Annotated in this window: 45 protein-coding genes and 2 pseudogenes; 33 read left to right on the plus strand and 14 right to left on the minus strand. The window is 37.2% G+C overall.

What is annotated here, in order from left to right; all coding sequences use genetic code 11:
- Positions 1-111 precede the first annotated feature (111 nt).
- The 13 genes and pseudogenes from QOL71_RS17060 (at position 112) to QOL71_RS17115 (ending at position 13,318) form a co-directional block, all read left to right on the plus strand.
- Positions 112-3,033, plus strand: a complete 2,922-nt coding sequence (locus QOL71_RS17060) for a hypothetical protein (RefSeq protein WP_283418104.1) — start codon at positions 112-114, stop codon at positions 3,031-3,033.
- 45 nt (positions 3,034-3,078) lie between these two features.
- Positions 3,079-3,531, plus strand: a pseudogene (locus QOL71_RS17750) (DUF6443 domain-containing protein); the annotation flags it as partial.
- Positions 3,532-3,930: 399 nt separating this feature from the next.
- Positions 3,931-6,816 carry an RHS repeat-associated core domain-containing protein gene (locus QOL71_RS17065; protein ID WP_283418105.1) on the plus strand — a complete coding sequence of 962 codons (2,886 nt, stop codon included), beginning with the start codon at positions 3,931-3,933 and terminating at the stop codon, positions 6,814-6,816.
- Positions 6,817-6,826: 10 nt separating this feature from the next.
- On the plus strand, positions 6,827-7,360 hold the full coding sequence (locus QOL71_RS17070; RefSeq protein WP_283418106.1) for a hypothetical protein: 534 nt from the start codon (positions 6,827-6,829) through the stop codon (positions 7,358-7,360).
- A gap of 21 nt (positions 7,361-7,381) precedes the next feature.
- A pseudogene (locus QOL71_RS17075) lies at positions 7,382-8,356 on the plus strand (RHS repeat-associated core domain-containing protein); the annotation flags it as partial.
- Positions 8,357-8,366: 10 nt separating this feature from the next.
- Complete coding sequence (locus QOL71_RS17080; RefSeq protein ID WP_283418107.1) at positions 8,367-8,579, plus strand: DUF2283 domain-containing protein; 213 nt, start codon at positions 8,367-8,369, stop codon at positions 8,577-8,579.
- A gap of 252 nt (positions 8,580-8,831) precedes the next feature.
- Positions 8,832-9,059, plus strand: a complete 228-nt coding sequence (locus QOL71_RS17085; protein WP_283418108.1) for a hypothetical protein — start codon at positions 8,832-8,834, stop codon at positions 9,057-9,059.
- A 10-nt stretch (positions 9,060-9,069) separates the two neighbouring features.
- Entirely contained in the window at positions 9,070-9,456 is a 387-nt protein-coding gene (locus tag QOL71_RS17090) for a hypothetical protein (RefSeq protein ID WP_283418109.1), read from the plus strand.
- Complete coding sequence (locus QOL71_RS17095; protein ID WP_283418110.1) at positions 9,449-9,793, plus strand: hypothetical protein; 345 nt, start codon at positions 9,449-9,451, stop codon at positions 9,791-9,793. The genes QOL71_RS17090 and QOL71_RS17095 overlap by 8 nt, the downstream gene beginning before the upstream one ends.
- Before the next feature lie 170 nt (positions 9,794-9,963).
- Positions 9,964-10,308: a hypothetical protein gene (locus tag QOL71_RS17100; protein WP_283418111.1), complete on the plus strand. Its 345-nt coding sequence runs from the start codon at positions 9,964-9,966 to the stop codon at positions 10,306-10,308.
- Positions 10,309-10,560: 252 nt separating this feature from the next.
- Positions 10,561-11,670 carry an RHS repeat-associated core domain-containing protein gene (locus tag QOL71_RS17105; RefSeq protein ID WP_283418112.1) on the plus strand — a complete coding sequence of 370 codons (1,110 nt, stop codon included), beginning with the start codon at positions 10,561-10,563 and terminating at the stop codon, positions 11,668-11,670.
- Between the two features lie 8 nt (positions 11,671-11,678).
- A complete protein-coding gene (locus QOL71_RS17110; RefSeq protein ID WP_283418113.1) occupies positions 11,679-12,212 on the plus strand; it encodes an STM3941 family protein in 534 nt (177 codons plus the stop codon).
- Between the two features lie 557 nt (positions 12,213-12,769).
- Positions 12,770-13,318, plus strand: a complete 549-nt coding sequence (locus QOL71_RS17115) for a type 1 glutamine amidotransferase domain-containing protein (protein WP_283418114.1) — start codon at positions 12,770-12,772, stop codon at positions 13,316-13,318.
- A gap of 80 nt (positions 13,319-13,398) precedes the next feature.
- Here the strand turns inward: QOL71_RS17115 and QOL71_RS17120 are convergent, their stop codons facing one another.
- Positions 13,399-13,743, minus strand: a complete 345-nt coding sequence (locus tag QOL71_RS17120) for a hypothetical protein (RefSeq protein ID WP_283418115.1) — start codon at positions 13,741-13,743, stop codon at positions 13,399-13,401.
- 513 nt (positions 13,744-14,256) lie between these two features.
- On the opposite strand from QOL71_RS17120, the gene QOL71_RS17125 reads away from it, so the two are divergent.
- Complete coding sequence (locus QOL71_RS17125; protein WP_283418116.1) at positions 14,257-14,889, plus strand: DUF4142 domain-containing protein; 633 nt, start codon at positions 14,257-14,259, stop codon at positions 14,887-14,889.
- Positions 14,890-14,989: 100 nt separating this feature from the next.
- Here the strand turns inward: QOL71_RS17125 and QOL71_RS17130 are convergent, their stop codons facing one another.
- Positions 14,990-15,454: an Lrp/AsnC family transcriptional regulator gene (locus tag QOL71_RS17130; protein ID WP_283418117.1), complete on the minus strand. Its 465-nt coding sequence runs from the start codon at positions 15,452-15,454 to the stop codon at positions 14,990-14,992.
- A gap of 140 nt (positions 15,455-15,594) precedes the next feature.
- Here QOL71_RS17130 and QOL71_RS17135 point away from each other — a divergent pair, with 140 nt between their 5' ends.
- The 14 genes from QOL71_RS17135 to QOL71_RS17200 all read left to right on the plus strand — a co-directional run bounded on the left by QOL71_RS17135 (position 15,595) and on the right by QOL71_RS17200 (position 32,432).
- Positions 15,595-17,058: a CoA-acylating methylmalonate-semialdehyde dehydrogenase gene (locus QOL71_RS17135; protein ID WP_283418118.1), complete on the plus strand. Its 1,464-nt coding sequence runs from the start codon at positions 15,595-15,597 to the stop codon at positions 17,056-17,058.
- Positions 17,059-17,093: 35 nt separating this feature from the next.
- Positions 17,094-18,446: an aminotransferase class III-fold pyridoxal phosphate-dependent enzyme gene (locus tag QOL71_RS17140; protein ID WP_283418119.1), complete on the plus strand. Its 1,353-nt coding sequence runs from the start codon at positions 17,094-17,096 to the stop codon at positions 18,444-18,446.
- A 17-nt stretch (positions 18,447-18,463) separates the two neighbouring features.
- Positions 18,464-19,936, plus strand: a complete 1,473-nt coding sequence (locus tag QOL71_RS17145; protein ID WP_283418120.1) for an NCS1 family nucleobase:cation symporter-1 — start codon at positions 18,464-18,466, stop codon at positions 19,934-19,936.
- A gap of 30 nt (positions 19,937-19,966) precedes the next feature.
- Positions 19,967-21,349: a dihydropyrimidinase gene (gene hydA, locus QOL71_RS17150; RefSeq protein ID WP_283418121.1), complete on the plus strand. Its 1,383-nt coding sequence runs from the start codon at positions 19,967-19,969 to the stop codon at positions 21,347-21,349.
- A 33-nt stretch (positions 21,350-21,382) separates the two neighbouring features.
- Complete coding sequence (locus QOL71_RS17155; RefSeq protein ID WP_283418122.1) at positions 21,383-22,249, plus strand: nitrilase-related carbon-nitrogen hydrolase; 867 nt, start codon at positions 21,383-21,385, stop codon at positions 22,247-22,249.
- Positions 22,250-22,409: 160 nt separating this feature from the next.
- Positions 22,410-23,747, plus strand: a complete 1,338-nt coding sequence (locus QOL71_RS17160) for an NAD(P)-dependent oxidoreductase (protein ID WP_283418123.1) — start codon at positions 22,410-22,412, stop codon at positions 23,745-23,747.
- A gap of 32 nt (positions 23,748-23,779) precedes the next feature.
- Entirely contained in the window at positions 23,780-25,048 is a 1,269-nt protein-coding gene (gene preA / locus QOL71_RS17165; protein ID WP_283418124.1) for an NAD-dependent dihydropyrimidine dehydrogenase subunit PreA, read from the plus strand.
- 15 nt (positions 25,049-25,063) lie between these two features.
- On the plus strand, positions 25,064-25,462 hold the full coding sequence (locus tag QOL71_RS17170; protein ID WP_283418125.1) for a hypothetical protein: 399 nt from the start codon (positions 25,064-25,066) through the stop codon (positions 25,460-25,462).
- Between the two features lie 9 nt (positions 25,463-25,471).
- Positions 25,472-26,716 (plus strand): M20 family metallo-hydrolase, encoded by a 1,245-nt coding sequence (locus QOL71_RS17175; protein WP_283418126.1) that lies wholly within the window; start codon positions 25,472-25,474, stop codon positions 26,714-26,716.
- A gap of 63 nt (positions 26,717-26,779) precedes the next feature.
- Positions 26,780-27,316, plus strand: a complete 537-nt coding sequence (locus QOL71_RS17180) for an NADPH-dependent FMN reductase (RefSeq protein ID WP_283418127.1) — start codon at positions 26,780-26,782, stop codon at positions 27,314-27,316.
- A gap of 283 nt (positions 27,317-27,599) precedes the next feature.
- Entirely contained in the window at positions 27,600-28,589 is a 990-nt protein-coding gene (purM, locus tag QOL71_RS17185; RefSeq protein WP_283418148.1) for a phosphoribosylformylglycinamidine cyclo-ligase, read from the plus strand.
- Positions 28,590-28,669: 80 nt separating this feature from the next.
- The gene (purN, locus tag QOL71_RS17190; protein ID WP_283418128.1) at positions 28,670-29,233 is read left to right on the plus strand and encodes a phosphoribosylglycinamide formyltransferase; all 564 of its coding nucleotides are present in this window, start codon (positions 28,670-28,672) and stop codon (positions 29,231-29,233) included.
- A 207-nt stretch (positions 29,234-29,440) separates the two neighbouring features.
- Complete coding sequence (gene purH / locus QOL71_RS17195; RefSeq protein ID WP_283418129.1) at positions 29,441-30,958, plus strand: bifunctional phosphoribosylaminoimidazolecarboxamide formyltransferase/IMP cyclohydrolase; 1,518 nt, start codon at positions 29,441-29,443, stop codon at positions 30,956-30,958.
- A gap of 310 nt (positions 30,959-31,268) precedes the next feature.
- Positions 31,269-32,432 carry a proline dehydrogenase family protein gene (locus QOL71_RS17200; protein WP_283418130.1) on the plus strand — a complete coding sequence of 388 codons (1,164 nt, stop codon included), beginning with the start codon at positions 31,269-31,271 and terminating at the stop codon, positions 32,430-32,432.
- A gap of 60 nt (positions 32,433-32,492) precedes the next feature.
- On the opposite strand, the gene QOL71_RS17205 is transcribed toward QOL71_RS17200, so the two are convergent.
- From QOL71_RS17205 to QOL71_RS17220, 4 genes are read right to left on the minus strand one after another with little or no spacing between them, the layout of a single operon-like run.
- Positions 32,493-33,038 (minus strand): YcxB family protein, encoded by a 546-nt coding sequence (locus tag QOL71_RS17205; RefSeq protein ID WP_283418131.1) that lies wholly within the window; start codon positions 33,036-33,038, stop codon positions 32,493-32,495.
- Between the two features lie 24 nt (positions 33,039-33,062).
- On the minus strand, positions 33,063-33,506 hold the full coding sequence (locus tag QOL71_RS17210) for a nuclear transport factor 2 family protein (RefSeq protein ID WP_283418132.1): 444 nt from the start codon (positions 33,504-33,506) through the stop codon (positions 33,063-33,065).
- A gap of 52 nt (positions 33,507-33,558) precedes the next feature.
- A complete protein-coding gene (locus QOL71_RS17215; RefSeq protein WP_283418133.1) occupies positions 33,559-34,308 on the minus strand; it encodes a hypothetical protein in 750 nt (249 codons plus the stop codon).
- 19 nt (positions 34,309-34,327) lie between these two features.
- Positions 34,328-35,314: a hypothetical protein gene (locus tag QOL71_RS17220; protein ID WP_283418134.1), complete on the minus strand. Its 987-nt coding sequence runs from the start codon at positions 35,312-35,314 to the stop codon at positions 34,328-34,330.
- 134 nt (positions 35,315-35,448) lie between these two features.
- On the opposite strand from QOL71_RS17220, the gene QOL71_RS17225 reads away from it, so the two are divergent.
- On the plus strand, positions 35,449-35,967 hold the full coding sequence (locus QOL71_RS17225; protein ID WP_283418135.1) for a DUF421 domain-containing protein: 519 nt from the start codon (positions 35,449-35,451) through the stop codon (positions 35,965-35,967).
- Positions 35,968-36,082: 115 nt separating this feature from the next.
- Here the strand turns inward: QOL71_RS17225 and pncA are convergent, their stop codons facing one another.
- Together pncA and pruA are read right to left on the minus strand one after the other, a co-directional pair.
- Positions 36,083-36,688, minus strand: coding sequence for a bifunctional nicotinamidase/pyrazinamidase (gene pncA, locus QOL71_RS17230; protein ID WP_283418136.1), 606 nt, complete (start codon positions 36,686-36,688; stop codon positions 36,083-36,085).
- A 103-nt stretch (positions 36,689-36,791) separates the two neighbouring features.
- The gene (gene pruA, locus QOL71_RS17235) at positions 36,792-38,417 is read right to left on the minus strand and encodes an L-glutamate gamma-semialdehyde dehydrogenase (protein ID WP_283418137.1); all 1,626 of its coding nucleotides are present in this window, start codon (positions 38,415-38,417) and stop codon (positions 36,792-36,794) included.
- 113 nt (positions 38,418-38,530) lie between these two features.
- Here pruA and QOL71_RS17240 point away from each other — a divergent pair, with 113 nt between their 5' ends.
- Positions 38,531-39,409 (plus strand): T9SS-dependent choice-of-anchor J family protein, encoded by an 879-nt coding sequence (locus QOL71_RS17240; protein ID WP_283418138.1) that lies wholly within the window; start codon positions 38,531-38,533, stop codon positions 39,407-39,409.
- A gap of 54 nt (positions 39,410-39,463) precedes the next feature.
- On the opposite strand, the gene trhA is transcribed toward QOL71_RS17240, so the two are convergent.
- On the minus strand, positions 39,464-40,099 hold the full coding sequence (gene trhA / locus QOL71_RS17245) for a PAQR family membrane homeostasis protein TrhA (RefSeq protein WP_283418139.1): 636 nt from the start codon (positions 40,097-40,099) through the stop codon (positions 39,464-39,466).
- A gap of 135 nt (positions 40,100-40,234) precedes the next feature.
- Between trhA and dacB the strand changes: the two genes are divergently transcribed.
- Complete coding sequence (dacB, locus tag QOL71_RS17250; protein WP_283418140.1) at positions 40,235-41,608, plus strand: D-alanyl-D-alanine carboxypeptidase/D-alanyl-D-alanine endopeptidase; 1,374 nt, start codon at positions 40,235-40,237, stop codon at positions 41,606-41,608.
- A gap of 138 nt (positions 41,609-41,746) precedes the next feature.
- Positions 41,747-42,232: a DNA-deoxyinosine glycosylase gene (locus QOL71_RS17255; protein ID WP_283418141.1), complete on the plus strand. Its 486-nt coding sequence runs from the start codon at positions 41,747-41,749 to the stop codon at positions 42,230-42,232.
- Between the two features lies 1 nt (position 42,233).
- Here QOL71_RS17255 and QOL71_RS17260 read toward each other — a convergent pair whose 3' ends face one another.
- Positions 42,234-42,959 (minus strand): shikimate dehydrogenase family protein, encoded by a 726-nt coding sequence (locus QOL71_RS17260; protein WP_283418142.1) that lies wholly within the window; start codon positions 42,957-42,959, stop codon positions 42,234-42,236.
- Between the two features lie 127 nt (positions 42,960-43,086).
- Between QOL71_RS17260 and QOL71_RS17265 the strand changes: the two genes are divergently transcribed.
- Positions 43,087-43,920, plus strand: coding sequence for an aldo/keto reductase (locus QOL71_RS17265; RefSeq protein ID WP_283418143.1), 834 nt, complete (start codon positions 43,087-43,089; stop codon positions 43,918-43,920).
- A 146-nt stretch (positions 43,921-44,066) separates the two neighbouring features.
- On the opposite strand, the gene QOL71_RS17270 is transcribed toward QOL71_RS17265, so the two are convergent.
- From QOL71_RS17270 to QOL71_RS17285, 4 genes are read right to left on the minus strand one after another with little or no spacing between them, the layout of a single operon-like run.
- Positions 44,067-44,447, minus strand: a complete 381-nt coding sequence (locus QOL71_RS17270; RefSeq protein WP_283418144.1) for a response regulator — start codon at positions 44,445-44,447, stop codon at positions 44,067-44,069.
- 23 nt (positions 44,448-44,470) lie between these two features.
- Positions 44,471-46,336 carry a PAS domain-containing sensor histidine kinase gene (locus QOL71_RS17275; protein ID WP_283418145.1) on the minus strand — a complete coding sequence of 622 codons (1,866 nt, stop codon included), beginning with the start codon at positions 46,334-46,336 and terminating at the stop codon, positions 44,471-44,473.
- A gap of 35 nt (positions 46,337-46,371) precedes the next feature.
- Positions 46,372-46,689 (minus strand): Mpo1-like protein, encoded by a 318-nt coding sequence (locus QOL71_RS17280; protein ID WP_283418146.1) that lies wholly within the window; start codon positions 46,687-46,689, stop codon positions 46,372-46,374.
- Positions 46,676-48,361 carry an APC family permease gene (locus QOL71_RS17285; RefSeq protein ID WP_283418147.1) on the minus strand — a complete coding sequence of 562 codons (1,686 nt, stop codon included), beginning with the start codon at positions 48,359-48,361 and terminating at the stop codon, positions 46,676-46,678. The genes QOL71_RS17280 and QOL71_RS17285 overlap by 14 nt, the downstream gene beginning before the upstream one ends.
- Positions 48,362-48,809: the final 448 nt, after the last annotated feature.

The raw sequence follows: 48,809 nt of genomic DNA on the forward strand, positions 1-48,809 counted from the left end.
ATCAATACCTCAAAGCTTCCACAGGGTGTTTACATCATCAAAGCGAGTATCCCGACTCAACAAAATAAAAAACTAACTGCTAAAATCGTGAAAGAGTAAAACACATAGATTATGAGAAAAAAAATACAATTACTATTTATTTTATTGGTCAGCCTATTTTACAAAGGTCAGGATAATTCTATAGCAGCATCAGTTCTGACACCTGTTGCTTATCAAACGGGTGTTCCTGATATATCATTTCCGCTAGTAAGTCTACCAGCAACTAAAGACCTGACATTGAACTTTGGATTGAGCTATAACCCTAATTCGTATAAGCTTGGTGAATATTGTGGACAGGTAGCAAGAAATTGGTCTTTGTCTGGTAGTAATTTTATGATAACTAGGAAGATATTAAATTATTCTATAGATGAAGTTGAAGAAGCTGAAAGTGCAATATGGAATGATATATATTATTATAATATTAATGGTGAGAAGGGTAGTTTTAAATTTGAAAAAATTGGAAATTTGAATTCTCCTAATGTAATAATTAAAATTATAAAATTAACACCTAGTAATGTTAATATCGAATTTGAAAGAGAGACAATTTATTCCAATGCAAAGCCTGTCAAATCATTCACAATTACTGATAGTAAAGGGTATAAATATCTTTTTCAAAATTATGATTTAACAGTAAGCTTAGGTTTTGTATATGCTGGATATAATATAAGGAATAATTTTTATGTTACTAGCATAGCAGATCAATCTGGTAATATTGTAGCGACTTTTAAAAATAAAAAATATATTAGAGATGCAATAGAAGGCGGGGGAGATTGGACATATCTACCTGAATCAATCACCACTAAATATGGGACAATTGAAATTGAACATGGAAATAGCGGTTTAACGTTTGATTTTCACGATCGTTATTATTTCAAAAGTTTTATTTTAAAAGATCAAAAAAATAATTTTATTTTAAAAAATGAACTGGAAATTTCAAATTCGAGTTACAACTTTTTTGATAATCAAATATTTGGTTTAGAAACTGTTAAAGTGAATACTAGAATATTAAATTATATTAAAAAAGTAGATAGCCATTCATTACCTATCGACAAAATAATTTTTAGATATAATACTAATGACTATATAAAATACGGTCAAAACCATTGGTGGGGCGAAGATTTGTCACATTTAGGAATTTTTAAGTCAGATAATCCCAATTTCCTACTTTATGGGCAGTTAAAATATATTGACTTTCCAACGGGAAGTAGGGTAGAGTATGATTTTGGAGCTAATGTAATTCCTGCAAAATACAATGGATTGCCTTTAGATAAAAATACAATATCATATATTCAGGATATAAAAAACCCATTCAAATTTACCGATCCGGAAATTGAATATTTAAAAAGAACAGATTCAATAGCTTTTGATTCAAAAATTAGTAAAAAATACTACCTGTCGAATTTACAACACACTCCCAACTCAAGGGTATATATCAAGTTCAATAAAATTGAAATATATTCTGCAGAAGGAGGATCTACAGATCCAACCTTAGGACCATTGCCAAATCCAAGATTGGCTTATAAAGTTAAAAATATTATTGGTACGGATATATCTGGACCTACTATTCATAACGATGAAATTGAAACTCAGTTTTCAACTTATTCTTATATTGTTCCATCTAATGGGACGGCATTTATAGAATTATTAGGAACAGGTGGTAATGGATATTTTGAAATATATGAAAAGTTCTGGTCTGATCCTCCTTATATTAATGAGACAACTTTGCCTAATTCGGGGGTTAGAATTGAGAGTGTAAAATATTATGATAAAGCTGAAAATTTTAATCCTACTGATCCATTATTTAATCTGAAAAAAATTACAAATTTTAATTATAATCTTTTCAATAATGTATTTATTTCTAGTGGTGTGGAAGTCCCAGATGATCAGAAAGAAGCAGTTATTTATAATAATATTAAGATAACAGAAAGTGATAAACCAGGGTATTTTAAATACTATTATAAAACAGCTCTTGATTATCCATCATATGAAATCAATGATCCCAACTATAGTTATATGACTGTTTGGCCAAATTATAATTTAACAAAAAAAGGCATTTTGGATAAAAAAGAAGAGTATACTATTTATAATAATATAAATGAAAGAATAAACTATAGTTATATTTTTCCTCCATATAATGGGGCAAAGCAATATATTTATGAAACGGCTAATATAGGATTAATGTACACCCAGGAATCTTATTTTGACAAGATCACGACCACCAGCACTTCTTACGATTCATCGGGTAACTCAATGACCGAGACTATGGAGAAGACCTTCAATCAGGATAACAACAACCTGATGAGTGAGAAGCGTACATCGGCAGATGGGACGGTATCTGAGACGGTCTATCAATATGCTGCAGAGAAGAACAATACGAAGCTATTGGGCGCCAATATGTTTTCGGTACCGCTGGAAGTGACCCAAAAACAGGATGGAGTACAGACGGGCAAGCTGGAGACCAGATATGATCAGTCAGGCAATTATTTTCCGTCATCGGTACAGTCTTTCGGGATCAATAATGTGATCACCGGTGAGCAGACCAATGATATCTATGACACTATGGGGAATGTACTGCAGACCACTAATAAGGCGGGCGTGCCGACCGCTATCATCTGGGGTTATGACAGAACCCAGCCTATTGCAAAGATAGAGGGTTTGGGCTATAACACGATGCTTGCACTCATGGGACAGAGCGATGCTTCCGGTCTTGAGATTGTACAGAAGTCCAACCAGGATATCAGCAGTACGGACAATACGAATGAGCAGCTGCTGAGAGATGCACTGGAGACCTTCCGCAAGAAGCCGGAGTTCAAAAATTACCTGATCACCACTTACACCTATGACCCATTGATCGGGGTGAAGAGTGTGACATCACCGAACGGTTTTACAGAATACTATTTCTATGACAACCAGAACCGTCTGATAAGGGTAGAAGATACCAACCACAATGTGATCAGGGAGAACAAATATCAGCAGAATGTTTATACCAATTAAAAACAATAACCACAAATGAAACGATACTTTATCTATATATTACTGATGCTTGCCGCTATTGGAGAGCTCAGTGCCCAAAGCTTCACGCCTAACCAGACCTACACCTACAGTCGTACTTACCTGGAGCCTGTTACCTATAATGCGTCAAACCCTGACTCCAATAACAGCAAAAAACAGATACAATCCGTACAGTATACCGACGGGTTAGGCCGGCCAGTACAGGACATTGCCATAGGTTCAACATATAGCGGGCAGGATTTGGTGAGCTCCTATTTCTATGATCCTGTAACAGGCAGGCAGACAAAGCAATATCTTCCGGTTACCAAAGCCGGCACTTCGGGAGCTATGCAAAGCGTATCCGAAGCGGATATCAATACCTATTACGGCGTATCCAACGCGTTTGCGGAAGTGAAGACCGAAGACTCGCCGCTCAGCCGTCCTGTGGAAACAGCCGCCCCGGGCGATGCGTGGAAAATGTCCGGCGGTAAGACCAAAAAAATGGAGTACCTCTTTATCGGGCAGAATGAGATCAAGCAATACACCGCCGTTTCAGATGATGACGAGAGCGTCTTTCAGCCGGCTGTTGCCCAGACGCAGAACTATGCCAAAGGCTCGCTTCACAAGATCGTATCTACGGATGAGGACGGCAATGTATCCGTGTTGTATAAAAACTCCATGGGTCAGACGTTGGTTACCCGCCAGGAAAACGGAACGGAGAAGCTGGATACGCACTACCTCTACAACCAGTATGGGCAGCTGGTGATGATCATCCCGCCAAAAGCCTCTGCATTGGGAACGCTGGATCAGGGAGCTAAAGATGAGCTGTGCTACATCTACCGCTACGACAGCAAAGGCAGGCTGATAGAAAAGAAGCTGCCGGGCAAGGGCAAAGAAGAGATGGTGTATGACAAGGCTGACCGGCTGATCCTCTACCGGGATGCTGTAATGAGGGCACAGGACAGATGGCTCATCACCAAATATGACCAGTTCGGCAGGGTGTTGTACACCGGTTTTATGAATGGAGGAACCCGGTCGCAGCAACAGAATATCATTGCCAATATGGTGATTACGGAATCTCCACATAGTACGGGATTCTCCAGAAACGGCTTGCAGATCTATTACAGCAATGGGTACTTCAGTTACCTGGATACCGTTCTTTCCGTCAATTATTATGATGAGTATCCTGTTGGGACACCCACCAAGCCGGCACTGATTACAGAAACTAGCTTATCATCCGACAACCTGGCAAGCCAAAGCACCAAGACACTCCCAACAGCGTCCTATGTGAAGAATATCTCCGATGACAAGTGGACCAGGACCTACTATTGGTATGACCAGCGGGGAAGAAGTGTAGGCGCACAGGAGATCAACCACCATGGCGGTATTACGGTCACTCACACCGTGCAGAACTGGGCAGGTATCACCGAAAAGGTGGAAACCGAGCACCAGCGGCTTCCAACCAGTGCTAAAGTAACCGTGAAGGAACGCTTTGTGTACAATGACCGCAATTATCTGAAAGAGCACTACCACCAGGTGAACAGCAACCCGGAAGAGCTGTTGGCGAAATATACTTACAACGAGCTGGGACAGGTTATTAATAAGCAAGTGGGCAACAACCTGCAGAGTATAGATTATAATTATAATGTACGCGGCTGGCTGACGGATATCAACAATGTCAATACCCTTGGCAGCAAGCTGTTTGCTTACCACATCAACTATACCCAGAGAGACGGCCTGGAAACCCCGAATCTGGATTTTCCCACTTATAAAGTACAGCCCCGCTACAATGGGAACATTACCGAGACGGTGTGGAAAGCCATGGATGTCAGCGGACAGGTGCTGTACAGCAGCCCGGAACGCCAGGGCTATGTGTATGACGGCGCCAACCGCCTGAAGGCAGGCTTCTACCAGCTGCCGGACAATCCTGCAGCCAAGGCCAACAGCGAGATCATAGAGAACTATGACAAGAACGGCAATATCATCAATCTGAAAAGGACAAGCAGTAGGATCAAAGGAGCCGTGAAGATGATGGACAACCTGACCTATAATATCCAGGGGAACCGCATCACATCCGTTACAGATGCTTCCGTAAATCCCGGTGGCTACGAAGGCGGCGGCGGTCTTATAGAATATGACACCAACGGCAACATGACCAGGATGCCTGATAAAGGTATCACGAATATCAGCTATAATTACCTTAATCTGCCGGAGACGATAGAGCAGACCAATGTCTCTACATTCTACTACCGTGCGGATGGTGTGAAGCTGAAAAAGAAATTTGTTCTGAATAACGAAACCGGCAGCCACACGATCAATACGGAGTACCTGGATGGCTTTGTATATACTACCATGGTAACAGGGCTGTTGAGAGAGGCTCTGGAAGTTCAGGACCCAGCGACACAGGATGTGAGGTATGCCCGCCAGGAAGAAGCCTTTACCGAGCCGGAAGCTATGGTAATAGACCCGGGAGGACCTTTGGACGCAAGTTTGGGATTGTCGTACTTCCCGACCTCTGAGGGCTACTACGATTACATTAATAATAAGTATATTTACCAGTACAAAGACCATCTGGGTAATGTTCGTTTGAGCTATGCTAAGAACCCGGACACCGGCAGCGCAGAAGTTCTTGACCGTAATGATTATTATCCATTTGGGATGAACTCTATAGGAGGTTTCTATTCTGTGTATGATGTCACCGGGACACCACTCAACAACAAGTACAATGGAAAAGAGCTGCAGGAGACTGGCTTTTATGATTACGGCTGGCGACAATATATGCCGGATTTGGGAAGATGGTTTGGGATGGATAAGCTCTCTGAGACTTATAGCTCTACAAGTCCATACGCCTATGTTGGCAACAACCCTGCAATGATGTTTGACCCGGATGGGAGATATGGCGATATGCCGGATTGGATGAAGACAATGTGGTATATGACACCGGATCAAACTAATACCAGCTGGTCAAACACCGGTACTGGTAGTGGATTTATAAATACCGGATTTTCCGGGAGTATGACACCTAGCTATATGGGCTTCTATAGTCCGTTTGGCTCCACAGTTGGCTATAATGGGATAGGAACCTATGCCTTTGGTAACAGTGGCGGTCTTGGCGGTAATAGCGGCAGTCTTGGCGGGAACAACGGTTATAATGATAATCTGCCTTTAATAAGCGTACCGGAAGTCTTTGTCAAAGGAAATTCATCAGGTTGGGGGAAACAGGCCCAGGCTCAGTTTAATGCCTTTATGGATGTGATTAATCAGAATGAAGATGCATTTGCTAAGTTCGGGAAGTGGAATACGGGATTAGGATTTGGTTTTACAGCTGTTGAAAAGATGCCGGGCTCATTTAGATTAACCAATGGAGCATACAATGGCTCTGCCTGGAGCCCAAGATACTATGGCAGCGGATGGACAGGTGGAAGCCGTGCAAGGATCTCTACCTATAATATTGGGAAAATTGGGAAAGGTTTAGGGATTGCTGGAGCAATTGCTGGAACATTCGTTGATGGTATTGGGGTTCTTAATTATTATAAGAATGGAGTGAATGCACCAAATACAGTAAGTCCAGGTAAATTTGCAATTAATCTCGGAATGACTGGTTATGGCTTTACGGCTGTAGGTGCATTTCCTGCAGCATTATATAGTGGAATAGAAAATTTTTATCCTGGTGGCTGGCTGGGCAATGAAAAACATGCTGGAGCTATAGCAGATCAGGCAAAATTAAATGAACTGAACAGTTTCAATCCTTACTGGCAATATTGGCCGGGAGCAATGAAACAATAAATTTGAATTTATGAAAAAAATAAAAAGAGCTTACTATTATTTTTTTTACAAAATATATAAAGCTGCAAAATATACTTCTTATCCATTTGGTGATTTTCTGTTAGATTATAGAGCCCTCATTGGTGTTGTAATCCTTGAAGCTTGGATTTATATATCGTTGTTAATCTACTTGTCATTTATTAATAAGTTACCAGGAGAGCTTACAATTTTGAGCCCATTAGTATATATACCAGCTATTTCCATTTTTGTTATTAATTATATTGCCTTTATTCATACTGATATATGGAAACAGTATAATAAAGAATTTGATAATCTATCAAAAAAACAAAATAGAATAGGAACTTGGATTGTATTAGGGATAGTATTAGCTATAATTGGAAATCTAATATTGTCAGTTTATTGTTTAGATTTAAAAGCAAGAAGAAATCAAACAGGGCCATATAATCCAGTTTTTATCGCTAAAGAAAGACTAAAAGATTCTTTGCAGAGAGCAAAGCAGATAGAAAATCTTAAGAAGATCTATGGAGAAAAAGACGCAAAATAAAATGCTTTAGAATACAAGTACAACCAGAAGGAGCTGCAGGAGACTGGCTTTTATGATTATGGTTGGAGGCAGTATATGCCTGATCTGGGGAGATGGTTTGGGATGGATCAGTTTTCTGAGAAATACCATATGACAAGCCCTTATGCATATGCAGTAAACAACCCGGCAATGTTTTATGATATAGATGGCAGAGATTTACCGGGGTGGTTACAGAAATTGTGGGACGCTACGAGTTATAATCAGGTCACTACTTTTAGTGGGTTTGATTCCAGTGGTAGCCCTAGTTCTATAAGTTTTGGAGGTTCTTTTACAACATCTCAGTTCACTTCGTTTGTTACCTTTTTACAGGGCGGAGGAACAGGTAATTATACTTTCTGGACAGGAAGTGGAGCGACAGGTGGCTATAATGGAGGAGAATATAACGTAAATATGCAAGCCTCTGTCGGATATAATATTAAGATCACTGGCAGCATGATCAGTGACTGGAATATAGAACAGGCCAGAAGCAGATATCACGCAGCAGAAGATGCGTGCAGTACCTGCCAAGATATTAAGGCGATGGAGAAGTTCCTGTTTATAGATGTACCGATGTCTTTTGCTGGTGGTGAGTTGTTTTCTGCGGGTTGGAAAGCGGCTGGTATTGGGAAGTTTCTTTCTAATGCTGTTAATAATGCTTATGCTAGGATTGCTCCGAGAATTTTGGTTGATTTTTCAGAAGTTGCAACTCCTATTACAAAAAATTCTGTTATAGATGGATTCAAAGTTTCTAATCACGCTTGGAGAAAGAGTGGATTGGGAAGAGGAGCCACAGAAGAGTTGGTCAGTGGTGTTATTAACGGAGCAAAAGAAGCAGGGTCTGTTGTGACAGAAGTTGGAGTGGGAAAATTTGAAGGGAATATTATCAAAGTATATAATCATCAGGGAGTAAAAGTCGCAATTGATGAAACAAGAAATTTGATTTTAAGTATAAGACCAGAAACAGGATTTAAATTTTAAAAATAATATTATGGAATATGAGTATGATAATGAATCTGATGGATTGTATATTTGGTTTGTAGATGATATCGACAAAGAAAGCGAAAAATATGATAAGGAAATCTGGCCAGAAGAATTAAAAAACGAAATAGGATTATTATTTGATACTAATGGAAAACTTTTGGGTATGGAAATTATGCCTGCTTCAAAATATTTTGATGAAAAGAGACTAGAAAATTTATAATTAGTATTTTAATAAAGAAACTGTAAATGAAATAACTATCAACCATTTAAGTAAAATATGAAACAAGATTTTGATTATAATATACTTAAACTGAAAGGGTTTGAATTGGTGGTAGTGTTCCAAACAAGTTGGTAAATTCCTGCTGGTTCTACGGTATACAGAGGTAGAGCGGCGATGCAATTTTCTTGGATTAGTGGAAAACACAATACTTTGTTCCAGACCTAAGTAATATAATTAGAGTAATACCTTGATATGAGATTAAAAATAATAGAAGTAAATTTTACAACAAAATATGAATGGTTGTTCAAACTAAAAGACCATAATGATGAAATTTATTATGTTATGGATGAATCATTTTATAAAAAATATAAAATAAAAACTCCCATTACAAGACAACATTTAGATTCTCTAGAAAAAGGACAATCAATAAATGCAATAGCAAGAGAAATTGACAATAAGAATATTGTTGTTCAAATGTAAAAGGCATAGTATGATAAATAAATTTGAAACAACCACTGATTTTCCAATTAAAAAGATTATTAATGATGAGGTATTAATTGAATATTCCAATTTAAGAGAAATTGTTCAAGGAGGACCTGAGATTGGTAATCTAACCATAAATGGAAATAAGGTATCCAATGAATTTTTCGGAGGTCCATATCTATACGATAAGGATTATTTATATATACCAAAGTATAGCAAAAGATTCTTTAATGTTGGATTTTTACTTTGTAAAATTAATTTTAAAAATCTGAAAATTAATATCATTAGTGAACAGAAAAATTTATTTTATCTCTATAAATTGGAAGATGGTAAAATTTATTATTATGAAGATGTTGCTAAGAAAAAATATGATTGCATCAAAATAAATGAATAGTATACAATTTAAAAATCCAGAACAGATTATTAATATGGGAGGACCTTGGATAGGTCAATTATATTTTAATGACAAATATATAAATGATAATATAGTTATCAAAAATTATATTGAAAAGGATAATTATGTTTATTTTATACAATATTTTCTAATATCTAATAAGCAGAAAGATAATTTTTTCTCAGTCATTAAACTTAATACAAGTAATTTGAAAGTGACTGTATCTAATGAAAAATTTGAAAAAATTTACATCGAAGATATTAAAAATGAGGTTCTTTATTATTATGAAGGATTTCATAATAAATTACCGACAAAAAAAATACTCTTAACTTTTTAAACGCCGTGATAACAATAAATAAAGTAAAAATATATTCTTCTTATAAAGGAAATATAGATGGATATGCAAGAATGAATGTCAATAAGAAACCTGAAATAAGTGACAAAGAATGGTTTATTATTGATAGTTTTATACAAGATTTATAAATTAATTCAGTTAGCATCTTAAATATGTTCAATTTACTAAATTCAAAAGACAATCTAAAAAGAAAGATTCTAGACATCAAGAATGAAATGAGAATGATTGTTTCGGAAGTCTCTGCGGAGAATGTGAGAGTTGACTGGTTTGGCGCTTATAATATAGCCCCGAAATATTTAGCTTTTTGGATATGTGTTAAGACTGATTATGAAAAAGAAAAATTAATTACCAATAAGGGATTATATTTACAATTGCGTTATCTTCTTGAAAAATATAATTATCCTAAAGAAGCAAGGAAATCTGTATTTATTGGTTTTGAATCTCAAGAGACGGTTGATAGGGAATCCGATGGAAATTGGTATTTACATTATAAGTAGGATAATCATCTGTAGGCTAGTGTTCCAAACAAGTTGGTAAATAAAAATAGTATTGAATTTCAATACTATTTTTATAGAAATAAGATAGGAAAATAAAGTTTGAAATGGTATTGTAGATAACCAGAACAGGGGAAATTAGAAAACAGGCTATCTAAAATGCTGAGAATCATAAAAGGTGTTTCAGATGTGTTGGTGGAATTGCTACACTATAGACATCCTATATAGTACAAAGACCATCTGGGTAATGTTCGTTTGAGCTATGCAAAGAACCCGGACACGGGCAGCGCAGAAGTTCTTGACCGTAATGATTATTATCCATTTGGGATGAACTCTATAGGAGGTTTCTATTCTGTGTATGATGTCACCGGGACACCACTCAACAACAAGTACAATGGAAAGGAGCTGCAGGAGACTGGCTTTTATGACTACGGTTGGAGGCAGTATATGCCGGATCTGGGGAGATGGTTTGGTGTTGACAAATTAGCAGAGAGCTACCTTTCTACAAGTCCTTATGCTTATGTGATGAACAACCCGGTGATGATGTTTGATCCTGATGGGAGGTCTTCTCAGAGTAGCAACTGGTTGCAGGATATGTGGGACAAGACAACTTCTTATAGTTCTTGGACCAATACAGGAAACGGTTTCTTTACGGGAGGAGAGGTTGAAGGGGGAATGTCACACGAACAGTTTACCTCATTCTATAACTTCCTTAGCAGTGGGCAGACCGGTAACTATAGGTATTGGACAGGTGGAACCGGAGATAAGTTTACAAGCTATACTGTAGAGAATGGAACCCGAGTTTATAATGGTGATCCCGGAATAATGCATGAGATAAGAATTAAAGGCAATGATAATAATAGTTCTTTTGGAGATTTTCTTAATGATGCAGGAAATTTTAATGATTTCTATGATAGTATGGGAAGCTCTTTGGCATCTAATGCGGGAAATACAAGAATGGGTACCAATGGAAGAATATACTTCCCAAATACCAATGGAAGAGTTTTTTATGGCAACCAATATGTAAGAACGCTTTCCTGGTCGGAATATGGTTCCAGAATAGGAAAATATACAGGACCAGTTGGAAAAGCAATAAATGCTGGGAAAATAGTATATGGTGCATCACAAGATGGATGGACTTATGGACATAATGCAAAAGTTGCAACGGCTGGAGTTGTTGGTGGTTTGGCAGGAGCAGAAGTTGGGGCTGTAGCTGGAGCTAAAGTTTTTGGTGCAATAGGCTCTTTCGTAGGTCCAGAAGGAACTCTTATTGGAGGTATTGTTGGAGGGCTTATTGGAGGTTTTGCAGGAGGATATTATGGAGGTGAAGTTATGGAGAACTGGGCAGACGGTTTTTTTAAATAGATTAATATATGAATCAGATAGAAATAAAAAGCAGCAAAAAGAAAATTCTTTTACTAATATTTGGGTTGTTGGTATTTATAATAATTGAGATACCATTGATAATGAATCCAGAGAGGTATGTTTCTACATTATTTAGAAATCCTTTATTTATAAGGATTACAAGTATTATAGGATTTGTAATTTGTTTTATCACTTTAATTGTTTTTGTAAAAGTTGTTCTCTCAAGAAAACTAGGTCTTACTATAAACAATGATGGAATAATTGATAGTTCAAGCTATATTAGCAAGGGATTAATAAAATGGGATGATATCGTTTCAATAAAAAGAATTGAGGTAATGTCTACAAAATTTTTACTTATAGGAGTTAAAAACCCTGAAAGATATGTAGATAATGAAACCAATAAAATAAAGAAACGATTTTTACAAGTTAACCTTAAAAAATATGGAACCCCAATTACTATATCTTCCACAACATTAGAATATGACTTTGAAAAGCTTGAAAAAGTATTATTGAATGCTTATAAAGAATATAAAAACGGGTAGTGTTCCAAACAAGTTGGTAAATAAAAATAGTATTGAATTTCAATACTATTTTTATAGAAATAAGATAGAACAATAAAGTTTGAAATGGTATTGCAAATAGCCAGAACAGGAGAAATTAGAAATAAGGCTATCTAAAATATTGAGAACCATAACAAGTGTTCCAGATGTGTTGGTCTAAGAAAGTACTGTAAATATGAATGCGAGGGTACTATTGGAGATAACCTCGAGCTTCCGTTCAAGTCTTATCGAGGGTCATGTTCCAAACAAGTTGGTAAATAAAAATAGTATTGAATTTCAATACTATTTTTATAGAAATAAGATAGGAAAATAAAGTTTGAAATGGTATTGTAGATAGCCAGAACAGGGGAAATTAGAAAACAGGCTATCTAAAATGCTGAGAATCATAAAAGGTGTTTCAGATGTGTTGGTTATCTTAATACATGGATTTTCATTCAAGAATTAAAAATAGCACCTTTAACAAAGTTTATAATTCATAAATCCCGCTCGGCATTATATTTTCTTTGATGTGATATATTAATCACCAAAAAATAAATGTTATGTCAAAGAAAATTGCAATACTCGCAACAGATGGCTTCGAAGAAAGCGAATTGAAATCCCCGAAAGAACATCTGGAACAGCAAGGCTGGACAGCACATATCGTCAGTCCAAAACCGGGAACAATCAAAGCCTGGGCAGAGAAAGATTGGGGACAGGAATATGAAGTGGACAAAACCCTGGATAGCGTATCGGCCTCTGATTACGAAGCTTTGGTTTTGCCGGGCGGTGTCATCAATCCAGATCAATTAAGGACCAATGAAAAGGCGTTGTCTTTCGTTCAGGATTTTTTCATACAGCATAAGCCGGTCGCAGCGATCTGCCACGGCCCGCAAATCCTTATCAATGCAGATGCGGTCAAAGGCAGGAAAATGACCTCTGTCAATTCCATCAGTACCGATCTTAAAAATGCCGGAGCAGTATGGGAAGACAGTGAAGTAGTGGTGGACAATGGATTGGTAACCAGTCGTACACCGGAAGATTTACCGGCTTTCAATGCGAAAATGGTAGAAGAGATCAAAGAAGGAAAGCACGAAGATCAGAATCTCTAGAACAGAATATTATATAAAATCCCCGGAGCAAATGTTCCGGGGATTTTTATATCTATTGACAAGCATTCATTGATTTGGGCTTACAGACGCACTTCATTGATGCTCAGCTGATCAATGAGTTTCTGGATATTCTCCAGGTCTTTCAGCACTTTTTGATAAGAGGATTTGGCATATTCGGCAAAAGACGCTTTTGACGGCCGTATGTCTTCTGTTTCGAAAACGTGATTGAGTTGGGGATTTTCCACCATATGATCTTTATATTCATCCAGGCATTGATTGACAATGGATTGTTTTTTTCTGCAGGTCATTCGTTTTTTAAGTTTCTGAAGGGAGCTGATCATATAAGGATTATCGTTATAAGGATTCACAAAATTGCTGTTATCCTGTTCTCCCTGGTAAATAAAAAAACCGTCGTCTCCCGGCATTTTCAAAAAGTTTTTATCGAATATCATTGTGAAAAAGTGTTAAGTTAATATCAAATTAATAGTGGTATATAAAATTCAATATCAATTTTAAGACCATAAATGAATTCGAATTATCATTTATGTGTTTATTAATGTTTGATACAAATAATTCGGTAATGAGTCTTTGTATTTATAGTTATCATGTTAATTTTTTATTTAAATGTAATTAATATTTTATATCATGTTGATTATAAACAATATCAATTGGACTTGATATAAAATTTCGATTTGAAAGCTTCCGATTTTGGCAAATACTTTGATGTGGAAATTTCAAGAAAATCTAGTTCATAGTGTATTAGATTTTTTGATAAGGAGGGCAGCAATGTCCTCTTTCCTGGCAATCCATATATTAATTATATTTTACTCATGGAGAGAAGCAGCTCAGATTGTTTCTCTCCTTTTTATTTAGCTGGCGTAATTGTTTGGCAGACAAATTGTTAATTTAAAAAGCATCACACACTAAATAATATTATTATGAAAAATTCAATCTTAAGTCTTCTGGTTGTAGCGGCATTGGTAGCCTGCAAAAAAAGTGAAACGACGACAATGGATACAGCTGGTGACAGCACCGCTATAACAACACCTAATGATTCTGCTGCACTGAACACCGACAGTACAGTGATGCCTTCAGATTCCACATCTGCCGGAACAGGGAAAACTACCGGTACTAATCTGAGTACGCAGGATAAAAAGTTTGCTGATGCTGCTGCAAGAGGTGGAATAATGGAAGTGCAAATGGGGCATCTGGCTTCCACCAATGCTTCCAATGCGGCTGTGAAATCTCTTGGAGCAATGATGGTTAAGGATCACAGCAAAGCGAATGATGAGCTCAAACAATGGGCGTCAGCTGTGGGTTATACTTTACCAACAGGCCTGGATGCAGATAAGCAGAAAAAATATGATGATCTGAAGGCTAAAAAAGGTGTAGACTTTGACCGTGCCTATACAGATCTTATGGTTAGTGATCATAAAAAAGATATTGCGGAGTTCAAAGAAGAAGCGTCCAAAGGATCAGAGGCTTCTTTAAAAGCATTTGCCGGCAAAACCGTTCCGACTCTGGAACATCACCTGATGGAATCAGAAAAAGCCAAATCGGCAGTCAAATAATAGATGCTAAATAATAAAGTTATGTTGAAAAATTGAGCAATTACTGCTCAATTTTTTTTGCATATTTTCAGAAAATAAAAGGTTACCCCCCCCCCTCCCTTTATTTCACCAGATCCAGATCGGGTTGGGCATATTTGTGCACTTTCATGTAGAGCGTAGTTTTAGTCTGAAATACGCCTTCTATTTTAGCAATTTTCTGATTGACCAGCTGGTGAAGCTGTTCATTATTTTTACTCATAATATCGACTTCGATATCAAATTCTCCGGCTGTATTGGCCAGGAAGCTGACTTCCGGCATTTTCAGAAGAGTATCTATCACACTTGGGATCAGGTTGGCAGGACGCACCGAGACTGCAATATTCGCGTAAGCATTGAAACCGACATTCTGAGGATTGATTCTTCCAACGATCTGAATGGTCTTTTCCTCGATAAGCTTGGTCACTCGGCTTCTAACATTACTGATAGAAACCTTGAGTTTATCGGCTATTTCTGTAAATGATGCACGGCCGTCTTTTTGGAGTTCTTTGAGAATTAGAAAATCAATTTCGTCCAGCTTATTTTCCATTTAGAATAAATTTTACACAAAAGTATCAAATTTTTGCAAATTTTTTAGAATGATTATAAATTATTGTAAAAATTGCATATTATTGAAAATTGTTTTTTAGATTAGCTTTCGTTAAAATCTTTATAAAATCATTAATAAAAATGTCAAATAAATACGGAAAAGTTAATAATTATATTAATGGAGTCTTTGTTGGAACCATTACAGATCGCTGGATGAATGTGGAATCTCCGCTAACCGGTGAAGTGATTGCGGAAGTGGCTGTATCTTCAAAAGACGATTTAGATAAAGCAGTTTCGGCAGCAAAAGAAGCTTTTAAAACATGGTCAAAAACTCCAATAAAGGATAGGGTTCAGGTTTTTTTCAGATACAAGAGACTTCTGGAAGAGAACATCAACGAGTTATCAGCGTTGATTCAGGAAGAAAACGGGAAAACCCTGGACGAAGCCAGGGCCGAGATAGAAAAAAGCATTGAGCTGACTGAGTTTGCTGTGTCACTTCCTCAGTTGATCCAGGGTGAGATTCTGGAAGTAAGCAAAGGGGTAGAATGCAGAACAGAACATGCAGCTTTAGGTGTTGTTGCCTCTATTGTACCGTTTAATTTTCCTTCAATGGTGCCTAATTGGACAATCCCAAATGCAATAACACTCGGCAATACGATGATCCTGAAAACATCAGAATTAGTTCCTTTGAGTGCTCTGAAAATTGCAGAGCTTCTGAAGCAGGCAGGTCTTCCGGATGGTGTATTCAATATCGTACATGGTGAAAAGGAGATTGTGGAAGCTATCTGTGATCATCCTGATATAGAAGCAGTATCATTTGTAGGATCCACAAAAGTTGCCAAGATTGTCTATCAAAGAGCTACATCTAATCTTAAAAGATGCCTGGCGCTGGGAGGTGCGAAAAATCATCTGTTGGTTTTACCGGATGCGAATCCCGAAATGACTGCTGCTAATGTGACAGCTTCAATGTCGGGTTGTGCAGGACAAAGATGTATGGCAGCTTCGGCAATGGTGGCTGTTGGGCAGACAGATCATATTATTGAAAAAATGGTGAAGGAAGCTAAAAATGTGATTCCCGGGAAAAACCTTGGTTCCGTGATTTCAAAAGCGGCTAAGGAGAGAATAGAAAATTATATCACCCAGGCTGAGAAAGATGGGGCAAAAATACTTTTGGATGGAAGAAATTATAAAGTTGAGGGTAAGGAAAACGGCTATTATGTCGGTCCTACAATTATAGATTTTGTGACACCGGAAATGTCTGTGGCAAAAGAAGAGATCTTCGGGCCGGTTATCTCCATTATCAGAAGCCGGAGTCTCGAAGATGCTTTGAAAATTGAAAATGCAAATCCTTATGGCAATGCGGCTTCCGTTTTTACACAGAGCGGAGGGCTTGCCAGATATGTGATGGAAAATGCTTCGGCCGGAATGATTGGTGTTAATATCGGTGTGCCAGTACCGAGAGAGCCTTTTTCCTTCGGAGGCTGGAACGAATCCAGATTCGGGGTGGGTGATATTACCGGGAAAAGTTCTATTGAGTTCTGGACCAAGCTGAAAAAGATGACTACCAAATGGAATCCCGAAGCCGGAATCAACTGGATGAGCTAAAGTATTGAAAATTATGAATTTCAAATTTCAAATCAATGATGTCAGAAACATTAGAAAATAAAGTCAATAGACAGGAAGTAATTGACAATGCGCTCGATTACACGATAATGTCATGGTCCAAACAGAAAGGAATTGACCCGTTTGCGGTAGAAAGGGCAGAAGGTGTATATCTTTATGATTACAGCGGGCAAAAAATCATTGATTTTTCTTCCGGTCTCATGAATTCCAATATCGGTTACGGAGACCAGCGTGTTACAAATGCTGTTGTAAAACAGATGCAGCAGGTAGCCTTCATTTCACCAAGCTGTGTTTCAAAGGTCCGAGGCGACTTGGGTAAGAAGCTTGCAGAAATTTGTCCAGGCGATCTGAATCGTGCTTTCTTCACGGTTTGTGGAGCAACATCTAACGAAAATGCTATTAAATTAGCTAGACTTTATACAGGCAGACATAAGATCTTTACAAGATATCAGTCTTATCATGGCGCTACGATTGGTGCCATTTCGGCAGGTGGAGACCCTAGGAAAATCCCTGTAGATGCCCAGCAAGCGCCCAACTTTGTTCACTTCGATTTGCCTTATGCTTATCGTTACGAATACGGTGAAGACAACCTCCTGAAAGATGCAGTTGCTTCATTGGAAAGGCAAATTGAATATGAAGGTCCCGGAACTATTGCTGCTATTCTTCTGGAAGGCGAATCCGGAACTTCCGGCTGCTTGCAGTATCCCAAAGGTTATCTGAAAAAAGTGAGAGAAATCTGTAATAAGCATGGTATATTATTGATCATGGATGAAGTAATGTCAGGTTTCGGAAGAACCGGGAAATGGTTCGGATTTCAGAATCATGATATTATTCCGGATATGATTGTTATGGCCAAAGGTCTTACTTGTGGCTATCTTCCATTGGGATGTGTAATGGTTTCAGAAAAGATCGCCTCTAAATATGATGATGTGGTATTGCCATTAGGGCTGACCTATTCCGCTCACGCTGTTTCGTGTGCTGCCGCTATGGAAGTGATCAGGATATATGAAGAAGATCATCTTATCGAAAGAGCCGCAGAAATGGGAAAATATCTGGAGTCCCGAATTGAAGAAATGAAAAAGATCCATCCTTCAATCGGTGATTTTAGGAATACAGGACTGCTTGGCTGTCTTGAGCTGGTGAAAAACAGGCAAACCAAAGAACCAATGGCGCCTTTCAATGCAAAACCGGATGAAATGATGGTAATGAATAAGGTTGCTGCTAAAATCAAAGAACTGGGAATGTATACTTTCGTAAGATGGGGTTATATTTTTATTGCGCCACCATTGATTATTACAAAAGAAGAAATCGACAAAGGGCTGGCAATTATTTCAGAAGCTCTTAAGATTGCTGATGAAGCTACATACTAACACTATTTTATTAAATAATGCCGGATATCAATACTGATCCTGTTTTTGATCCAAAACTTTATAATGAAGATTTGGCTCCTGTTTCTCCAAATAAAAGAACCTGGGGAACATGGAATTATGCCTCATTATGGATCAGTATGTCAATGTGTATCCCAACCTATATGCTGGCAAGTTCTCTGATAGAAGGTGGGATGAACTGGTGGCAATCGGTAGTGACTATATTTTTAGGAAATCTTATTGTGTTGATTCCGATGATTCTTAACGGTCACGCCGGGACAAAATACGGAATTCCTTTTCCTGTATTTGCAAGAGCCAGTTTTGGAACTGCGGGCGCTAATATTCCTGCATTACTAAGAGCAATTGTCGCATGTGGATGGTTTGGGATTCAGACGTGGATTGGTGGAGTTTCATTTTATCAGATTTTGAGAGTCTGGATACCTTCACTTTCGGAGCCAATGGTCACGGGATTTTTCCCTCCTGCCTTGGAAATGGTCTGCTTTCTGATTTTTCTGGCAATCAATATGATTGTGGTTTATTTTGGAGTAGACAGCATTCGTAAATTATTGGTTTTTAAAGCAGTATTCCTTCCGGCTGCAGCTTTTGCTCTTTTATTTTGGGCAATATACTCAACAGATGGTCTGGGCAGAATACTAGACCAACCCTCTAAGTTTCAAACATCTTCAGAATTCTGGAAGTTTTTTTTTCCTGCTCTGACGGGAATGGTTGGATTCTGGGCAACATTATCTTTGAATATCCCGGATTTTACAAGGTATGCCACTTCCCAGAAGGCTCAAATCAATGGACAAATGATTGGTTTGCCTCCGTCTATGGCAGTTTTCTCATTCATTGGCGTGGTAGTGACTTCAGCGACTACGATTATATATGGAACCACAATTTGGGACCCGGTAATTCTTGCGGGAAAATTTGAAAATAAAATCCTGGTGACTTTAGCGATGTTAGCAATCGCCATTTCTACTTTAGCAACTAATATTGCAGCGAATATTGTAAGTCCTGCCAATGATTTTGCCAATCTCAATCCAACTAAAATTACTTTCAGAACGGGCGGTTATATCACGGGTATTATTGGGATATTAATATGTCCTTGGAAGCTGATTGCAGATCCTTCCGGGTATATTTTTACCTGGCTGGTCGGTTACTCAAGTTTGCTTGGACCGATTGGTGGCATTATGATTTCAGACTACTTTTTTGTCCGAAAGCAAAAGTTGATTCTTGAAGAATTATATCAGGAAGGAAAAACTTATTCTTACAAAAACGGATTCAATTCCAAAGCCATTATGGCACTGATTCTTGGAATTCTCCCTAATATTCCTGGATTTTTAGTTACTGTTAAATTAATTCCTGCAGATTTGGTTCCGGAATGGCTGACAAACCTTTATCACTATGGTTGGTTTGTCGGATTCTTCATCAGCGGATTGGTTTATTTCATCTTAATGAAAAACAAAATTAAAGAACCAAAAAAGCATCATTAATAATTTATCATTCATCATTTATAATTACGTATGAGTATTTTAATCAAAAACGGAAATATAGTCACAGCTTCAGAAAATTTCATTGGCGATATTTTTATCGAAGGTGAAACGATTTCGGCCATCGGAAAGAATTTGAATTATGAAGCGGATGAAGTCATTGAAGCTTCCGGAAAATTGATTTTTCCTGGAGGAATAGATCCGCATGTTCATTTGGATATGCCATTTATGGGAACTTTTTCCAGCGATTCTTATGAAACCGGAACCCGTGCTGCGTTATTTGGCGGAACGACTATGGTTATCGATTTTATTTTGCAGACTCAGGGAAAATCACTTCGTTCTGCTTTGGAAGAATGGAAGGGAAGAAGCGACGGAAATGCTGTTGGCGATTACAGTTTTCATATGGCTGTTACCGATTATAATGAGAATACAAAACCGGAAATCCGTGAAATGATTGAAGAGGAAGGTATTACTTCTTTCAAAACCTTTATGGCTTACAAAGGTGCATTGATGGTTGATGATCGTCAGATGGTCGGCTTGATGGAAGAAGTAAAACAACACGGCGGACTTATCAATGTTCATGCAACCAATGGTGATATGATTGATTATCTGGTTCAGAAAAACAGAAATGAAGGGAATCGGGCACCGATTTACCATTATTTGTCACAACCGGAAGTAACCGAAGCAGAAGCCAGTGAACGTTTTGTAGATATGACGAATTTCACAGGTTGTCCCGGCTATATTGTTCATCTGACCTGTGAAGGTGCTCTTAATGCGGTGAGAAATGCAACCAGAAGAAATCAGCACGTTTTCGTGGAAACCTGTATCCAGTATTTGATTCTTGATGCAAGTTTGTATGAGCAGGATTTTGAAGGTGCAAAATGGGTAATGTCGCCACCATTACGAGAGAAAAAAGACCAGGAAACGCTTTGGGCAGGAATTAACCAAGGATTGGTCAATGTCGTGGCAACAGATCATTGTCCGTTTTTTTGGGAACAGAAACTAATGGGAATTGATGATTTTTCCAAAATTCCAAATGGTCATCCGGCTGTAGAAAACCGGATGGAGCTTTTGTATTCTGAAGGTGTCGATAAAGGCAGAATCACATTAAGTAAATTCGTGGAAGTAGCTTGTACCAATCCTGCAAAGATTTTCGGGATGTATCCTAAAAAAGGAACGATTTCTATTGGCTCTGATGCTGATTTAGTCATTTTCGACCCGAATGAAAAGCATACGATTTCTGCAAAAACCCATCATATGAATGTGGATTACAGCGGTTACGAAGGCTGGGAAGTGACCGGGAAAGTAAAAACAGTCTTACTGCGTGGAAAAGTTGCTATTGATAATAATGAATGCCTTATTCCAAAAGGCTATGGTCAATTCATTAAAAGAAGCAAAGTTTCAGACAAAATATAAAAACTAATAATTCATAACTTATAACTGAAAGCTATGTCTCGAATCATAAAATCAGGATTAATCCAGATGTCTCTGGCAAAAACAGAAGGCGAAGGAACCATTGAAGAAATAAAACAGGCCATGTTGGAAAAACATCTGCCTTATATCGACGAAGCTGGTGAAAAAGGCGTGCAGATTTTATGCTTTCAGGAGATTTTCAACACACCTTATTTTTGCCCTGGTCAGGATTCGAAATGGTATGAGTCGGCAGAAACGGTTCCCGGTCCTACAACGGATTTGATGTCGGAATATGCCAGAAAATACCAAATGGTCATCATCGTTCCGGTTTATGAAAAAGATGGTGCTGGAATTCTTTACAACACAGCGGCAGTCATAGATGCAGACGGGAAATATCTCGGGAAATATCGCAAAAATCACATTCCGCAAACGGGTGGATTCTGGGAAAAATATTTCTTTAAACCTGGAAATATGGGCTATCCTGTTTTCCAGACAAGATATGCTAAAGTCGGGGTTTATATCTGTTACGACAGACATTTTCCGGAAGGCGCAAGAGTTTTGGGAGTCAACGGAGCAGAAATCGTTTACAATCCTTCTGCAACAACAGTTGGTCAGTCTCAATACCTTTGGAAGCTGGAACAGCCGGCTCACGCTGTAGCCAATGGTTATTTTATGGGCTGCATCAACCGTGTTGGGACAGAAAAACCCTGGAATCTCGGGAAATTCTACGGAACTTCTTATTTCGTCAATCCTTTGGGTGAAATCTTCGCAACAGCATCCGAAGACAACGATGAGCTTCTCATTGCCGAATTCGATTTGGATCTGATAGACCAGGTGCGCTCCAAATGGCAGTTTTACAGGGACAGAAGACCAGAGACTTACGATGACTTAACTCAATTATAAATTTTATGGCAGCTATATCCGCCTTCCACTCCCGCTTTGTCACTCTAAGGCTCTCGAAGAGTCCGTTCAAGCCGGGCTGCACTTTGTAGATAAAATAACGATTTGACAATCAATTAAACATTAGTTATTAAAAAAACAACAACTGACAACTAAGAAAATTATGATAGCAAACAGACGCTTAACTACTGAACAATATCAGGAAAATTTTGCAGACATTCACCCACCGTTTGATAATCGCGAAGGAGCTATAATAGAAGCCAATCGTTGCATAATGTGCTATGACGCACCTTGTATAAAGATGTGTCCGACGCATATTAACATTCCAAAGTTTATAAAGCAGATAGCGACAGATAATGTGAAAGGCTCGGCTCGTACCATTTTTACGGATAATATTATGGGAGCAAGCTGTTCCAAAGTTTGTCCTGTGGAGAAATTATGTGAAGGCTCTTGTGTTTATAACCTTCTTCACGAAGAACCGATTCAGATAGCACGTCTACAGAGATATTCTACTGAAAAAGCAATGTATAACAACTGGCAATTGTTCGAGAGAAGACCTTCTCTTGGAAAAAAAGTAGCGGTTGTAGGAGCTGGTCCTGCGGGATTGGCTTGTGCTTTCTATTTGGCGAAGGAAGGTGTTGATGTTACCATTTTCGAGAAAGAATCAAAAGGCGGTGGTCTTATGACTTACGGAATCGCAGCCTACAAAGTGACACCGGAATTCTGCGAAGACGAAGTGAAATATATCACATCCATTGGCGGAATCGATATCAGATACAACCAGGAATTAGGAAAGGATATTCATTTGAAAGAATTGCAGGACAATTTTGATGCAGTCTTCCTTGGTATCGGTGTCGGAGTTGCGAGAAGACTAGATATTTCCGGGGAAGATTCTGAAGGAGTTGAAGATGCGATTTCTTATATCTATAATCTTAGAACCAATGATTTTTCAACTGTCCCTGTTGGTGATAAAGTTGTTGTGATTGGTTTGGGAATGACAGCGATAGATGCGGCAACTCAGGCAAAAAGATTGGGTGCAAAAGATGTGACGATTGTTTACAGAAGAACCGAAAACGAAAAACCTTGCACCGATGTAGAATTAGATATTGCCAAACTGGACGGTTGTAATATGGAATATCTTGCAGCACCGAAAGAAGTTTATGCTGATAACGGAAATGTAAAATCTTTGGTTTGCAGCAGGATGAAATTAGGTGATGCTGATGCTTCCGGAAGGAGAAGTCCTGTGGAAACCGGCGAAACCTTTGAGATCGAATGCGATATGATCATCAAAGCAGCCGGGCAAACACCATTCGAAGGATTAATTTCCAATTACGAATTACAGAATTCTTATGGGAAAGTTTCCGTTAATTCCGCTTATGAAACCAACTGGAAAGGTGTCTTTGCTGGCGGAGACTGCATCAATGGCGGAAAAGAAGTTGTGAACGCTGCTCAGGATGGAAAATTGGCAGCACGTTCCATTTTAGAATACATGATGAATTAATTAATTCACAATTTAAATTTAAAATTAAATCAATGGCTGATATTTCTTGTGACTTTTTAGGTATAAAATCTCCTAATCCTTTTTGGCTGGCTTCAGCACCGCCAACAGATAAAAAAGTAAATGTAATGCGTGCGTTTGAAGCAGGCTGGGGCGGCGTTGTTTGGAAAACATTGGGTTCCCAGGTAAAGAACGTTTCTTCCCGTTATTCTGCAATCAATTTCAATGGACAGCGTGTTGCAGGTTTTAATAATATTGAGTTAATTTCTGACAGACCTTTGGATATCAATCTCAGGGAAATCGAAGAAGTGGTAAGGGAATTTCCGGACAGAGCGATGATTATTTCGCTAATGGCAGATAACACAAGAGAAGCGTGGCACGAAATGGTAAAACGCTGTGAACAGACAGGCGCTCACGGCTTCGAGCTCAATTTTGGTTGTCCTCACGGGATGACCGAGCGCGGAATGGGTGCAGCTGTCGGGCAAGACCCGGAAATTGCAGGAATGATTGTGGAATGGGTAATGGAGGTCGCCACATTGCCGGTCATTACAAAACTGACGCCTAATGTTCATTCCGTGGTTCCGACAGGAAGAGCGGCAGTCAATGCCGGAACCAATGCATTATCTTTGATCAATACCATCCAATCTGTTACAGGAATCGATTTGGATACGTTTGTTCCGAATCCGAATGTTGGCGGACAATCTGTTTTTGGTGGCTATTGCGGACCGGCAGTTAAACCGATTGCGCTTAAAATGCTGACAACCATTTCGAAAGATCCTGTTACTTCCCAAGTTCCGATTTCAGGAATTGGAGGCGTTTCAACCTGGCAGGATGCGGTAGAATTTATGTTGTTGGGTTCTACTTCCGTTCAGGTGTGTACAGCTGCGATGAAATATGGATTCAGAATTGTGGAAGATTTATGCGAGGGTCTCAATAACTGGATGGACGAAAAAGGTTTTGAAAAAATCACAGATTTCGTAGGCAAATCAGTTCCTACAATGACCGAATGGGAAAAACTTGACCTCAATTTTCACATTGTTGCTAATATCAATCAGGACAAATGTATCCATTGCGGATTATGTCACATTGCCTGCGAAGACACATCACATCAGGCCATTTTCAAAGGTGACGGAATGCCTTACAATACTTACACCATCAACGAACCGGAATGTGTTGGCTGCAACCTTTGTAAGCTGGTTTGCCCGGTTGACAACTGCATTACAATGGAAGAAAAACGTGTTGCTCCGGACTATCTCAACTGGGTTCAGTTCCAGGAACAGGGTTTACCGCTGAATGATCATTAATTAGGATTTATTAAGATGAATATAATTGCACTATTTGGAGATAATAGCGTTGGGAAAACCCATACTTTTAATATTTTATATGACGAATTATTAAAAATAGCAGGAGTTACCAGTACAGGTAAAACAGCTTTTGGTAAGAGGGATTTTGAAGATATATTAAATTTTCCATTAGGAAGAAAAGTTGCTCTTTTCTCTATGGGAGATTATTCTAAAGCTACTATTGAGAAGATTAATAAATATAATTCTTTAGGTATAGACACTTTTGTATGTGCTTGTAATAATAAATTTAAGAATCCTATAAAGCTAATAAGCACATTCCCAAATAATATTTACTACAAATCAACTACAATGATTAAGACTGATTATAATACTCTAAATATGACGGATGCTTTAAATTTAATATCATTAATTTAGAATTTATTTATGAATATTAATCATTTACGCCTCGAAAACTTCTTCACCGAAATGTCCAAAATCGGGAAAATCGGTGAAACAGGAACTAATAGACCTGCGCATTCTCCTGACGAAAAAAAAGCATTTGAACTCGCTTCATCGTGGATGAAATTTGCTGGAATGACAACCAGAATTGACAACTTTGGGAATCTCATCGGAAGGTTAGAAGGAACTAATCCTGATTTGCCGGTTCTGATGGTTGGTTCACATCTCGATTCTCAACCTTATGGCGGAAGATATGACGGTGTTGCCGGCGTTCTTTGTGCGATTGAAGCAGCTATTACACTGCAAGAGAAGGGATTGAAATCCGAAAGAACTTTAGAAATCATTTCTTTTGCAGATGAAGAAGGCTGGCGCTTTAACAAAGGTTTATTTGGCTCGCGAGGAATTCTAGGAAGACTTGAAGAAGGCGAATTACAGAGAACAGACGCCAACGGAATCACAAGAGAACAGGCTCTGAAAGAATTTGGCTGTGACATAACAAAATTTAAAGAATCGGAATATAGAGACGGAAGCATCTATTGCTACCTTGAACTTCACATTGAGCAAGGTCCTGTTTTGGATATTCAGGAAAAACCGATTGCTGTGGTTTCGGGTATTTCCGGTCCGATTTGGCTGACCGTAAAACTGAAAGGAATGGCTGGTCACGCCGGTTCTGTTCCGATGCCAATGAGAAAAGATGCTTTGGTTGGCGCATCGGAAATCATTATTGCCCTTAACGAAATTGCCAATCAAGTCCCGGGAAATCCGACAGTTGGAACATGCGGAACAATCAAGGTTTTTCCTGCTTCCCGAAATATTATTCCGGAAGAAGTAGAATTTACGTTGGATTTGAGAGACATCGATCTGGAAAGAAGAAACCGTTACGAAAAACAATTATTAGATAAAATTGATGAGATTTCCAAAAAACATGGATTATCTTATGAAATATCCGAAGACTGGAAATCAGAACCGCGATATTGTGCGGATTGGATTAAAGATATCATCCGGAATAATTGTGAAAAAATCGGCTTACAAGATACACCGGAACTAATGAGCGGTCCTTTTCACGACGCAATGGCAATTTCTTATGCCTGCGATTACGGGATGATTTTTGTCCGCTGCAAAGATGGCATTAGTCACAATCCATTGGAGTATTCTTCGCCAGAAGATTTGGCTTTAGGAGCAGAAGTTTTGTACGGAACTATTCTGGATATTTTAAAAATCGAAAAATAATATCCTGTATCAATCTTTTTAATTTCTAAAGTCCCTAAATTTGGGACTTTAATTTTGAATATAATGAAAATAGTAGCATTTGCCGGAAGTAATTCCCGAGAATCCATTAATAAGCAATTAGCAGAATACGCAGCAAAACAATTCACAGGTGCAGAAGTAGAAGTTCTGGACTTGAACGATTACGAGATGCCAATGTTTAGCGTGGACAGGGAAAAGCACGATGGAATCCCGACTTTGGCATTGAGATTTGCAGAGAAAATAGATTCATCCGATTTGTTGATTATCGCTTTAGCAGAACATAACAGCTCTTATACAGTTGCTTTTAAAAATGTATTCGACTGGGTTTCCAGAATCAAAGACAGAAAACATTTTGGAGAAAAACCGGTATTTCTTTTGGCAACAGCAACAGGTCCTGGCGGTGGAAGACACGTGGTGGCTGCTTTTGAGCAAAGATCTAAATCCAGTGGCGCTAATATCCTTCAAAGTTTCTATCTCCCTAAGTTTAAAGAGACGTTTGATTCCGAAAAAGGTATTATAGATGAAGAAAAGAATGCTGAGTTTCAGGAGAAATTATCTGCTGTTAAAAATTTTTTTGGATAAGATTTTGGATATTAATGTTAAGATTGCTTAACTTTGTCATCAAAGAAAGAAAATGAAAATCATACAAGTTCATTTCCAGCCGCAACCTAATTCTTGTCAAAAGAATTACACAAGCGCCTCTGAACTTGTCAACAAGAATAACGGCCGATAATCTCTAAGATTGTCGGCTTTTTTATTGTCCAAAATTGAAAAAGTAAGTTTGAAATAAATCTAATGAATTCCAAGATTCTTTCGGGTGTCAAAACCTGAAAGAATCGAAAGAATCGCAATTCTGAAAGTAAAAATGAGCAATACCTATAAATCAGCCGGTGTAGATAAAGAAGAAGGTTACAAGACTGTTGATAAAATCAAATCTGCCGTTGCTGAAACCCATAACAAAAATGTTCTTAACAATCTTGGAAGCTTTGGTGCGCTTTACGAAATCGCAGGTTACAAGAATCCGGTTCTGGTTTCCGGAACAGATGGTGTTGGAACCAAACTAAAGGTCGCTCTTGATTCTAAAAAGTACGACTCTATCGGAGTTGACTGTTTCGCAATGTGTGCGAATGATATCCTTTGCCACGGCGCAAAACCATTGTTTTTTCTGGATTATCTGGCTTGCGGAAAGCTGGATTCTGACATTGCAGCAGAAATTGTTCTGGGGATGGTCAATGCATGCAAGGATAACAATTGTGCTTTGATTGGCGGAGAAACTGCTGAAATGCCGGGGATGTATCAGCCGGGCGATTACGATGTGGCTGGATTTTGCGTAGGTATTGTTGAAAAGGACCAGATTATAGACGGTTCCAAAATCAGAAAAGGTAACAAAATCATTGCGATTCCAAGTTCTGGATTTCATTCCAATGGTTTTTCTTTGGTAAGAAAGATCTTTCCAAATTTTGAAGAAGAATTCGAAGGGAAACCTTTGTATGAGACATTGCTTGTTCCTACAAGATTGTATTACAAAGACATTCACAAAGTATTGGAAGAAGTTCCTGTATATGGAATTGCACATATCACAGGAGGCGGATTATACGAGAATGTTCCGAGAATCATTCCGGAAGGGCTTTGCGCAAGTATTGATGAATCCAAAATTAAAGTTCCAACAGTGATGTTAGAACTGGAAAAACGAGGAAACATCGACAGAAAAGAAATGCACGGGACGTTCAATATGGGTGTGGGAATGGTTTTAGTAACCGATGAGAATCATATTGACAAAATCCTTGACCTTTTGGAAGATGCTTACGAAATTGGGGAAATAACAGAAGATTTTGAGAAAATTAAATTGTATTAAACACAAAGTCACAAAGCCTTTGCACAAAGAGCACAAATTTGCGAGTCTTGTGAATCCTTTTGTGTCTTTGTGGTTAGATTATGAAGAATATCACTATTTTAATTTCAGGTTCAGGAACCAATTTGCAAAGAATTATTGACTGCATTGACAATGGTAAAATCCGGAATGCGAAAATCAATCAAGTCATTGCTGACAGAGAATGTTTCGGATTGGAAAGAGCAGAAAAACATAACATTCCGAATCAATTAATCAAACGAGGAAAGGACTTTTATGAGAATTTAGAAAAAGCAATTCCCGAAAATACAGATTTGATTGTTCTGGCAGGTTTTCTATCGATTTTAAAACCAGAATTCTGCGAAAAATGGAGCGGAAAGATTATTAATATTCATCCGGCGTTGTTGCCCAAATTTGGTGGAAAAGGAATGTGGGGCCATCATGTTCACAATGCTGTGATTGAAGCTGGCGAAAAAGAAAGTGGTGCAACCGTTCATTTTGTGACTTCGGGAATTGATGAAGGCAAAGTTATTCTGCAGGGAAAATTTGATATTGATGAGCATGATACAGCAGAAACATTAGCTCAAAAAGTTCATCAGATTGAATATGATATTTTCCCAATAGCCATTGATTTGGTTCTTAATAAATAGACTTTATTAAGTTAAAGTAAAAATTATATTTTGATTCATAAAATATTTTGATATAGTAGTTTATGAATTTTAATTCAAATTAACTTTAATTTTTAAAAACGAAACTAACAGCTCCGTTGGAGCAATCTAATAATAGAAATCCGGAGGTGAAAGAACCGGTAAATCACAGTTTGAATAAAGCTGTAAAAAGTAAAATTGAAAGAAAGAATGAGTAAAAAAAGAGCATTGATCAGTGTTTCTGATAAAAGCGGTTTGGTAGATTTTGCCAGATTTTTGGAAGCTAACAATTACGAACTGATTTCCACAGGCGGCACTTTCAAACATCTGAAAGATGCCGGACTTAATCCAATCCAAATTGATGAAGTGACCGATTTTCCGGAGATGCTGGACGGAAGAGTGAAAACGCTTCACCCAAAAGTTCACGGCGGATTACTGGCAGTTCGTTCCAACAATGAACATATGAAAACAGTTCAGGAGTACGGAATCGGACTGATTGATATGGTAATCGTGAATCTTTATCCGTTTTTTGAAAACGTGAACAAGGCTATTTCTCTTGACGAAAAAGTAGAATTCATCGATATTGGCGGACCTTCTATGTTGCGTTCTGCGGCTAAGAATTTTAATTCTGTAACAGTTTTGACTGATGTTAATGATTATGAAATCGTTAAAAATGAAATGTCAGAAAACGGTGATTCAGCCATCGAAACCAGAAAAAAATTGGCCGGAAAAGTATTCAATCTGACTTCTGCTTATGATGCAGCGATTTCCAGTATGCTTTTGGATGAAGAATATCCTACTTATTTGAATGCTTCTTACAAAAAGGTTTCTGACCTTAGATATGGTGAGAATCCTCATCAGTCTGCAGCTTATTATACTTCGACTTTCGAAAATGGTGCAATGAAAGATTTTGAGATTTTGGGCGGTAAAGAATTGTCTTTCAATAATCTTCGTGATATGGATTTGTGCTGGAAAGTCGTCAACGAGTTCAAAGAAGAAATGGCTTGTTGTGCCGTTAAACATTCTACACCTTGCGGTGTTGCGGTTGGAACTTCAGCTTTGGAAACTTACACAAAAACTTTTGAATGTGACCCGATTTCTATTTTTGGTGGCATCATTGGAATGAATTATAAAGTAGACGCTGCAACAGCAGAGGAATTAAACAAAACCTTCCTTGAGATTGTAATGGCGACTGACTTTGATGATAAAGCTTTGGAAATTCTTAGAAAAAAGAAAAACCTTAGAATCATCAAAATCAAAAATTCAGTTACTGACAAACAGGTTTGGGTAAAAATCGATGGCGGAATGCTTGTTCAGAATGCTGATGATCAATTTTCAGACGATATCAAATTAATGACAGAAACGGCTCCAACAGAAGAGCAGAGAAAAGCTTTGTTATTCTCTCAAAGAGTTGTTAAATATGTGAAATCCAATGCGATTGTTGTATCAAACGGTGTTCAGGCAATCGGAATTGGCGGAGGACAGGTGAACAGAATCTGGGCAACACAACAGGCCATTGAAAGAGCAAAAAAGAAATTCGATGGCGAGTTGGTTCTGGCTTCGGATGCGTTTTTCCCGTTCAGAGATGTAGTGGATTTCTGTGCTCAGGAAGGTATCAAAGCGATTATTCAGCCGGGTGGAAGTATGAAAGACAATGATTCTATCGAAGCAGCGAATGAGCACAAGATTCCGATGTTGTTCACGGGAATGAGACATTTTTTGCATTGATTAAGCTTAACCACAAAATCACAAAGATTTTAACACAAATACAAAGTTTTTATTCTATGTGAGTGTTGGGTTGAACGTAGTCGAAGTATTGAAATATAAATTTAAACCCTTTCAGAGTTTCAAACTCTGAAAGGGTTTGTTTGATAATTAATAAAAATCAACTGTAAAAATTATCATTCATTCGGCGGATTTCTGATTATGATGAATTATCGATTTTTTGTTTAATTAATTTTATATTTCTGATAAAATTTAGCTTCAAAAGTCATTCAAAAATCGAAATAATATTTACATTTGAGACCAAATTCTGGATATGAGTATTTTCAATGATACAAAGCTCGCATTTGCTGATAAAACGGATGCTCAGCTCAAAAAAGCCTACTGGATGTTCAAAGCGATTGAACAGCCTGCATTGACCAATATTGGTGTTTCTCTTCTCAATTTTACCGTTAAGAACAATTTTCCGTTTGTGGATGGGATTGTGAAGCAGACTTTATTCGAACAGTTTTGCGGTGGCGAAACCCGTGAAGAAAGTATGAAGGTTGTGAAGCAGATGTTCAAACGTGGCGTTGGAAGTATCTTCGATTATTCGATTGAAGGTAAAGAAGAGGAAGAGGTTTTTGATGCGGTTTGTAAAGAGATTAAAGATATTGTCAGATTTTCTGTAGGAAATCCAGCGATTCCGTTTATTGTTTTCAAGCCAACAGCTTTTGGGAGAATTGATATTTATGAAGAAGTTGGAAAAGGGAAAGAATTGACAACAAGCCAGAAAGAAGAATGGAATAGAGTAGTTCAGCGTTTTGATGAAGTTTGTCAACTTTGTTTCGAAAGCGATAAAAAAGTAATGGTAGATGCGGAAGAAACCTGGATGCAGGATGCGGCTGATCAACTTTGCGAAGAAATGATGGAGAAATACAATAAGGAAAAAGCCATTGTCTGGAACACAATCCAAATGTACAGAACCGGTCGTCTGGAATATATGAACGCTCATCTGGAAAGAGCCAGAGAAAAAGGTTATTTCATTGGTTATAAGATTGTTCGCGGTGCATATATGGAGAAGGAAAGAAAAAGAGCCGAAGAGCAAAATTATCCGGATCCGATCCAGCCAACCAAACAGGCAACGGATGATAATTACAATGCCGGAATCGATTTTGTAATGGCGCATCTGGATAAAGTTTCAGCATTTTTCGGGACGCATAATGAGAAGTCAACCGAGCTGGTGATGGATAAAATGAAAACTAAAGGGTTGGAACACGATAATCCGCATATTTATTTCGGGCAGCTTTATGGAATGAGTGATAATATTACTTATTATCTTGCCGACAAACATTATAATGTTGCTAAGTATCTTCCATATGGACCTGTAAAAGATGTTGTTCCTTATCTTACAAGACGTGCACAGGAAAATACCTCTGTTGCCGGGCAAACCGGAAGGGAATTAGGATTGATACAAAAAGAATTGAAGAGAAGAAAATAGAAATTAGAAAATCCGCTGTGAGGCGGATTTTTATATTTACTAGTTATGATTAAAAAATAATTAATATTTCCAGTCTAATTCGATATTTTCCTTGACAGCATATTTTTCTTTTAAAATATTTAGAATTTGTTTAAATTCTACATTAGACAAAATCTGACTTTTCGGAATAATAAAACTTTCTTCTGTTTTGAGTTTTAAATAATAATAATCATTCGTCTCATTGATTTGTTCAAAGCTTTCATAATTAATTTTTGATTCCCCAAGTGAATTTTTGATATTTAATGTCTCGGTATCAAAATTATAATTTGAAATTAAGCCAATTCTTTCTTTGTAGTTTTCTTGGATGAATTTTTTATAATGAGATTTATATCTCCATTTTAATATAAAAGGATAAGACATTAAAATGATAAGGCAAATAGGAATGAAAAACCATAAGCCCGATTTATCTTTATTATAAATATTTACTCCAAAGAAAGTAAAAGCAATAAATACAATTATAAAACTTTTACGTTTTTGTTTTATTACGTTCTTACTTTTTGAAGCTGTATATAACTGATATATTAGATAATCTTTTTCATTCAAGCTGTAATTTAAATTTAAGTTCATTTGATTTCTTATGTATTATAGTTTTTATTTCCTCTTCTCCACTTTCACAGCCTGCCGAGCCAACAACTTCCAGCCATTTTTAGTTTTCTGCCAAACGTATAGAATATCTAGACTCACTTCTCCAGGTTCCTTTCCGAGATCTGCAGTTTTGGCAAACAAATGATTTCGGACAATTGCAGTTTTATCTACGATTTGAATATTTTGATTGGTATTTTCAATAGTCAGGAAATTTGATTTTTTGCTGACCAGTTTTTCTACAAATTCTTTAGCATCATCAATGTGACCACCGGAATGGCCGTAAGTCAGTTCCGGAAGAATCAATGATTCTAAAACAGCTTTATCACCACTGATCATTGCTAATCTGAGTTTTTCTGACACTTCGGCAACCGATTGTTGATCGTTATTTTTTTGTGCAAATAATATCGACACAACAAAAATGCTGAATGCTAAAAAAAATTTCTTTACCATAATTACTTTAATATTTGAATCAAAGATAATCAACATTCGTTTTTAAAGTTATTCAATTTTGATTTTCCGCATCGGTTACTTTATAAGTATCCTCAATTACAGCATCTGGAGACGCATTTTCAAATTTGATTTTCTGTGGTTTCAAATGAAACGTTTTTTTTGTGGAAGGCATTTCTTCTTCTATTGTATTGATAAGCTCCTGAAATAGTTCTCCTTTCATCACATCATAATCAAGAGATTGATGGCTTCCGGCACCCATATTGAAAGTTTCGATATTGGTTAACAGCAAATCTTTACCGAAATATTTGTAATGACTGAAAAGATTACCACTTGGACCAATCCCATAAAGTTGAATGCTCAAAATACCCTTGTCAATAGAAACATCTTCTGTGTCATAAAATTTGAAATCACTGTCGTTATATTCTGCAGGCATTGCAAGATGCGAGATTTTATCCAACCGATAAGTTTTATCTTGATTTTGTAGAAGTACCAGCACAGGGCGAAGTGCCGTTTTATTTTTCTTGTCTTTTCTTACAATGACAATATCATCTAATTTATCGCCATTCAAATCGCCATCTGCTTGATATTGTATTTCGAAAATATCAGGTTTGGTGATGAAATCTTCCACTTTCTTTCCGGTTTTCGGAAAAACATAAGCCGAGTCTTCATCGGGCTCATCAGATTTATTTTCCAATGTTTCTGTTTTGGGAACTGTTGCCTTTTCTTGAGAAGTTTTCTCTTTCTTGTTGCAACTAAAAATTATTATAAGTGCAGATATAATTAAGACTGGTTTTTTCATCATAGTTAGTGTTAGAATATTTCTAATGTCTATTGTCACAATCTATATAAAACTCGGGATATGAATGGTCTAAAAAAGTTATGGATGGGCAGCCAAATGATTCTGATACAAAACCAAAAATAACAGGTGGTTTATTTTTGAATAATTTTCCCGTCCATTGCCAATCGTTATATTCGTTGTTATTGATAAAGTTCAAAGGGTTGAATTCTGCGCCTTCTCCTGTTTTATATGTCTTTGCGAAAATAACTTTGTTGTTTTTAACTACAGCTAATAGCCTTTTAGAAATGCCGTATTCGCCTTTGTAATCCTGAATATAATAGATAAGGTTTTCAAATTTTGCTTGGTAAGTATTTTCTAAATTCTTTTCATTTTTCAATGCCAAAGGAAATTTCTCATGACTTGTTTTCTGCCAATGTACCGGAACAACTTTTTCACCGGAAAATGGATTGCTTTTTCCAAAAGTGGCTAAGGAATAATTAGTTTTATCCATCGCTACATCCTGAGAAATTTCAGGTTGATTAAGTTCGAAACCAACCATATAATTGTAATGAGAAATTTCTTCACCTTCACTGGTATAAAGGTCAAGATTGGCAACTGATTTCAACTCATGAACCGGGAATTTTTGCAATTTTGCATCCCTGTAATTGTAAAGAAATAATGTGTCAGTTTCCGAAAGAGAAGTTCCTTTTAGTAATTTTTCTCTATAAATTCCTGTTAGTTCAAAATGTTTTAACTCCGCAAAAGTCTTGGTTTTTTGATTTTCAATAATGTCGTTCGGAATAGCTAAAGAATCATTGTAAATATCAGACATAGAAACAAATATATCGTACTTGCCGGTATTTTCCATAGAATATAAATCGAAGACATGAAAATTGGAAAGATTTTTCTTTTCGGTAGAAATTGTATCAATAGTAATTTCCTGTTTATCAATGGTTGCAATTTTTTTGACTTCTTTTTTACAAGATAAAAGGCATAATGATACACCGAGTATGAAAAGTTGTTTTTTCATCGTTTAGTTTTAATTTCAAATATAGTTTAAAAATGGTGTTATTCTCAAAAAGCTTTTACAATACAAAAAATATGCAAATACAATTGACGTATTATCCTAAAAACAGTTATCTTTAATTATAAATATTTTAGTCGTTGAATCCAATTCTAGATATCGTTATCCGGTCATTATCGGTTTATTTTTTTATGGTTATTGCCGTGCGTGTTTTTGGCAAAAATCAATTGTCACAGCTCAATGCAGGTGATGTGATTCTTTTGCTTTTGATAAGTAATGCAGTCCAAAATGCAATGGTCGGCTCTAACAGCAGTCTGGAAGGCGGAATTGTTGCTGCTTTGGTCTTGTTTGTTGCGAATTTTGTCGTGAAGAAATTTATTTTTAAAAATCAGAAAGTAAAAGAACTGATTGAAGATCATCCTTATATTCTTGTAAAGGACGGAATAGTGTATCCGGAAATCTTGAGAAAGGTCCAAATCTCAGAAGACGAATTGGAAGAGGCTGTTCACGAGCACGGGATCGAAAAAGTGGCTGACGTAAAATTAGCGATTCTGGAAGTGGACGGAAATATCAGTGTGATCTCTACAGATAAAATCTCAGATCAAACGCACTATTCCAGACATAAAACGAAGCTTAAACGGAAGTTTAGAAATCAATAGAGCAAGTCATAAAAACACTTCGACTCCAATCAGTGTGACAAATCTGATACTAAATGTTAATTCAGCGATGTCAGTCTGAGCGGAGTCGAAGACTTAAAAAAAAGTAAAGTGTGATTTACGCTAAAATAGTAATTCCTTTCTCAACCAAATCATAAATTGTGTTTCTCGCACTGTCTGGTTTTACATTTACAGCTTTTGTTCCGTTAAAATGTAAACAAGTAATAAATCCGGCATTGAAAGCATCAATCGCAGTGAATTTCACACAATAATCCAAAGCCAATCCCACAATCTCTACTAACTGAATATCATGATACTTCAGAAAATCTTCTAATCCGGTTTTCATAAAATGATTGTTATCCTGGAAACCGCTGTAACTGTCAATTTCGGAGTTTTTTCCTTTTTGGATAATATGAGTGACTTTATCACGGTTCAGATCTTTATGGAATTCTGCTCCAAAAGTTCCCTGAACACAATGATCCGGCCACATAAACTGTGGAACGCCGTTTAGAGAAATGGTTTCACCAACATTTTTTCCATTGTTTGAAGCAAAACTTTTATGATTTGCCGGATGCCAGTCTTGAGTTAAAACGATTTGGTCATACTCATTTTCTTCCATCAGGAGATTGATGTAAGGAATGATGCTGTTAGCTTCCGGAACGGCTAATGCGCCGCCTTCACAGAAGTCATTTTGCATATCAACTATTATAAGAGCTTTTTTCATATTTAATTAAGGTTATTAAAAATACAAAATGTCATTCTGAAAGAATCTTACCAATCATGATTTTCTTCTCTCGGAATGACATATTGACATTAAAATCCAGGAATTATCCTAAATATGGATATTTATAATCTTTTGGAGACACAAAAGTTTCCTTGATGCTTCTTACAGAAACCCAACGCAGAAGATTCATTTTAGAACCCGCTTTGTCATTAGTACCGGACGCTCTGGAACCTCCGAAAGGCTGCTGACCAACAACTGCTCCGGTTGGCTTGTCATTGATATAGAAGTTTCCTGAAGCATTTTCCAAAGCCTTGTAAGCTTCTTCAATCGCGTATCTGTCCTGCGCAAAAATAGAACCTGTCAAAGAATATTGAGTCGAAGTATCGACCAGTTTCAGAGTCTCGTTCCAGTTTTCATCTTCATAAATATAAACCGTTAAGATCGGACCGAAGATCTCCTCAACAATACTTTCGTAATATGGATTGATTGTTTCGATAACTGTCGGATGAACAAACCAGCCTTTGGAATCGTCGTATTTTCCGCCTATGATTACGTTTGCATCACTTGCAGCATTTGCTCTGTCAATATAACCTTTACATTTTTCGAAAGAGTTTTTATCAATGACAGCATTTACAAAATTAGAAGGATCTTCCGGAGAGCCGATTTTGATCGTTTTGATCTGAGCTTCCATTACAGCTTTTACATCATTCCAAAGGGATTTAGGAATATAAGCTCTGGAAGCAGCAGAACATTTTTGTCCCTGATATTCGAATGCACCTCTCACCAAGCCTGTTGCAACTGCTTCAACATTAGCAGAAGGATGAACCATTACAAAATCTTTTCCTCCGGTTTCTCCAACGATTCTAGGGTAAGATTTGTAGTTATGGATATTGTCGCCGATCATTTTCCACATACCTTGGAATACTTTGGTAGAACCTGTAAAATGAAGACCTGCAAAGTCCGGATGCGCCAAAACTTTCTCAGCAGTTTCTTTCCCGTCTGTGAAAATCATATTAATTACACCATCCGGAAGTCCGGCCTCTTTCAAAACGTCCATAATCACTTTCGCAGAATAAACCTGCTTATCAGACGGTTTCCAAACCACAACATTTCCCATAAGAGCCATACAAGTCGGAAGATTTCCGGAGATAGCTGTGAAGTTGAAAGGTGTTACCGCAAAGCAGAACCCTTCCAGCGGCCTGTATTCTACACGGTTCCAGATACCTTTGTCAGAAACAGGCTGCTCCGCATACATCTCTGTCATAAACTCTACATTGAAACGTAAAAAGTCTATGAATTCACAAGCTGCGTCAATCTCAGTCTGATGAACATTTTTGGATTGTCCGATCATTGTTGCAGCATTGATGATATCTCTGTATGGTCCGGCAATCAATTCAGCAGCTTTCAAAAAGATAGAAGCTCTGTGTTCCCAACCCAGGGCATTCCATTTTGATTTTGCTGCAAGAGCCGATCCGATTGCTTGGTCAACGTGAGACATATCGCCTTCGAAATAAAAGCCAAAGTTGTGCTGATGATCCTGTGGTGAGCTTAGTTTTATTTTTTTGTCTGTTTTTACTTCTTTTCCACCGATGATCATTGGAATTTCTGTTTTTTCTTTCCACATTTTTTTATAAGTGGCAATCAGGCTTTTTACCTCGTCAGAACCGGGGATATAAGCTTTTACAGGTTCATTGATAACGGCAGGAACCTTAGAAATGGCTTTAGACATAATTTTGAATTTTGATTTTTACAAATTTACAATCTAAAATATTAATGTTAAAATATTTTGACTACAATAAATTTTTATATATTTGAATAGTTAAACAAATATTTAATTAAGTTATGATCAAAAAATTACTTTTTGCTGGTGCATTAGCACTGGCTTTTAATTCAGTAAATGCTCAGTCTGTAATCTTTGAAGATAGTTTCGAAACTTATACAGACTTTGCCATTGCTAACGTAGGAAGCTGGACACTTAGAGATGTAGATTTGAAAACAACTTATGGTTTTCAGGGGGTTACGTTTGCCAATTCAGGAGTTGCAAAATCTTTTCAGGTTTTCAATTCTACAACAACAAACCCGGTTTTGGATCCTACAGAAACTTCTGACTGGACAGCTAGAACTGGAGATAAGGTAATGGTATGTTTTGCTGCTACATCTTCTCCATGGAATAATGACTGGTTGATTTCTCCACAGATTCAGCTTGGTACAAACGGTAACAAATTAAGCTTCTGGGCTAAGTCTTGTGATGCAGATTATGGTTTGGAAAGATTTAGAGTATATGTTTCCACTACTGGAACAGCAGTAGCTAATTTTGCTTCAATATCAAATGTTATCACTACACCGGATGATGCAACTTGGTATGAATATACTTATGATCTGGATGCTTATGCAGGACAAAAAGTTTATATTGGTATCCAATGTACATCTCAGGATCAATTTGGTTTTGCGATTGACGATTTCAAAGTAGAAGGAAACATCCTTGGAGTATCAGATGTAAACAAAAAATCTGTTTCTGTCTATCCAAACCCTACAACGGATTATCTGACATTCAGCCAAAAAGTTAATTCTGCTGAAGTTTATGATATGGCAGGTAAACTTGTTTCTTCTCCAGCTGTTGTAGATTCTAAAATTGATGTTAAATCTTTACAGAATGGAACTTATGTATTAAAAATCAATACAGAAGCTGGTCCTATTACTCAGAAATTTATCAAAAAATAATTTTGAAAGAAATTATAATTTAACCCTCTTGTTTAAGAGGGTTTTTTTATTGATTCAAGGCAAAATGAAAAAGAAAACTGCACAAAAATGCATGATGCTCCCACCTAAAACAAATAGATGCCAGATCGGATGGTAAAATGGTCTCCGGTCTTTGGCATAAAAATAAATTCCAAAAGTATAACATAACCCGCCCAATATGATAAAGGTTAATGCACCGGTGGAAAGGTTTTCTATCATTGGTTTAATAGCAATAATGGCTGTCCAACCCATCAAAGCGTAAAGCGAAAGAGATATTTTTTCATTATTCCTAAGCGGAGAGAATTTGAAAATAAAACCAATTAAAGCCATTCCCCAAATCACACCAAACATTGTCCATCCCCAAGCGCCTTTCAGTCCGAGTAATGCGATGGGCGTATATGTTCCAGCGATGAGAAGATAGATGCTTAGATGGTCGATTCTCTGGCAGATTTTTTTCCATTTCAGTTTGTAAACAGCGTGATAAACGGTAGAAGCAGAGTAGAGTATAATCAAACTCAGTCCAAAAACCAAAGATGATGCAATTGCAATAGAATTTTCGCTAATAACGGAATAAGTAATCATCAGAACCAAAGCCACCAGAGATAGAATCGCTCCAAAACCGTGGGTAATAACATTATATAACTCTTCCTTTTTTCTATTCTTCTTCGGCATAATCTTGATTTTGAAGTAAAGTTAGTTATTAAACTTTTGACAAGTTGTGATTATTGTCAGAAAGATCTTTATTTTAACAGAGTTTTATTACTATTAACATCATTTAAAATTCTTAGTTTTGATAAAAATTAAGAAATGAAGATTCTCCTCTTGATTCTGTTATTTATTTCACAAACTTACTTTTCCCAATCAGTTTCCGATAATCTGGACAAGTCTGTTAAAGAAATGTTGTCGACATCCAACGCTTTGTCGGCCAATCTTTCTTTCTATGTTTCGGATGAGAACGGGAACTTGGTTTATGAATACAATGGGAACAAAGGACTTTCCACAGCCAGCACGCAAAAGATTTTTACTTCGGCTGCGGCTTTGGAAACGTTGGGGAAGAATTATCAGTTTAAGACAACCGCTTCATATTCCGGGAAGATTTCTAATGGAAACCTGGACGGCGATTTTTACATCACTTCCAATGGTGATCCGACTTTGGGAACCTGGCGTTATGAGAACTATAAACCGGAGAATTTCAAACAGCAGTTATTAGAAGCTATCAAAAAATCAGGAATCAGGAAAATATCAGGCAATCTGATTGTTGATGATTCTTATTTTGATTTTCAAAGTACGCCTGGTGGTTGGCCTTGGAACGATTTGGGGAATTATTATGGTGCAGGAACGTTTGGTGTTAACTGGAGAGAAAATCAGTTTGATATTAATATTAATGGGAATCAGTTCAAAAACTTTTCTTACGATTTGGAGAATGTCAATTGGATCAATGAACTGAAAACGGGTGGAAGTTCTGACCAGAGTCTGATCTTCACTGCACCTCATTCCGAAACCGCAATGATCAATGGAATGTTACCCGCAGGAAAAGTATCAACAGTTTCCGGCGCAACCCCGAATCCACCAATGCAATTGGCTATCGAAATCAAAAAACTGCTGGAAGACAATGGCATTTCAATTTCCGGTAAAACCACGACTTATTATAATGAAAAGCTTGCCGGAAAATCAATTTTAAAAGCTCCGGTTCAGAATCAGATTTTTGAATATAAATCGCCAACTCTTGACAAAATTGTCTATTGGTTTTTAAGAAAAAGTATCAATCTTTATGGAGAAACGCTGATCAAAATAATGGCAAAAGAAAAACGAAATAATCCAACTTTTGAAACCGGTGTTGATTTTCTCAAAGATTTCTGGAAATCAAAAGGTATCAATCCGATGATGATCAATTTCGCGGATGGAAGCGGATTGTCACCCCAGAATTATGTTTCTGCAAAAGCCCAGGTTCAGGCTCTTTTATATGCTAAAAAACAAAAGTGGTTCGATGCTTTTTATGAAGGTTTCCCGACTCAGAATGGCATCAAAATGAAAAGCGGAACGATCAAGGACAGCAAATCTTTTGCAGGTTATCAGACTTCTAAAAATGGGAAGAATTATGTGTTTTCCATTATTCTCAATAATTATCAGGGCGGAAGCATCAGTAATGCTCTGTTCAAAATTCTGGATAATCTTAAGTAGAATTTTAACGCAAAGGCACAAAATTTTAATTTTAAATTATATTTTCAAAGCACAAAGATTTAACTTAGTTAAATAGAAACTTTGCGACTTTTATTACTAATCAATTAAATGAATTTTGCGACTTTGCGATAAAACAAAATGAACCGAATCAATTCTTTTCCACCAATTGTAGATAAAGATTCACAAATTCTGATTCTCGGTTCTGTTCCGGGTGTTAAGTCTTTGGAAATGCAGCAATATTATGCGCATCCACAGAATCAGTTCTGGAAAATACTATTTCACCTTTTTGATGAGGAATTTTCTTTGGACTATCAAGAAAGAATAGATTTATTGAAAGAAAACAAAATCGCTCTTTGGGATGTTATCGAAAGCTGCGAAAGAAAAGGAAGCCTGGATACGGAAATCGAAAATGAAATTGATAACAATATTCCTCAACTGATAAAAAATCATCCCAATATCAAAATCATCTTCTGCAACGGACAGAAGTCTTACAAAAACCTTCTGAAGATTCTAGGCAAGAATTTCAAAATCCCGATTAAAGTTTTGCCTTCAACAAGCCCACTTCATACGGTGAAGTTTGAGGAGAAATTGGAGAGTTGGAAGGTGATTAAGGATTATTTGTAAATCAACTATTCCAAATCTGCCAGGCTTTTTCCGCCTGCTGTTCCAGCATATAAAAACCATTCAAGGTTGTAGCGCCTTTTTCTGCACAATGTCTTAGAAAAGCGGTTTCTGAGGGATTATAAATCAAATCGATAACGTAATGCTTATCGGTAATCGCATCGAAAGGAAATTGAACAGAATCATCAACATTCGGGAAAGTTCCAACTGGTGTTGTCTGGATAATCAATAATGAATCTTTTACCAAATCTTCGGTCAGATTTTCAAAATTAATTTCGGATTTTCTGGAAACGGTTTGATGTTCGATGTTATGCTTATCCAAAATGTATCTCACAGCTTTCGCAGCACCACCATCACCCAGGATCAAAGCTTTTTTGTGGTAGTCTTTTTTATTAATGAGAAGAGTCTTCTCAAACCCGAAAGCGTCTGTATTATAACCGATTTTTTTTCCTTTTTGAAAACTTACACAATTCACAGCGCCAATTTGTAAAGCTTCGTCGCTCAGTTCATCAAGAAAAGGAATGATGGCTTGTTTATAGGGAATTGTGACATTCATCCCGACAAGATTAGGGTTTTCCAGAAAACGTGTAACATTTTCAATTTCAGAAATATCAAAGAAATTGTATGAATGATTTTTTAAAAATAATTTTTTGAATTTTTCCTCGAAATATTTTTTTGAAAAAGAGTAAGAGATATTCTTACCAAGTAATCCGAATTCCTGTTTTTCCATAGTTCAAATTTATAAAATATCATCACAAGAATCATTATAATTTTTTGATTCTTCTATTAGCCAAATTATTTTAGAATCTCTTTCCATTGGCGTAATTTTGGCTTTCGAAAAATCAAAATATTTAAAAATGAAGAACGTAATTCTTAACAACGGTACAGAGATTCCTGAGATTGGCTTTGGAACATGGCAGACGACAGAAAGTGTTCAGGAAACCGTGAAAATAGCTTTGGAAGTTGGTTACAGGCATATTGATACAGCCGATATCTATGGGAACGAAGCGCAAATAGGAGAGGCTATTGAAGAATCGGGTATCGCAAGAAAAGATCTGTATCTCACGACCAAAATATGGAACAGCAACAGAAGCGCACATGGTGTAAAATATTCTTTAGAACAGTCTCTCAAAAAACTGAAAACCGATTATCTGGATCTGCTATTGATCCACTGGCCTGCCAATGCGAAACAATTTGAAAACTGGAAAGAAATCAATGCGGAAACATGGAAGGCTATGGAAGAACTTTATAAATCCGGCGTTGTAAAAACCATTGGTGTCAGCAATTTTATGCTTCCGCATCTGGAAGCCTTGCTGGAAACTGCAGAAGTAATTCCGGCAGTTAATCAGATAGAGTTTCATCCTGGTTATGTTCAGCAGGGTGTTGTAGATTTTTGTAAAGAGAACGGAATTGCAATAGAAGCCTGGAGTCCTATCGGTTCAGGAAGATTGTTGAAGGATGAAGAACTGAAAGAAATTGCAGATCATTATGGAGTTTCTCCTGCGATTCTGTGCATTCAGTTTTGTCTTCAATCCGGCGTAATTGTTTTGCCTAAATCTGAAAATCCGGAAAATATAAAAAATAATCTTCTTTTTGAGAGATTTAAAATCACAGAAAGTGATATGAAGGCTTTGAAAGCTTTGGAAGAAACAGGTTTTTCCGGCTTAAATCCAGAAACGGTAGATTTCTAGGTTTGCACAATTAACAAGAGAAAAAGCAGTTTGAAATTTTTAAACTGCTTTTTTTATTGAGTATTATTTATCCATAAACTTTTAGAATTGATGAATGCAACCGTCTTGATTTAAAAAGTAGAGACAGATTAAACTTTTGAGAATAATTATTCAGCGGAACTGCTGGAATAATATCTTATTTTTTCTACAATTTCTCCAAGGTCAAAAGGTTTCGGAATGAAATCTATAGCGCCGCTTTCTATTGCGGAATCTCCCAGACCGCGGCTTGCAGACATGATCACCACAGGAATATTTTTAAAATCCTGATGCGCTTTTAACATTTTACAGATATCTCTTCCGTCTTCTCCGGATAGCCACATATCCATCAGGATAACATCCGGTTTTGAGGAGATCGTAAGAGAATTAAACATTTCGGATCCTTTTTCATAATTCATGACATCAAAGCCTTCCATATTAAGCATTAATTTCACTGAATCCAAAATTGCAGGACTGTCATCGACAACTATTATTTTTTTTGAATTTGACATTTTTTGTATATAATTCTAAGTAATTAGTGTGGGTTATCGGCTTTCGGAATCTCAAAACAAAAATCAGACCCTTTTCCTTCAACAGAATTTACAAAAATCCTGCCACCGCTTCTTTGGATAATCTCGGAAGAGATGTAAAGACCTAATCCAAGTCCCGGAAAGGTATGTTCCTTACTTCCGCTGACCCTGTAATATTGCTCAAAAACTTTATCTTTTTTATCCTCGGGAATACCAATTCCATAATCTCTTACAGAGAACAGGACGCAGCCTTCTTCGGTCAGTTTTGTAGTGATCTGGATTTTATCAGAACTTGGAGAATACTTGATAGCATTGCTGATAAGATTGCTCATTACCTGCGATATGCGATGTCTGTCTCCATAGATATTCCCGATATTCTCTGCTTCAAGATAGATCCTGTGGCTGGTGCTCATCTGTTGTTCTGTGATGATCTCGTTAACCAGTTCATCAAAATTAAAATCAGATTTATTGAGAAGGATTTTCCCGTTCTGGATTTTTGTAACGTCCAAAAGATCATTAACAAGTGCCGTTAATTTATTGATCTGGTCATCCATTTTTTTGGCAACATCCGCATTGTTGTTATCGTCCTGCTTTCTCAGATTCTTTTCAAGGTATTGAGAATAGAGCTTGAGGCTTGTTAACGGTGTTTTGAGCTCATGGCTTGCAATACCAAGAAAATTATCTTTCTGCTGCTGGAACTGCTTGAATTCATTAATATCTGTACAGGTGCCGATCCATTGGATAACATCTTCATTAGTATCTTTTATTGGAATTGCCCTGCCTAAAAACCATCTGTAAGCATCTTCTGATTTATAATCCCGGAACTGATATTCGATCTCATAGGGTGACTTGTTTTTCTGGCTATTATTCCAGGTCTGCATTGCCCTGCTGATGTCATCAGGATGCAGGATCTTATGTGTTGCCGCCTCTCTGTTATCTATCCCTTCAAACCCGGTATACTCATACCATTTTTTGTTATAGTAATCTATATTGCCGTCTTTATCCGCAGTCCAGACGATAATCGGGAGACTGTCCGCCAGGTTTCTGTATTTTTCTTCTTTTTCTTCGATCTCTTTTTTCGCGAGAACAAGATCGGTAACATTGGTTGCAAAATTCAGGATCGCGTAAACTTCTCCGTTGGGATTAATAAGCGGTTTATAAGAAAAATTAAAATATAAAGTCTTCAGTATGCCATCAACTTCCAGTAATACTTTATCTTCTTTTGCAGCGTATGTTTTTTTGGTTTTGAAAATATCTTTCAGAATATTAATGAATGGCTGACCGTCCAGTTCCGGTAAGGCTTCCGCTAATTTTTTTCCGATAACCGATTTGTCTTTACCCCAGGTGTGGAGCATTGTATCGTTTGCCATATCAATAATCAGATCCTCACCCTTATATAAGGCAATAGAGTAGTCGGATTCTTTGATCAGATTTTCGAATTTATATTCGGTTTCCGCAAGTTTTATTTCTGCTAAAACCTGCTCTGTCACTTCTGTTGCGACTACACTGATTCCTATGATTTCGCTTTCGTCATCGTTATAGATTGGTGCATAGATGAAGTCGAAAAAACATTTTTCGGTTATTCCGTTTCTTACCAGATAGCATTTCTCTTTATAACCTTTATAAGGCTTACCGGTAGTTTTTACATTCGAAAGAATTTCCATGAAAGGCTGACCTTCCAGTTCCGGCAATGCATCAATTAATTTGGTGCCGATAATTTGTGGAGGTTTTCCCCAGAGCTGGAGCATTTGCGGATTAGCAACCTTGATAACAAAATCGTCACCAATCAGCATAGACATTGCTATCGGAGCATGAACAAGCAAAAGCGCCAAAGAATCCTGAGAAATATTAGTTTTGATGAAATTCTTCATTATGAGATAGATAATAAATTTACTACAATCATTATTTATTTTGAAAATTTTTGTTTTCCTATCAGTAATTCGAAAAATAATCTGAAATCAGAAAGTAACGACCAGATGGGATATTTGAATGTGGCTGGCGTATTTTTTTCAAATACAGCATGGCTGAACCATGCAAAACCATACCCGAAAATCGGGCAATACCAAAGAAATCGCTCCTTTCCGGATTTGATAACATAAAAAACTACTATGAAAACCAACAGTATTCCAATGAAATGAAACACTTTGGTGAGTGGTTTACTGTGTTCTGTAAGATAAAATTGATAAAATTCCTTATAGGTTTTAATTCTGTTATGAGACTCCATTCCCGGTTTGATTTAGCTTGCTGTTTTTATATCCATAAAGGAAATAAATTATCAAACCTATAGCAAACCACAGTCCAAACCAGAACCAATTTTCATGACTCATCCCGGTTAACAGATAAAGACATGAACTAAGACCGATCAAAGGGATTAATGAAAGATTTTTAACAAAAGCCAAGCCACATAAAACCAGATTAACTATAATGAAAACTATAATTGCCAAACGGAATTCGCCTTCATTCGGATCACTGATATTCATTAAATTTTGAAAGAATGCCGGCTGGTAAAAATAGAAGAATATTAATCCGCCAATAAAAATTAATGGGAAAAATAATTTGCCATTAATATAAGGTAAATGGAATCTGCCTTTGATTTTTTCTTTTGGAGGCAGCATTAGAACACCACCGCAAACCAAAACGAAAGCAAAAATAGTCCCGATGCTTGTAAAGTCAAGAACGAAAGTTTTATCGGTGAACAGAATCGGAATACCAACTACAATTCCTGTGATAACTGTTGCAAAAGAAGGTACTTTGTTTTTGCTGTGAACCTCCTGGAATTTTCTTGGCAAAAGCCCGTCTCTGGACATTGCCATCCAGATTCTCGGCTGGCCCATCTGGAAAACCAAAAGAACGGTCGTAATTGCTACAATAGCAATGAGAGCAACGATGAATTCCATCCACGGAAGATTGAGATTCGATTTGTCAAATACAAACGATAAAGGGTCGCCGATTCCGTCAAATTTTCTGTAATCGACTAATCCGGTTAATACCAAAGTCAGAATAATATAGATAACGGTACAAAGTCCCAATGAGATCAACATACCTTTTGGAAGGTCTTTCTGAGGATTTTTGGTTTCTTCTGACAGAACAGAAATCGCGTCAAAACCGATATAAGCAAAGAAAACACCTGAAACCGCAGACATTACACCTGCAAATCCGTTTGGCATAAAGGAAGGTTCCGAAGCTATAGAACTTGTCGGAAACCAGTTCCCTGTATTCACATAAGCGACACCAACTGCAATTACGAGAAGAATCACGAATAACTTTAGAATCACAAAAAAGTTATTGAAGTTCTTACTTTCCTTAATTCCCTGATAACAAAGCCAGGTAATTAACCCGTTGATAACCAAAGCAGGAATATCAACAATAATTCTCAGATTTCCAATGACAGGAGCGGATTTCCAGGCATTAATCAATTCCGTATTAGTCGAATGATTGAGAACTGCTTTTTTAGCTTCTGTGTAACTGCAGGTAAAATAATCCGGAATATGAACCCCGATTCTTCCCATGAAACTGGTGAAATAATCAGACCATGAAAAGGCAACATAGATATTTCCGAAAGAATATTCCATAATCAAAGCCCAGCCAATAACCCAGGCAATCAATTCCCCGAAACTGGCGTAAGCATAAGTATAAGCACTTCCTGCGGTTGGAATCCTGCTCGCAAATTCGGCGTAACAAAGCGCTGTAAAAGCACAGGCAAAGCCACAAATCAGATATAAAACAATTACGCCCGGACCGCCTCGGAAAATCGCTTCTCCTAAACTGCTGAAGCTTCCCGCACCAATAATGGCTGCAATACCAAAAAATACAATATCCCAAGTGCCTAAAACCCGATTCAGTTGCCCGTTATCTGTATTTTCTGCGTAGTGTTTTCTTCTGAAAAGTGAACTCATATTAGGTTAAAAATTTATGAAAGAAACAAATGTAATAAAATTTTGATGTTTTTAACATTTTACTTAAAAATTAAAACAGATTGTAGCTGGAAAAGCTTGTTGTTTTCTCGGATTAATTCCACTTTTCTCCCACGCTTCTTCGGGAATTGTTCGGAAAAAGGATTTTTTTTCCGAAGAAGACCCGAAGGATTTCCGAACAATACCCGAAGGAATACAACATATGACCGGTCAAAACCAGTCAGAACCGGTCAAAACCGTTCAGGGGTGTACAGGCTGTTGCTTTCTGCAATACCTTCGTCTTACAAATTTTAAAAATCTTTGATATGGCAACATTAAACAAAGGAATCCTTGGCGGATTCTCCGGTAAAGTAGGAACAGTAGTAGGTGCTAACTGGCGTGGTCTGGACATCATCCGCAGCCGTCCTAAAATTTCAAAACGCAACCCAAC

The organism is Epilithonimonas pallida, assembly GCF_900182975.1.
GTDB lineage: Bacteria > Bacteroidota > Bacteroidia > Flavobacteriales > Weeksellaceae > Epilithonimonas > Epilithonimonas pallida.

What these genes read in the sequence shown, in the direction of transcription:
- QOL71_RS17220 (WP_283418134.1), bottom strand. Translation starts at nt 35,314, where the DNA reads ATGAAAAAACAACTTTTCATACTCGGTGTATCATTATGCCTTTTATCT.
- QOL71_RS17115 (WP_283418114.1), top strand. Translation starts at nt 12,770, where the DNA reads ATGTCAAAGAAAATTGCAATACTCGCAACAGATGGCTTCGAAGAAAGC.
- hydA (WP_283418121.1), top strand. Translation starts at nt 19,967, where the DNA reads ATGAGTATTTTAATCAAAAACGGAAATATAGTCACAGCTTCAGAAAAT.
- dacB (WP_283418140.1), top strand. Translation starts at nt 40,235, where the DNA reads ATGAAGATTCTCCTCTTGATTCTGTTATTTATTTCACAAACTTACTTT.
- trhA (WP_283418139.1), bottom strand. Translation starts at nt 40,099, where the DNA reads ATGCCGAAGAAGAATAGAAAAAAGGAAGAGTTATATAATGTTATTACC.
- QOL71_RS17180 (WP_283418127.1), top strand. Translation starts at nt 26,780, where the DNA reads ATGAAAATAGTAGCATTTGCCGGAAGTAATTCCCGAGAATCCATTAAT.
- QOL71_RS17135 (WP_283418118.1), top strand. Translation starts at nt 15,595, where the DNA reads ATGTCAAATAAATACGGAAAAGTTAATAATTATATTAATGGAGTCTTT.
- QOL71_RS17260 (WP_283418142.1), bottom strand. Translation starts at nt 42,959, where the DNA reads ATGGAAAAACAGGAATTCGGATTACTTGGTAAGAATATCTCTTACTCT.
- QOL71_RS17280 (WP_283418146.1), bottom strand. Translation starts at nt 46,689, where the DNA reads ATGGAGTCTCATAACAGAATTAAAACCTATAAGGAATTTTATCAATTT.
- QOL71_RS17240 (WP_283418138.1), top strand. Translation starts at nt 38,531, where the DNA reads ATGATCAAAAAATTACTTTTTGCTGGTGCATTAGCACTGGCTTTTAAT.
- purN (WP_283418128.1), top strand. Translation starts at nt 28,670, where the DNA reads ATGAAGAATATCACTATTTTAATTTCAGGTTCAGGAACCAATTTGCAA.
- QOL71_RS17095 (WP_283418110.1), top strand. Translation starts at nt 9,449, where the DNA reads ATGAATAGTATACAATTTAAAAATCCAGAACAGATTATTAATATGGGA.
- pncA (WP_283418136.1), bottom strand. Translation starts at nt 36,688, where the DNA reads ATGAAAAAAGCTCTTATAATAGTTGATATGCAAAATGACTTCTGTGAA.
- QOL71_RS17080 (WP_283418107.1), top strand. Translation starts at nt 8,367, where the DNA reads ATGGAATATGAGTATGATAATGAATCTGATGGATTGTATATTTGGTTT.
- QOL71_RS17285 (WP_283418147.1), bottom strand. Translation starts at nt 48,361, where the DNA reads ATGAGTTCACTTTTCAGAAGAAAACACTACGCAGAAAATACAGATAAC.
- QOL71_RS17170 (WP_283418125.1), top strand. Translation starts at nt 25,064, where the DNA reads ATGAATATAATTGCACTATTTGGAGATAATAGCGTTGGGAAAACCCAT.
- QOL71_RS17270 (WP_283418144.1), bottom strand. Translation starts at nt 44,447, where the DNA reads ATGTCAAATTCAAAAAAAATAATAGTTGTCGATGACAGTCCTGCAATT.
- QOL71_RS17175 (WP_283418126.1), top strand. Translation starts at nt 25,472, where the DNA reads ATGAATATTAATCATTTACGCCTCGAAAACTTCTTCACCGAAATGTCC.
- QOL71_RS17145 (WP_283418120.1), top strand. Translation starts at nt 18,464, where the DNA reads ATGCCGGATATCAATACTGATCCTGTTTTTGATCCAAAACTTTATAAT.
- QOL71_RS17110 (WP_283418113.1), top strand. Translation starts at nt 11,679, where the DNA reads ATGAATCAGATAGAAATAAAAAGCAGCAAAAAGAAAATTCTTTTACTA.
- QOL71_RS17090 (WP_283418109.1), top strand. Translation starts at nt 9,070, where the DNA reads ATGATAAATAAATTTGAAACAACCACTGATTTTCCAATTAAAAAGATT.
- QOL71_RS17215 (WP_283418133.1), bottom strand. Translation starts at nt 34,308, where the DNA reads ATGATGAAAAAACCAGTCTTAATTATATCTGCACTTATAATAATTTTT.
- QOL71_RS17125 (WP_283418116.1), top strand. Translation starts at nt 14,257, where the DNA reads ATGAAAAATTCAATCTTAAGTCTTCTGGTTGTAGCGGCATTGGTAGCC.
- QOL71_RS17100 (WP_283418111.1), top strand. Translation starts at nt 9,964, where the DNA reads ATGTTCAATTTACTAAATTCAAAAGACAATCTAAAAAGAAAGATTCTA.
- QOL71_RS17085 (WP_283418108.1), top strand. Translation starts at nt 8,832, where the DNA reads ATGAGATTAAAAATAATAGAAGTAAATTTTACAACAAAATATGAATGG.
- QOL71_RS17200 (WP_283418130.1), top strand. Translation starts at nt 31,269, where the DNA reads ATGAGTATTTTCAATGATACAAAGCTCGCATTTGCTGATAAAACGGAT.
- QOL71_RS17275 (WP_283418145.1), bottom strand. Translation starts at nt 46,336, where the DNA reads ATGAAGAATTTCATCAAAACTAATATTTCTCAGGATTCTTTGGCGCTT.
- QOL71_RS17060 (WP_283418104.1), top strand. Translation starts at nt 112, where the DNA reads ATGAGAAAAAAAATACAATTACTATTTATTTTATTGGTCAGCCTATTT.
- QOL71_RS17140 (WP_283418119.1), top strand. Translation starts at nt 17,094, where the DNA reads ATGATGTCAGAAACATTAGAAAATAAAGTCAATAGACAGGAAGTAATT.
- purH (WP_283418129.1), top strand. Translation starts at nt 29,441, where the DNA reads ATGAGTAAAAAAAGAGCATTGATCAGTGTTTCTGATAAAAGCGGTTTG.
- preA (WP_283418124.1), top strand. Translation starts at nt 23,780, where the DNA reads ATGGCTGATATTTCTTGTGACTTTTTAGGTATAAAATCTCCTAATCCT.
- pruA (WP_283418137.1), bottom strand. Translation starts at nt 38,417, where the DNA reads ATGTCTAAAGCCATTTCTAAGGTTCCTGCCGTTATCAATGAACCTGTA.
- QOL71_RS17205 (WP_283418131.1), bottom strand. Translation starts at nt 33,038, where the DNA reads ATGAACTTAAATTTAAATTACAGCTTGAATGAAAAAGATTATCTAATA.
- QOL71_RS17160 (WP_283418123.1), top strand. Translation starts at nt 22,410, where the DNA reads ATGATAGCAAACAGACGCTTAACTACTGAACAATATCAGGAAAATTTT.
- QOL71_RS17255 (WP_283418141.1), top strand. Translation starts at nt 41,747, where the DNA reads ATGAACCGAATCAATTCTTTTCCACCAATTGTAGATAAAGATTCACAA.
- QOL71_RS17210 (WP_283418132.1), bottom strand. Translation starts at nt 33,506, where the DNA reads ATGGTAAAGAAATTTTTTTTAGCATTCAGCATTTTTGTTGTGTCGATA.
- QOL71_RS17070 (WP_283418106.1), top strand. Translation starts at nt 6,827, where the DNA reads ATGAAAAAAATAAAAAGAGCTTACTATTATTTTTTTTACAAAATATAT.
- QOL71_RS17265 (WP_283418143.1), top strand. Translation starts at nt 43,087, where the DNA reads ATGAAGAACGTAATTCTTAACAACGGTACAGAGATTCCTGAGATTGGC.
- QOL71_RS17120 (WP_283418115.1), bottom strand. Translation starts at nt 13,743, where the DNA reads ATGCCGGGAGACGACGGTTTTTTTATTTACCAGGGAGAACAGGATAAC.
- QOL71_RS17130 (WP_283418117.1), bottom strand. Translation starts at nt 15,454, where the DNA reads ATGGAAAATAAGCTGGACGAAATTGATTTTCTAATTCTCAAAGAACTC.
- QOL71_RS17155 (WP_283418122.1), top strand. Translation starts at nt 21,383, where the DNA reads ATGTCTCGAATCATAAAATCAGGATTAATCCAGATGTCTCTGGCAAAA.
- QOL71_RS17065 (WP_283418105.1), top strand. Translation starts at nt 3,931, where the DNA reads ATGGTGTATGACAAGGCTGACCGGCTGATCCTCTACCGGGATGCTGTA.
- purM (WP_283418148.1), top strand. Translation starts at nt 27,600, where the DNA reads ATGAGCAATACCTATAAATCAGCCGGTGTAGATAAAGAAGAAGGTTAC.